This is a genomic window from Haloarchaeobius caseinilyticus (assembly GCF_051207395.1).
In the GTDB taxonomy this organism is placed as follows: Archaea; Halobacteriota; Halobacteria; order Halobacteriales; family Natrialbaceae; genus Haloarchaeobius.
Map to the genome: position 1 here is coordinate 1 of NZ_JBPJZC010000004.1, position 57,443 is coordinate 57,443.

Below are 57,443 nucleotides of genomic sequence, written 5' to 3' on the forward strand. Positions count from 1 at the left end.
CGGTATCGTCCGCGGCGTGAACGCCACTATCGTCGAACCTCCTGCAGGTTCGGAGCGACAGATACGCGAGAGCAACCTCACTATCGACGTTATCGAGGAGACTGAAAACCACCTCGTTGTCCGAATCGAGCTACGGGACAACGAGACAGGTGCACCAATCGTCCTTCGAGAGGACCCCCGTCGCAAACCCATCGGCGGTCGCACTCGCGATGGCTACATCACGATCGGCGACCGGCGAGTCGAGACGAACTTCTCCGGCGTCGCTATCGTCACGTTGGACCAGCCCGGTGCCTACACCGCTGAGTATCACCCCGGAACATGGCTTGGCCACGACCCGGCATACGTTCGCGACGTGGCGACCGTCCGCTGGCACCCACTCAGCACCATCGATGGCTGGTTCGCCCTCGTCGTCGAGGTTGGCTGGCAGTTCATTCCCTTCTTCGTCGCGTTCTTCGCAGGTAGACGACTCCTGCGGCTATTCACACCAGAGACATTCGAGAGACCGTAATCATGTACAACAACTCACGACTCGACAGGCGTACTGTACTCAGAACAGCCGCTGGGCTTTCCTGTGGCGCAATCGCTGGCTGTCTTGGCGACGACAACGAAGCCACAACGCGAACCCCTGCCGACGGCGACGCGACTCCACCCGGGCAGGACACGCTGGAACGCGTCGCCGTCGACGGAACAACGCTCGTCGTCGAACTCACGGGCGACGCGGAGGTCGACTGGGTCAACCTCATCTGGCCCAACGGCGAACTCTTCGGCCGCCGCGACGTGCCTGCCGGAGTCCAGCAGGTCTCCTTCGAACTCGGAACCTCCTACGACCCGGGTGAGTACCAACTGCTCGCTCTGCAGGGTGAGGAAACCGTCGTCGAGACGAGTCTCGAAATTCGGCCAAATCTGGAGATTGTGGCTATGGGTGTCGGTCGAAATCAGCCCAAGAAGATGTGGGACGGGGCTACTGAAGAGATCGCGGATGAGGCGTTCGTTACGGTCAAAAACTCTGGTACCGGTCCAGATGGAATTACCAAACTACTCTTTCTCGGTGATGTACCCTACCCATCGGACGAGAACGGGACGAACTACGCCAATGTGGACCGTGTGAGCGGTATCTACGACCCAAGTAGAGACGAAGAGATATCCAATGTTGCTGTCGGACCGAAGCAGGAAGTCACAATCTACAGTTCACGAACGCCCTTCGCCTTTGTACCCGGCGGTGGAGTTTCTTGTAAGGGTGAAATGCAGTCTGGTGAGTTCGAAGTCGTACTGAAGACTGGCGTCGCATCGTCCCCGATCTCAACGGCTTATTCCATTCAGTACTCCGCCTCAGAGCAGTTCGATGAGTGTGAGATTACAATCAGTGAGGAGTGACCGATGGTTGATCTGATTGATGTCGTTTTAGAGGGTCTGAAGGAGTTTGTTGGGTGGTTCAGTAGCCACTTCAAGACTGGATTGACTCAAGGATACGATTCCCTCACAGAGGTTATGTTTGGGACACCGACGCCGAATACCACAGGTTCGTTCATCTTCGGCCAGCCCTCGAACGCGCCTTGGCCAGCGATTAAGGACGCTTTGGTTGGTGGTGAGATAATGCTCGTCTCGTTACTCCTGCTTCTGATGAGCGTACAGGGCCGCCATACGGTTCGAATATTCAATGTCGGGAGTGCCTACGAGGCCCGAAAAACCGGGAAGACTGCGTGGGTGGGGGTGTTCTTGATTGTAACTTGGTACTGGTTGGGTGTACTCACCCTCTATCTCGTGAACGGATTCACGCTTGCTCTGCTTCCAGGTTTAGAGACTCTCACAGACCTCATGGTACAGTTTGTCGGAGTGACCCTGGTAAACCCAATTCTGACGCTAATATTCACAGTAATCGGGGGCGTCTCGATGTGGGCACTTGAAGCGTTGTTCTACATTCGAAGAATCCTTCTCTATGTCTATTTGTACGCGATGCCGATTGCAATCGCTCTCGCATACGGGAATCTTCCAGTTCTCTCCGACATTGCGATGGGGTTTTCCAAACGGTTCGTCCCGTTAGCAGTCCTGCCTCTCCCCGCATCTATGGTCTTCAAAGGCTACGACCTTCTCTACAGTGGCGGCGACTTCAACCCTGCAACAGCGTTTCTCAAATACCTCGTCGCAGTCTCACTCCCACTCATCGCGCTGTACGTGACGTGGAAAACGTTCCAGTACGCGACGCCGATGAGCGCCAAAGTTCTCAGCACGACCACCAAGGGCGTCGTCACAGTCGGCGCCGTCGCCGCCGGGACGTACGTCGGCGGCGCAGGTGTCGCCACAACTGCGGCACGGTGGGGACCGAAAGCAGCTGCTGGGCACGCGGTTGCACAGCGAGTAGCTGGCCAGCAAGAGGACGGCGACGGAGAGGGCTCGAAGCCGTCGTACCGCCGAACCGAGAACGACCCCGGAATACTCTGAATCAGAATGTCACTCGATCACGACGCAGCAGCACGACGCATCATGGACGAATTCGGCGAGGAGAGTCGTATCCCCTACCTCAACGTCGAGGAAGGAGACGTCGGAGTCCTCGTCGCCTTCCCGATCATCGGCCTATTCATCGCCGGCCTCACCGGCATCGACTCGCTTGCACTCCCACTGGTGACCACTGGCCTCGGATTCGGCGTCGCCGTCATCTACGTCACGCCGAGCCACTTGAACGCCTGGACGTGGGCGAAAGACGTCTATCGGTACGCGAAGCGACCTCGACGAACGTTCAGCGCGCCAGCTGAGGAAACGAGTACCGAATCGGAGTTTATCCGCAACGAGGGTGGGCTCGCGAACTACACACCGTTCAAACCGGACGAGCGCACACAGGACTTGACGAACATCGGACGAGCGTGGCCGGGCGCAGGTGCTATCCAGCGCACCGACGGTACGATGGAGGCGTTCATCGAGGTCCGGCCAGGAAATATGGACTTCGCAATGTCCAATGACTGGGCACAGATACAGGAGGTGGCCACCGAGTTCGCTAACAAGGAACTCGACGCCAAACTGAAGTTCCACGCCACGACGCGAACGTTCCCCGTTGAACGTATCATCGAGAACATCGAAGACCGGCTCACCGACGAGGACGTCTCTCAGAATCCAGTCTTTCGCGAACTCCTCGAAGAGTACCGCGAGACCCGGCCTAGAGAGATGCGCGACCGGGGGACGCAGCAGGTCCAGTTCTACCTCGGCATCGAAGTCAGTCCCATCGAGGTGTACAACCGTACCCGCGACGAGGGAACGCCAGCGGAGAAGCTGACGCAGTTCCCCATCGTCGGCTTCCTGTTCAACCCGTTCGTAACCCGCCGCGAGGACTTCAGCGCAGCAGAGCAGCGCGCACAGCAGTTCGAGAAACTCGACGACCGAATTCACACGGTGCAGTCGGGATTCGTCCAGCAGGCGTCTGGCTGGTCCGCACGTCGACTCAGCACGGTCGAACTGTTCGTCATGAACATGGACTTCTGGAATGGTGAGGAGCACGACTACGCGGATGCCTCCAGCGTCGTCCGAGAACAGCCCATCGTCGGCCACAGTCGACGGGAGGACGTTCACGATGAGTAGCGTGGTCCTGCAGTCAGAGGCTGACTTCGTCGCACAACTCACGGAGTGGCTACTGAATCCGGCGAGTACCGAAGGAACTGCACTCTACGTCCTCATCGTCGCGGTGCTTGGTCTCGCTGGGAAAGTGTTCTTGGCCCGTCGTCGAGCCCCACAACAGGACGAGGAGGCCGAAGTCGACTTCGACGACGTCCTCGACGAGGAAACCCTGGCTGCAGGCGCAGTCGAGTTCGAAGTCCTCGACGATATCGCCGAGTCACACAAGACCGTGACTGCACCAGACGCTATCGAGTGGGAGACACGCGCGGCTCGTGTCGGCGAGCAGTGGACGACGACGCTCTACATCGCCGACTATGCGGACTACCCGAGCGACGGTTTCCTGAGCGACCTCTTCGAACTCACGGACGTCCAGTTCGATCTGACCGCTCACCTCACACCGAAGAATCAGGAACGAGCCCGCACCGAACTGCAGGACATCGCCGACAATCTCCAGGTCGACGCCGACCTCGAACAGAGCGTCCGCAGCGCCTACCTGCAAGAGCGGGCCAACGAAGCCGCAGCGACGTACACGGCGGTCGAGAGCGGTGCTCGTGTGTTCGGACTCGGTCTGTTCGTCACTGTCCGTGCTGCCGATAAGGACGCGCTCACGGACGCCGTTCGCAAAGTGAAAAGCGCGCTCCGTGACGACCCGGCGAACCTCACACCCAAGACGGCCATTTGCCGGCAGGATCTCGCCCTGCAGTCCGCTGCACCCATCGGCGAGAACGCGTTCGGCCGCGAGTCGATCGCACTCGGTGGGGCCGTCGGCGCACTCCTCGCGTCGCCACACAACGCGACGATCCTCGAGCCTGGTGGTGTCGAGTTCGGCGTTCACAAGGACAACCAGAGTCCGGTCGTCATCGACCCGTTCTCGCGGGATAACGGCTACGCGATGTTCACCGTCGGCGACACCGGCTCCGGAAAGTCATTTGGCTCGAAGCAGAACTTCATCCGCTCCATCGAGCAGAGTTCGGACCGCATCGGCATCGTCCTCGAACCGCTCAACAACTGGGCGGGAGTCTCTGAAGCACTCGACGCGAAGCGTATCACCGTCGGTGGAACGCTCGGACTGAACCCGCTAGAGATCCGCCAGACGCCGGAGCACGTCCAGCGAGCGATGGGCGAGGACGCGAGCCCATTCAACGAGAAGCTTGACGACGCCATGAGTTTCTTGACGAACTTCTTCGCGCTGCGCGGCATCACACTGGGTGACCGCCGGACGACGCTCGAACTTGGACTCAGACACGCCTACAAGCGTAACGGCATCACCGACGACATCACCACCCACGGGAATTCGAGTCCGACCGTTCGCGACATAATGGACGTCTTCGAACGTATGGTCGATACTCCTGAGGAGTTCGTCGTCCGTTCGGACGAAGAGGCTGGTAAGCTCCACGATGATGCGGCGTGGTTACTCGATCAGCTCCGCCCATTCGAGGAAGAAGGTCGCTACGCCAACCTCGGCAAGCCGTCTGAGTTCAATATCCGCGACGAGAAGGTCATCTACCTCGACCTTGCCCAGCAGGAAGGCAGCGTTGACAGCAGTACGGCGCTGACGATGCAGTTGCTCATCTCACTCGTGTACGAACGTGCCAAAGAGACCGAGAAGGAGGTCGTGTTCGTCATCGACGAGGCCCGCTACATCATGCAGGACGCCGCGAGCCTCTCCTTTCTCGAAACGGTGTTCCGGCACCACCGCCACCACGACCTTTCGATTCGCCTCGTGACCCAGACCGTCGACGAGTTCTTCGAACACGCCGAGTCCGAGGCTATCCTCGACCAGTGTGCCGTCAAGCAGTTCCACCGCCTAGACGGGATGGACGAAAACTGGGCCGACGAATTCGGCCTCAATTACGCCCAGATGCGCTACGTGCAAGACGCCGTCCCCGGCAACGAGGACACCGGGTATTCGGAGGCGCTCGTCGGCGTCGACGGCGAATGGCGAGGCATCCGAGTACAAGCAATGCCCAAGGAGAAGGCGGTCATCGACTTCGACCCCGCTGAGCGAACGCACGAAGGCGTTTTAGGAGGGAGCGAACACGGTCCTGATCGAGGTGATGAATCGCGAAAACGAGAAGCACAGTATCTTAACCAACGTTCTCGCTAGTTGCTCTGTCTTTGTTGGTTAAGAGTGCCGACAACGAATCTTTACCCTATCTCGTATCAAGTTCACGGCCATTTTTTCGCCCCCTTCGGGGTGAGGGGGACTTCCAGTTCACCTCGGAGACGCCTGATGTCTATAGATACCTGCCACACGGAGAGTGGCAACGACAGTACCGACGACGAGACTACCCACAATCAGTTTGACGACGCCGACACCCGTCGCGACGAGATGCACGACTCACTGGAAGCGTGGGTCAAACAGTTCGCCGAACTCTCGGATGAAGCACGAGCAAGCACAGAATTGCAGGAGTGGCTAGACGTCCAATCACACTTCCACGACTACTCCTACCGGAACACGCTCCTCATCAAGCACCAGTGTCCCAACGCGACGAGAGTTGCCGGGTACAACACCTGGGTAAACGACTTCGACAGGCACGTCCAGAAAGGAGAGTCAGCCATCTGGATCTGGGCACCCATCATCACGAGCAAGTGCCCCGGGTGTGGGAACTCGCCGTCGTACCACGCCAGTAGCGACTGCGAGTACGACGAGACGCCGCCGGAGGAGTGGAGCGACGGCTTGGTCGGGTTCAGACCGGTTCCCGTGTTCGACGTCTCTCAGACCGATGGCGAACCGCTTCCAGAACTCGACACTGCTGCACACGGCGATGGTTCCGAAGATGTACTGCTCGATGCGTTACTTCGCGCTGCTCCACAGCTCGGCGTCCGGACGAACCTTGTCCCACCGGAGGACTGGGGGCATGGCGACGCAGCCGGCATCTGTACCAACCGGAGTACGTACGACTGTTCGCTCCTCGTCGAGGTGAAGGACGGCGAAAATGAGGCGCAAGTCGCCAGCGTGCTTGCTCACGAGTACGCACATGCGCTACTGCATTTCGACGTCGACGACCGTGGCGAACGGGCGAAGCGCGAGGTCGAAGCTGAGAGCACGGCCTACGTCGTCTTCACAGTACTTCGGTCTCGACGCGTTGAACAGTCGCTCTACGTGGCGGCATGGGACGGCGAGCCCCCAGATGCGATTCGTAGCCAACTCCAGCGTATTGGGATGACGGCGCAGGCGATTATCGACGCCGTCGAACAGCAGGCACCCAACCCAGACTGGGGATAGCTCTATTGCGTTTGCGCCAATACTCTGTAGTAACGGGCCCATGTACGGCGAACCAACGCCGATTCCACGCTACGCCGAGAACTGCCTCGAGATAATTTCCGGGACGATCGCGCCGCCCGAACCCGGCGTCGACGAAGCAAGCGCGACGCGGACACTCGTGAACGAAGGCTTCTCACAAGCCGACGCTCGCGACGCACTGGAAGTATTGGAGATGCGTGGGTACATCTATCGCGTAAACTCCGAAATTCGGATTACGGACTGACTGTTCGGGGTGTCTCAATTAGCCAGTTTGAGGAGTGAACCAGTCATCGAGTTAGTGATTTATCCAACTCTCAGACCTGCTCAAAGAGGATTTTGACACAGCTACGCTCGAACGTCATCCGCCCCGCCGAGACGATTCGACGCACGACGGGGGGCGACCGATGGCTCCGAATCTGCCGACAATGGATAGCGTCGAGTGTGAGACGCCGCTCAGAACTCGGCGCTCCCGAACCTGTGCAGTCCCAGCCCGAGTGGGACGACGACCCAGGCGAGTAGTGCCAGCATCGCCACGGCGGGCGAGGCGAACCACTGCGAGCCGACGTCGATGGCGGTCACGCCGGCCCCGATCTCGAGCGTCTCTGCGACGAGGTAGACGAACGATGTCCGGGGGGTGAGGAACTTCACCGACTCCGCCCACAGGGGGAGGTCCGCCAGCGCGGTCGGTTGGAACCGGAACAGGAGGACCACGACGACGTCGACGAGTTGGTTCCAGAACATCACCAGCGCGACGTACGCGCCGAAGGCCCCGCCGATGACGCGCCGTGACGACGAGAGTGCCATCGAGAGCGCGGTGGCGACGGCGAGGAACACCAACGCGTACACGAGTGCTAGCAGGACGAACAGTACGTATTGGACGAAATCGAATCCCGAGTACCGCCACACGAGGACGGTGATTCCGCCGATGGCTCCGACGAGGAACGGTCCAACGAGGACGCTCGCTCGCCCGAGGAGTTTCCCCGCGACGAGTTCCGGCCGGGAGTTCGGTAGCGACAGGGCGAGGACGATACTGCCGGACTCACGTTCGGGGATGATGGCTTCGTAGCCCACGACGATACCGACGAGTGGGAGCAACAGTGCGACGATGATAGACGAGACTTCGAGGAAGGCGTCGAAGTTCGGCTCGGCGAGTTCCGCAATCGCGTAGGCAAGGCCGCCGATTGCCAGGAGGAACACCGCAGCCAGGGCCCAGACGCTCTTCGACCGAACCGTCGCTCGCAGGTCGTTTCTGAGTACTGCCTGCCAGCTCATACGGCACCTCTGGCGGCGACGGTGCCTTCAGTTCCAATCGGCCGAGTGTCAGTGGCGATCATAGGTCCGTCCCCTGGAACCGCAGGTACCCGAGTGCAACTGGAGCGACTGCCCAGACGACGAGCAGGACCAGTGCGGGCCAGCCACCGAGATACCACGCGGCGTCCGGCCCGAGGTAGGGGCCGACTTCGGTCCCAGCAAAGAACTCCCCGAGAACTCGTTGGTACAACATCGTCGGGTTCGTGCCGTGGAGGAACAGTGCCCAGTCCGGCAACCCCTGGTCGAGCCAGCCGAGGTAGTCGAGGGCGAACTGGAGGGGAATTCGGAGTTGGTCCCAGATGACGACGAGCAGGAAGAACACGCCGAACGTCCCCGCAGTCGCGAGCGAGTTGGACGTCGTCAGTGTCGAGATGGCCATTCCGACGCTGAGGAACACGATGCCGAACAGGAGCGTGAGGAGGAAGTAGCCGATGAAGACGCCCACCTCGAAGCTCCCGAAGGGGTACGCGACGAGGGCACTGCCGACGAGCGAGCCCACGCCGACCACGGCAGCGAGGATGGCCGAGCGGCCGACGAACTTTCCGAGCATCGCACCCTTTCGGCTGTGCGGGAGCGACAACAGCAGGGCCATTCGGCCGGAAGCCCGTTCGGACACGATGGTCTTGTAGCCGAGCAACAGGCCCAGCAGTGGCAACAGGAGTGTCGTCACACCAGTCATGTACCCGGTGTAGTCCGTCGTCGTCGGGTCTTGTATGGCCGTGGGGAGGATGTACCCACCGAGGACGAACGTCAGCGCGACGAACAGGAGCCCCGTCCGTGACCCGCGTGGGGTCCACAGCCCACGTATCTCTTTTCGAGTGATCGCCTGCCATCGCATCAGCGCGCGCCTCCGGTGTACTCGACGAAGAGGTCTTCCAGCGAGGGTTCTTCCGTCCGGAAGTCGACCACGTCGACGTCGTCTTCGTTCAGTGCGATGAGGATGTCCAGTTTCGCATCGTTCGTGCAGGTGACCGCGAATCGTTCGTCCTCGTCGTCGTACCACACCGAGTCGACCCCGTCGATGGCTTCGATGCTGTCGAGGAGGTCGTCGTCGGGGTTCGAAATAGAGATGAGTAGCTTGGTCCCGCCTTCGACGGTCTGTTTGAGGCTGTCGATGGTGTCGACGGCGACGAGTTCGCCCTGATGCATGATGCCCACGCGGTCACAGATAGCCTCCACCTGTTCGAGGATGTGACTGGAGAAGAAGACCGTCGCACCGCGCTCGTTCTCGGCGAGGATTATCTCGCGCATCGCTTTCGCGCCGTTCGGGTCGAGACCACTCGTCGGTTCGTCGAGGATGAGCAGGTCCGGTTCGCCGACGAGGGCCATCGCGAGGACGAGTCGCTGCGCCATCCCTTTCGAGTAGCCACCGGCCTGTCGGTCTGCTGCGTCGGTGATGCCGACACGGTCGAGGTAGTCGAGGGGTTCGCCGTCGACTTCCTTCGATTCCATCGCGAACTGGAGGTGTTGGCGTCCGGTGAGTGTGTCGTACACGTCGTAGCCCTCCGGCAATACGCCCATGCGCTCGCGGGCTTCGACGGTCTCCGTCTGGCAGTCGAACCCGAAGACTTCGAGTTCACCGTTCGTGGGGCGAGCGAAGTCCAGCAGCATGTTGATCATCGTCGACTTTCCCGCGCCGTTGTGGCCGAGGAAGCCGAATATCTCGCCTTCCTCGACCGCCAAGTCGACTCGGTCGACGGCGGTCAGTGTGCCGTATCGTTTCGTAATGTCCGTCGCCTGAATCGCAGTCATGGAGGTTCCTGCTCGTACCCAGCATTTCGGAAACCGATATACTTCTCGCATTATTTCTCAGAGAGGATTCCCTAATTATGTCGCCCCCGCGTATTTTCTGGAAAATACGCTGAAAGGACGTGGGACACATTTTACAACCCGTTGGCAGCAAGCAGGGGCATGGACGTCCCTCGCGACAGACTCCTGCTGGCGATCGGCGCGAGCGTGGGTTCGTTTCTCGTCTTCGGTGCGGTCACCGGTCTCCTGCGAAATCCACTGTACGTGCGAATGGTTCCGCGAACCGGCCTCGACTACGTCTTTCTCACACTCACGGCTGGCTTCATCGGCCTCTACGCGCTCCAACGCCCGGGGACCCGCCGCCGTGGCGACGACGGCATCGCGTCGGTTGGCGCAGTCGCCGGCGTGCTGGCGTTCGGGTGTCCGATTTGTAACGGCCTGCTCCTCGCGCTGTTCAGCAGTTCGGCCCTGATGACGTACTTCGACCCGCTCCGGCCGCTCGTCGGAGCCCTCAGCGTTCTCCTCTTCGGGACGCTCCTGTACGTCCGGTCCTCGCGTCAGTGTGAAACGTGCGTCGGCGACGACTCGCGGTCTCACACCCACGACTGAGTGTCGATAGCCACACCCTCGAAGTCGGCAGCCACCCGAGGTGGTCGAACGACCGACGACGAGTCGGTGTCGACGGTACGTACCCACAGAAGTACGTGCCGAGGAAGCCCAGCCGACTGCCCATGCCCTGTGTTTCTGTCTCACCAACACGAGGCAACACTAAACAGACGCCCGTTCCAACAGACCCGCGTGGACCAGCGTAACTCGGCCCCTGTCTATCGCCGTGGGGTCTGCGACCGATGACGGATGGCCAGCCGGCGGCGATTCCGCTCGACGCCTACCCGGACCCTGCGCTCACCTACGAAGTGACGGCGGGAGACGTGGTCGTCAGGGCGACGAACGACGCCGCAAAGGCCGTGTTCGACGAGATCACTGTCGACGTTCGCCTTCAGCGTCTGTTCGACCAGTTTTCCGTCGTACGGTCGACTGAAGACGACCCACTCGGTGCCGTCCGTAGTGGAGACGACGCACGTTTCTATCTCGACGGCGGTGAGGCGGGGCCGTACGTCGTGCGAGTCGTGTCGACGGCGGCCGACGCGGGCATCCTGGTCTTCACCGAACTCGGTGACCCCCTCACAGACGGACCCGGCGTCGACCGGGTCGCGAGCGTCATCAGTCACGACCTGCGGAATCCACTCGACGTGGCGAAAGCGCACCTTTGCGCGGCACGAGAGACGGGCGACGACGAGCACTTCGACGCGGTCGCCAACGCACACGACCGGATGAATCGCATCGTCGGAGACGTCCTAACACTCGCAGGTGGCCACAACGCAGTCGACCCGTCGCCGTCCGTATCGTTCGAGGCCGCCATCGCCGACGCGTGGCAGGCAGTCGGGACCGACGAGGCGACGCTCGCCCTCGGCGAGTCCCTTCCGACGAGGGCTGCTGACCCAGACCGCCTCCGTCGATTGTTCGAGAACCTCCTTCGGAACGCTGTGGAACATGGCTCAGCGACCCTCGGAGACGCAGCGCCAGCCTCCGCGACGGTCACCGTTACGGTCGGTGCGCTAGACGACGGAATCTACGTCGCGGACGACGGGCCGGGAATTCCACCTGGCGAACGCGATGTCGTGTTCGAACCGGGCTACACGATAGCCGGCAACGGAACTGGTCTCGGACTCGCTATCGTCGACCGAATCGTCACGGCCCACGGGTGGGAACTGACGCTCACGACCGGGGACAAGGGTGGTGCCCGCTTCGAGGTGCGATTTTGAGCGTGTCCTCCTGCGAACCTACCGACGAGACCGACAGCCACATGTCGGCGGTCTATCTTTCCACGTAACATGGACGGCCGACTTCAGCACGCGCCCATCGGCGTCCTCGACGTGACGGCCGCCGGGACCGTCGACGGCGCCAACTCGGCCGCTCGGGAGGTACTGGACCTGACAGGCGCTGACCCGACTGGCTGCTCGCTCGAAGCGATGTTTCCTTCGTCGGTCGAGGACTCGCTACTGGTCGCATTCGAGGGTGAAGCCGTCACATCCAGCGAGTTCGAGGAGTTCTATCCCACGCTCGACCGCTGGCTGGCAATCACCGTCGTTCCGTCGGATAACGGTTCTGCTGGGACCATATACGTACAGGACGTGACGGGTCGACGCCGCGCAGAGCAGCGCGTGGACCGACTCCACGACGAGCGCGACCGAACCGAACTAATCGAGGCGCTGCTCTCTGAGGTTCTCACCGAACTCGTCGGGGTAACCGCCCGCGACGAGCTCGTCGAGACGGTCTGTGCGGCACTCGGTGAGTCAGACCTCTACGAGTTCGCGTGGGTCGGCGAACGCGACGTGGGCGGTGACGACATCGTCGTCCGGGCAGCGGCAGGCGAGACGGGTGAGACGTTCGCTGCCATCCGTGACGCACTCGACGGGGCCGGAACGACCCCGGCGGAACGCGCCGTCGAGCGGGGGGAGCGGCAGGTCGTCCACTCACTGGCGGACGACTCACAGGTGCCCAACGAAGTGCGTATGGCGGCGTTCGCCGATGGCGTGCGATCGCTGCTGGCGATTCCGCTCGTCGCCGAGTCGAGTGTCTACGGTGTCGTCTGCGTGTACGCCAGTGGCGAAGACGCGTTCTCAGCCCGCGAGTGCGCCAGCTTCGAGACGCTCGGCGAAGTCGCGGGGTTCGCCATCACAGCCGCCAGAAACCGACACCTGCTACGCGCAGACACTGTCACCGAGGTCACGTTCGCAGTGGGGCAGAATTCACCCCTCGTCGCGCTCGGCCGAGAACTAAATGCCGACCTCTCACTCGCCGGGGTCGTCCCCCAGAACGACGATTGTCTCTGTTACGTCGCAGTCGACGGTGCGACCGTCGAAGACCTCGACACCGCGAGTTCGACTATCGCGGGGATTCGTGGCGTTCGTGTCCTCGACGACACCGCGACCGGTGGGGCCGTCGAACTCAGAATCGGAGAGCAGACGCCCGTCGCCGTCGCTTCGTCGCTCGCTGGCAGCGTTCGGGAGGCGACTTACGAGGGCGGAACCGGTCGAATCGTCGCTGAACTCCCGCCGGACCAGGAGGTGCGCCGGACCGTCGAAGCAATCGGGCGATTGTGTGACGCTGAGGCAGTCGCAAAGCGCGAGCGCGACCGGTCGGTCACGACGGCCCGCGAATTCCGTGCCACCCTCGCCGACCGGCTGACCGACCGACAGGCGACCGTACTCCGAACCGCGTACCTCGCGAACTACTTCGAGTCGCCCCGTGGAAGTACCGCCGAGGAAGTCGCGAGTTCGCTCGACATCACCGGGTCGACGCTCCTCTATCACCTGCGTGCCAGCCAGCGAAAGCTACTCGACGCGTACTACGGTGACGACGGAATGGCGATGAGCGAAAACGAGTAGCGGCGAAGCCTTGATCGCTCGACTTAGAGCTCTTCGCGTCCGATTCGCTCGAACTCGTCGAAAATCGTGTCGTCGTCGAGCAGTCGTCTCGCCCGTTGTTCGAGCGTCGCTGCACGCCGCGATATCGCCGCGTACCCCTCGTGGTCGTCGCGGCGCTCGGGACTCGTTTCGGCCTCGACGACTGCGCGCTTGGACTCGGCGCTGAAGTATTCACCGAGTGTCTGATAGGCGAGAATCCGGCGCTGTTGGTCGACGACGGCGCGCACGTCCTCACGGTCGACCGGCTTGCAGAGATAGTCGTCGAAGGGCATGTCCAGCACGTCGAAGTCCGGGTCCACGGCCGTCACCATGACGATGCGACCATCGAACTCGCGCGCTCTGAGTTCGGCGAGGACGTCGTCGCCAGACATTTTCGGCATGTGACGGTCGAGGAGAACTACGTCGATTGGTGGGTCCGTCGCTTCGACGGCAGCGAGTGCCTCCGCGCCGCCGTACACGGTCTCGACGGTACAGAACCCTCGGAGGCGGAGCGCGTACGCGTCCGCCACCTCCTTCTCGTCGTCGACCACGAGCGTGGTCACGTCGTCGAGTGTGTCGTTGCCCAGCATTCGTAGCGATGACTCACGTGGGCCTCGTGGCCCCGTCCCTATAGTTGGTCGGCTTCCAGTCGGGCAGACTCTGCACTCCTAGAGTGTGGTCGGTTCCACAGTCGGCATACCTAGCGACGATATCCACTACGCGAGGCGGACTGTCTCGATGTATGGCCGCCAACCCCGACTCGCTCGACTCGACGTGTTCGACCAGACGGACGCTCGATGACGATACTTCGACTGCAGAACTCCTCGACCTGTTCGGCGACGAGTACACCCGTCGCATCTTCGAAGCGGTCGCCGAACGCCCGCGGACCGGTCGTGCGGTCGCGGAAGCAGCTGCCGTCTCACGACCGACGGCGTACCGCCGCCTCAACGCGCTTCGAGATGCGGGACTCGTCGTGTCGGAGATGACGATTAGCGAATCAGGACACCACCGGGAACGCTTCGAGACGGCCGTCGATGGACTCTCGCTCACCGTCTCGACTGGCACGATCGAGGTGACCGTCCACCCGAGCGACTGACCCTCCCTGTCCGAGCGAACTGGCTCTCGCACTGGCTGCAATCATCTCCAGAAATCATCCCTCCAATGTCACACCAGCCTCCGTTCGATCGACGACTCTTTTCGATTCAATGAAAAGAATGTCTCGGTCGCGAAGTGGGGTTACGTTCGAACGACGGCAGTCCCAGCCAGTCGGTCGCCGAGCCGTTCGTGGCGGTCAGAGAGGGCGACGAGCGCGATGCCGACGACGTAGAACATCGGGAGCCAGTCGACGAGTCGCAGGACGTTTCGAACCAGCGATGCACGGAGCGAAGGCTTTCCACCATCGTTACTCACGACCCGAATGTCGACGAGGTACTTCCCGGCGGTCTTGCCGAATCGCCACTCTGCGAGCGTGTGATAGCTGAGCGCTAGCACGAGCCAGAGGGCGAGTGCGGCGACGGCGGGACCACCTTCGAGCGACGCGTTCGCCGTGCCCGCACTCGTCTCGAGTTGGCCGGTCACGAGTGCGACGGGAAACAGTGAGCCGAACAGGAAGACTACCCAAACGACTGAATCGATAACCATCGCCACGCTACGGATACCGATACCACAGCGAGTCGACCGCGCAGTATCTGTCATTTCTGGTCGATGATTGTCACAGACTGGCGGTAAACCCAGTCGCAGTGTTTCCGAGCCGGAAACATGTGTCCGACTTTTACCACGGAGGGGCTCGTCGCACCAGTATGGACATCGATGTCAACGGTCCGGAGGGTCCCCTCCAAATCGGACTGATGCTCGTCGTCGGGCTCGGTCTCATCGGCTACGGTGGACTCAGTTACACGACACAGTCGTCACAACTCGATTCTGCGGTGGAAGTGGACGCGACGATAACCGAGACATCGATCGAGGAGGTCGACGTGAAGCGGGGAACTGACTTCACGCCGCATGCGACGTTCGAGTACACGTACGAGGGTGAATCGTACACGTCCTCGAAGATGTATCCGGGGAAGCTAACACGGGAGTTCAACACGAAAGACGACGCACGGGAACAACTGGACGGGTACGACGTGGGGAATACGGTGACTGCGTACGTACCGACTGACTCGCCCGGTAGCGCATATCTCGAGCACTCGAGCAGCAACAAGCCCCTTATCGTCGCTGGGATTGGTCTCTTCTTCTTCCTCGCTTCGGCGTACAGTATCGTGACATGACGCCAGTCGCTCCTGTGGTCGACGGCCTGGCGCGACTCACCGCTGTCGTTCACACCAGGGCGTTCATAACGTGTGCCTAACACGACTATGGTGAGAGACGTGGAACGATGACGTTCGTCACGACGCTGGTCGCTATCGCGCTCGATGTCGGCGCAGTGGCACTGCTGGGGTGGACGACGTGGACTGCGGCAGACTCCCGACAGAAGCCCATCGGGCCAGCGTTCGTCGCCGTGCTCGGAATCTTGACCGTCTGGGCACTGTTCTCACTCGGGTCCGAACTCCCAATCGTCCCCGACCAGTCGCTCCTGTCGACTGGACTGGCGTTCGCCGAACTGAGTATGGCGCTATTGCTCCCGGGCGTCTGGGTCGTCTACGCCCGTAGCTACACCGGCCGGGGTACCGGTTTGACGCGCTGGCGAATCCTCATGTTGGTCCTTATCGCTGTCCCGGTGGTCGTGGTCGCTGTCGTCATCGCCGCAGGACTTCCGGAGTCGGCCATCACGTACACGGCCGCCTCGATGGTGGGGATGGAACTCTTCTACCTGGTCGGGTTGTTCGTCTACGGAGCGGCCCTTCTCGTCGGCCTCGGCTTGCGTCACACCCGAGTCTCGAAGCGACAGGTCGCGGTTGTGACGTTCGGCGTCGGAGCTCCCTACATCGTCGCCGTCGCGTGGCCTGCGGAACCGGCCTCGAAGAACGTGAGTATCGGACTCCTCGTCGCCGGTGTCCTCCTCGCCGTAGCAGTGCAGCGATACCCCGTGATGACCGGGTTCCCGAAGTCGAACTACGTCGCCCGGACACGGGTCGTCGAGGGACTTCGCGAAGCCGTCGTCGTCCTCGACTGGGAGGACCACGTCATCGACGCGAACGACGCGACGGGAGCGGTGTTCGACTGCTCGGCAGCGACGCTCGTCGGCGAACCGATTCGCTCGACCGTTCCGGAACTCGACCAGCACGACCTCGCAGTCGGTGCGACGGGGACTGTCAGACTGCAGACGACGAACGGGCGTCGCCAGTTCCAGTACAGCGTGTCAGCCGTCGATTCCGCCGAACACGACGGCGACAGCGGGTCGTCAGCAGTCGCCAGAGCCGTGCTGTTCCGGGACGTGACCGACCAACAGGCCCGTGAACAGCGACTCGCGGTGCTCCACCGCGTCCTTCGACACAACGTCAGGAACAAGTTAGACGTGGTGCTCGCTCACGCGGACCTCGTCGAAGACGAACAGCTACAGCGTGGCATCCGCGAGAGTGCGACCGACCTCGTCGCACTCAGCAACAAAGCCCGAGCGGCCGAGGAGATAATGACGGCCAGCACCGAGTCACCGACAGCGGTCGACCTCACGGCTGTCGTGGCGACAGTCGTCGACCAGTACCGGAACGAGGTCCCGGACAGCGACATCACTCACTCGTGTCCTGACGAACTCACTGTCTCGACGCACCGATCCGTCGTCGAGCGGATTCTGTCGGAACTCGTCGAGAACGCACTCACGCATTCGGACGAAGCAACCCCCAGTGTCCACGTCAGCGTGCAGCACGTCGAGGACGCAGCGGTCGAACTCTCGGTCGCCGACGACGGCCCGGGTATTCCGGAACGCGAACGCCGGATTCTGGCTGCCGGCACCGAGACGAAACTCGAACACGGACAGGGTATCGGTCTCTGGTTCGTCAACTGGGCAGTCCGCCAGTTGGGCGGCGACCTCACGTTCGGCGACAACGATCCGGCCGGGAGCGTGGTGACTGTTCGGTTGTACGGCGCGACTGCCGGGTCCGACAGCGTCGACTGAGTCCGATTTCAGTGAATCACCTGCCGGTGAATCGTCTCACGACGAGGGGCCGAAAGTACGACATCTGAATATTTTCTTCCTCGGTTCGAACCTCACAGCTCCGGTAGCGCTTGCTAGAAGAACGACGCCGTTTGTCGAATCCCCTGCAGTGGCGGGTCTGTGTCGGCATCAAAACACACGACCCCAGTGCGGTTACTCGGCGACTCGGACCACCTGTTTCCCGATATTCTCACCGGAGAACAGTCCCAGGAACGCGTCTGGTGCGTTCTCTAACCCGTCTACGACGCTTTCACGATGCGCAATCGCTCCACTCGCAACCCACTTCGCAAGCTGTTCGCTCGCCACTCCGAACCGAGATGCGTAGTCGCTCACGAGCAGTCCCTGCACCGTGGCGCGTGGTGCGATGAGCATGGGCAGCTTTCGCGGCCCTGTCGGGACGTCCTCGTCGTTGTAGTGTGCGATTTGTCCGCAGACAGCGACGCGAGCGTCGAGATTCAGCTTCGTGAACACAGCGTCCGTAATCGGTCCGCCGACGTTGTCGAAGTAGACGTCGACCCCGTCCGGTGCGGCGTCGTCCAGCGCAGCCCCGTAGTCATCGGTCTCTTTGTAGTTGATTGCGGCGTCGAAGCCGAGGTCCGCTGTGAGCCAGTCCGTCTTTTCGTCCGACCCGGCGAATCCGACGACGCGGCAGCCGTTCAATTTCGCGATCTGGCCGACGACCGACCCGACTGCCCCTGCCGCCCCGGAGACGACGACGGTCTCCCCAGGTTTCGGCTCGCCGACGTCGAGCAGTCCGAAGTACGCGGTCCGGCCCGGCATCCCGAGTACTCCGAGATAGGCAGGCAAATCCGCGACGTCGGGGTCGACGGGTGCGACGGCATCCGCATCGAGCACGCTGTATTCGGCCCATGTTCCTTCACCGGTTACCAGGTCGCCTTCGTCGTACTGGTCGCTCTCACTGTCGACGACTTCGCCGACGACTCCACCTTTCAGCACGTCTCCGACGTCCCACGGCTCCGCGTACGATTCGCTGTCTCGCATTCGGCCCCGCATGTACGGGTCGACGGAGAGATAGGTGACACGGACGAGGAGTTCACCAGCATCGGGCTCTGGGACGGCCGCGTCTCTGAGTTCGAAACTGTCTGCGTCCGGTTCCCCGGCTGGTCGCTCTGCGAAGTACCAGCTACGGTTCGAATCGTGCATACCGATTGTCCGGTCATTCGCTCAAAGAACCTTCGTGTACCGGTACCGCTACTCGCGAAAATCAACCGGTTAGGTCGCTGACCCACGGTGGCTCTTCGAGGTCGGCGTCGTCAGTATCGAGTTCGAACGAGAATCTGTGGGTCGTCGGGTCATCGTCGGTCAGGGTAACGAGGGCGTACTCGGCGTACGTGCCAGCAGGTGTCGTCAACGCCCACGACACGTTGGCCGAATTCACCGCGCCGGTCTCGGAGTTCGCGCGGACCGCTCCCGAGGCATCGGTTATGCGGTAGGACTTCCGTTCGTCGTACCACCCGGCCTGTGGTTCGTAGACGGTCACCGGCGACGAGTCGCTCTCGTCGTGTTCGTACCCAGCGATTGAGAGACTGTTCAGGACCACCGACGCGGTTCCCGAAACTGGCTCCCCATCACTGCTGGCGTTCTTCTCGACGACGAACGTCACGGTGTCTCCGTTCTGCGTCTCACGGACGAGGGTTCGCCTGTCGTCATCGACAATCTGTTCTCGACGCTGTTCGGCATCGTCTCGGCCGTCTATCGTCAATCGCTGGTAGACCGTTCCGTTCGGTGAGGGCCGATATTCCTCCGACGTGACGCCTTCTTGCACTACTTTCTGGTACCACGCACCGTCGGCGGTCACGACGCCTTCGAAGGCGACCTGCACGTCGCCGTCGACGACGACTTTCCCCGTCGCGCTGTACGCGTCAGTATCGCCGATAGTGAATCGCTCACCGGTCGGATTCGCGGCGTGTGGTTCGGCGGTCGTGAACGGGTAGACAACAGAGAAGACGAGTCCAATACACACCACCGCCAGTATCCCGACGACGGCACCGGCAGTCCGAGTTTTCATGGCCTGTCGACGAAAGAGGCAGGTCGGATTGATAAAAACACGCGATACGAAACCCGAATTTGTCGCCTCCTCGCGACCAGTTCTCAGCTGAACCGAGCGAGACTGATGCCGTCCTCCTCGAGTCCGGCCGTGTACACTGCACCGTCGACGACGGCTAATCCTCTGTCGTAACTCGTACGAGTCGACTCGAACTCACCCTGTGTCTGTGCGAGTGTCTCTCCGGTCGCTGCGTCGAGGACACTCGGGAGTCCGCCGTGCTTCGCTCCGATCCGTTCGAGCGGGGTGTACACGTGGCCGTCGCCGACGGCGATACCGGTGCCTATGTGGTCCTCGTAGGATGTCGACCAGCAAGAAGTTCCGGTGCTGGCTTCGAGTGCGCGGACGTGACCCTCTGTGTCGACGTACACGTGGGAGCCATCGGTCGCGATGTGGTGTGGCTCCGCTTTCGTGTCGTACGTCCAGGCTCGCTCAGCGGTGGCTGCGTCGATAGCGTGGATGAGGCCGTCTCTGCTACCGACGAAGACGGTCTCGGCGGCGACGCTGACGTTGCAGTAGATGTGTGCGTTCGTCTTGTATCGCCAGCGCTCCTCGCCCGTCGCCGCATCGAGCGCGTAGACGTAGGTATCGGTACCGCCGTAGTAGACAGTCTCACCGAGGATAGCCGGTGTCGAGTCCGACTCGTGGCCCGTCGCGTGCTCCCACTTTATCGAGCCGTCACCTGCGTCGAGCGCGAGCAGGGACAGTTCGGTCGGGACGTACACCGTCTCGTCGACGACGACCGGATTGCCCTGGAAGAGGTCTGCGTGGCCCTCGGGACCAGTCCACTGCGTCTCGCCAGTCGCAGGGTCCAAGCCGAGGACCGTGTCGTTCCCGAGAGCGACGACCACGCCGTCGCCGATGGCCGGTGACCCGTACGGTCCGTCGACGCTCCGTTCCCACACCTTCTCGCCGGTCACTGCGTCGACCGCGAACAGCGTCGTATCCATCTCGTGGGCGTACACCCGGTCGGCAGTAGCGACGGGTCGCCCTGCCCCGGCCATCCCGCCGAGTGTGAACGTCCAGTCGAGCGAAAGTGGCGGCTCAGGTGCTGCGGCCGTCGGGACGACACCCGTTCCAGCGGGGTCACCCCCTGCAGACTGCCAACCGGGCGACCCGGTGACTGTCGGCTCGTAGGGTCCACACGCCTCGGCTCGGCCGGTGTTCGATTCCGAAGTGTCGTCACCGACGAGTTGCCCACAGCCTGCAAGTCCGACGGCCGACCCGACCGCACCGAGGCCGCCAATCCGCTGGAGGAGACGTCGGCGGTTCATGCTACTTTCGTCACCCCCTGATTCTGATGCGAGAGATACAGCGCGTCCCCTGTCACCGACAGTAGAACCATCGGGTGCCGGCCATAGTAGCTCGTCGCGTAGTTCGACCCGAGTACCGTGTCTTCGGCGAGGTCACCCCACAACCGGCTGCCGTCACGACGGTCGAACGCGCCTGCTCGGAGGTAGACGGCGTCGTCGGTCACCGCGACACGAGACATGAACGGGATACCGTTCGTCCATCCAGTGCCGGATTCGACGGCACGGTTGACGACGCGCCACTGTTCACTTCCGTCGCCGATGTCGAGAGCATAGAGGTTCTTCGCACCGACGTATACGTGCTCTCCGTCCGTTGCGGGCGGCCCGGTGCGTCGATAGCCGACGACGAATCGCCACAGTCGCTCGCCGGTCGTCGCGTCGAGCGCGTGAATCTGGTCACCGCCGGTCACGAGGACGGTGTCGTCGACGACGGCCGGTGTGTTCGGCGGTTGGTAGCCGGTGGGGAAGCTGTAGGTCCACTCCTGCTCTCCTTCGTGGTCGAACGCCACTACGCGGCCGAGTCGCTCGTCGTCGGGACTTTCGTGCACCGTCACGTACACTCGCGAGTCGTCGACCGCCGGCGCACTGGCTGCCTCGAACGAACTGCCGCCACCGCCGAGGAGACCGTCCACGAAACCGGATTTTCCGAGGTCGTGTTTCCAGCACTGCTCCCCCTCGTCCGTGAAGCCGTACACCGTCCCCGACGCGTCGAGGACGTAGACGTGTCCGCCGACGGCTGTCGGCGTCCGCACCGCCGCACCGAGTTCTTTCCTCCAGCGTCGCTCTCCGGTCGTCGAGAACGCGTGTAGCGTGCCCCCGGTATCGCCGACGAGGACGGTGTCGTCCGCGAGTGCCGGGTCGCCGCCTGCGATATTCGGAAGTTCGGTTCGCCACTGGATGTCACCGGTCTCCTCGTCGAACGCGACGAGGTAGCCGGGGTAGTCGCGTAGCTCGTTTCGGTCGAGTTGTCGTAGCGAGACGTACACCGCGCCGTCGTCGACGAGGGGCGTGCTGAACCAGCCGTTCAGTCGCGGCCCATCGCCAGCCTCGCGGTCGGTCTGCCACTGTATCGCTCCACTCGATGGCCCAGCTGGAGCGTTGGCAGTGTTCGTCGGGGCGTACCCGCTCGTCGACCAGCGGTCGCGTGGCTGGTCGAACGTGTCAGAGGGCGGGCCGCAGGAACTATCGGATGAACTACAGCCAGCGATTGCAACGGTTCCACCGGTGGCGACCGCGGTGAGGAGGGCACGGCGTCGCATTCACGCCTACTCTATAGTCTCGACATATATTCTTTCTGATTGAAATACTCTCGTCGGACTCGGACGAGTACGTCTATCAGCGCAGGGAACATTTTAGGCCGGTAGCCGTGAATTGAGCCAGTATGTCCTCCGCACGTTTTCTTGCAACAGTCCGATCGAGGCTTCAGCACTACCTGACGCCGGCTGTAGTGGTCGCCTGGATTGCGCTGACGGTACTAGTTATAGCCTACGCGTACATCGCTGTGATGCCGGGCTTCGACAGGGAAGGGGTGTTTAAGAGGGGTATACTTTTCCCGTTGACACTGGGAGTTCTCGGACTGCTCGCTGGCTGTCTCGTGCTCGCAGTACGGTTCCAGCAGCCGCGGTACGCGGTCGGGAGTATGCTCCTCGTGGGGCTCGCCGTACTCCCGCTTCCGATGGTGTGTGTCGCGCCCGGGTGCAGTGGCGTCGAACGGCTCCGCGTTTTCTTCGACTGGTCGCTGCTCGGCCCCGCAGTAAGTGCATCGTTCGATGCGGGACGCTGTGCGTACATCTGTCCGTATCGCGTACCGGTGCTTCCGCTGGGTGCCGGATACGCCCTCATCGGTGCGACGATTGCCTCGAAGGACGAGTGATTCGTGCCGGGACGAGGTCGTCCTTCTGTTCCAGATACGACCGAACGTAACGTCTCGTCGCGAACGTCGACGCGCCGCCGACCACGGTCGCTCTAGGAGAAAGATACAATACTTCCAAGCACACTGGTAGGAACATGACCGACAGTGACTTGTCGCTGTTCTCGCTTCAGCGGTTCGCCGTCGCTCTCGTGACGGTCGGAATCGGGGCGGCAGCCGGGATGGAGTACATCCCGGTCGTCGGGACGTACGTCGGGACACTGTTGGGCGGTTTCGCCGTCGGCCTCGCGTTCGAAGAAAAGCCGCTACTGGAAGCCGGCGTCGCCGCCACTGTCGCCGGGCTGGGCGTGATTCTCGTCGCGAAACTGCTCGGCAACGGTCTCATCGGGGCCATCATCGGGCTCTTCTCGCTGAATCTGCAGCTTCTACTCGTCGCTGCGGGACTCAGCTTCGGCGCGGGCGCAGTCGGTGCACACTTCGGGAACGACCTGCGTGACGGCCTCACCAAACCCGTCGACGAGTCTGGGCGTGTCGACGACTTCTGAACCGCTGAACTGGTTCGACCGCGCGAGAAACGACCAACGAACGATTCGTGACACATATTCTAGCACTGTCACAAGAACTTAACGCAGACCGGTAGTATCACGTACGTATGAAAAGACGGGGTTGGTCCCGCCGTGATTTGCTCAAGACGACAGCGGTGGGTGGAGCCGTCGTCGGGCTCGGTGCTGCGGTCGTCGAGCGGATGAACCGGTACATCGTCGGTGCGACAGACACTGGTTCGATAACTGCCGCAGCGTCGGTCTCTGACGTTCAGGAGGAGCGTATCGCACTCTCCGAGCACACCGGCTTGACGCTCGTCGTCGGCTCGTATTCGGACGGTCGTCGACAGTCTTTGCTCTCCCGCGAGGACATCGCGTTCGTCCAGCCCGACCGAACGCTGGAACTCGTCTCTACCCCCAGCGACCAGCGCGACAGCGACACGGCTGGCGCACAGGTGCTCCCGTGGGGCATCGACCGTATCGATGCCGACGTCGCGCACGCCGAGCGTGCGACGGGGGCTGGTGTCGACGTGGGCATCATCGATGGCGGCATCGACGACGCCCACCCCGACCTGCAGGAGAACCTCGCTGACCCGTCGGTCGACGGGAACCACAGAGCATGGGTCGACTGTCAGGGAGAGGACTGCCCGTACCCGTGGTCAGACGACGGCAACCACGGGACGCACGTCGCGGGGACAGTCGCCGCCGACGGTGAGAACGGCGTCGTCGGTGTCGCCCCGGAAGCGACCCTCCACGCCCTGAAGGTGTGTGGTTCGGGTGGGTCTTGCCGTACCTCGGACATCGCCGACGCCATTCGACACGCCGCCGACGAGGGGTGGGACGTGGTGAACCTCAGTCTCGGGGCACCACAGAAAGCGCCAGCACTCCAAGCCGCCGGGCAGTACGCCCGTAAGTCTGGCGTGTTGCTGGTCGCTGCGGCTGGCAACCGCGGTCAGCCAGATTCCGTGGGGTATCCTGCTGCTTACGACGAGTTCGTCGCCGTCTCCGCGACTGACATCGACGACGATATCGCGGACTTCTCCTCCACCGGACCGGAGGTGGACATCGCCGCCCCGGGGAAGGACGTCTGCTCGTCCATCGTCGACGGTCACCGGGTCAACAACGGCACGTCGATGGCGTCACCCCACGTTGCGGGTGCTGCCGCCCAACTGCTGGCCGCCGGCCATTCGCAGGACGAGGTCGTCGACCAACTCACTGAGACTGCCGAGGACCTCGGGAAATCGACCGACGAGCAAGGGGCTGGGCTGCTCGACGTCGCGAAAGCACTGGACTACGACTCCAGCGACAACGGGACTGGCGACGGAACGAGTTGTCCATCCCAGTAGCACGTTGTAGTCCGGTCGTTCCGCGCGCGATAGTGAAAATCCTCGGCGGAGTATTCGGAAAGAGTTCCGCGTCCCGCGGTTTCTGTGTGGACTTCGGAACGCCTACAGAGCAAGCCGCGAGGTTCGACCCCCATGCGAGCACCCCCGGACGTAAAGGCTGCCGACGTCGTGGTCGAGGTCCTCGAATAGGTGGTTGTCACTGTCGTGCCACCCTGCGCAGAGACGGGCTCGGCACGTACCGGATCGATTCTGGTCGTTCCACGCCTCCTCGCGTAGACCCGGCAAGCGGATATGTAGTCTATGCAGTTATATGTAAAGGATGCGTACCACAATCCGATGTGGCCATGGGGACACGCGAGTGTCGGCTACTTGCTCTGGTCGGCGCTCACCGCGCGTGAGGAGAACCGGCCACCCACCGGTGCAGAGGTGGTCGCACTGGGGGTCGGAACGCAGTTCCCAGACATCGTCGACAAACCGTTGGCCTGGATGTTTCACGTGCTTCCTTCGGGACGGTCGTTGGCACACTCGCTGCTGACGGCGTCGGTCGTTATCGCCGTCGTCTTGCTCTTCGCACGTCGGTACCATCAAGAAGTCCTCGCAGTGGCGTTCGGTGTAGGGTACGTCAGCCACTCGGTCTCGGACTCGTTTTCTTCGTTGCTGACAGGAGAATACGACAAACTCACGTATTTTCTGTGGCCACTCCTCCCAGCCCCGAACTACCAGACCGAATCACTCGGGTCGAATCTCGATAAACTCGCCAGCGTCGGGCTCCAGTGGGCGGGCCTGCTTCTCGTCGTCCTGGCTCTCGTCCGCTGGCGGAGAGACGGGATGCCCGGTATCGCCCGGTATCTCGACTGAGTTCGGTTGCGTATTGTTCGAGACGTTCATCCATAACTGGAGCGACCGGTGGGGGCGCTTCTCCGCTGCACCCCCGTCTTCGACACGATAGAGGAGGAAGCGAACTCGCACGTTTTCCCCGGTCATCGTCGGCTCGAGGTCGTACGGTATCCGACGTGTCTCCTCCGAACCGACGGTGATCCGCTCGCGAGTGAGGGTGCTCGATTCCACCACCGTCGCCACCGTCCCGTCGTCGTTCGTCCGAACCTGCTGCATCTGTACGACGAGGACGTACTCCGACGCGGGTTCGTGGTTCGTTATCGAGACGACGAGCGGTACCGACTCGCCCTGTTGGACGGTGCGTGGATAGCCGTCCGAGGCTAACTCGCCGAAGTCGTCCCTCGTGAGGACGCTGAACTCTGTTTCCTGGGTTTCCGACATCGACAGTACGTAACCGGTGCTCGCGATACCGATGGCGAGACTCAGGACGAGCAGGCCGGTCACTGCGACACCTGTCCACTCTGCACGCTCTCCCCATTTCTCTCTGTCCACAGGCAGAGCGGTTCGTGCATCACGTCGAGAAAGCCAACGAGAAAAATAACTGCGCATAAACATTATCGACGATATTTGGGTCTACTATCAATAAGTATGATTACGGTAACGCCGTTCTCTCTGCTTCGTCGGCTGGTTATCGGGGCACTACTCGCGGAATATCAACCGAATACCAAATAGCCTCCCTTCGAAATGAGCAATGACGTATCCCAGATAAAGATGAGCATCGGAGACATGAACCTTACCCGCTCGTCCTTCATGCTGTTCCTGTCGCGTGGCGGCAACGCAGCGCTCGTTTTCGGCGGGATAACGTTCTTCGCGAATATCTTGACAGCCGACCAGCTTGGGGTGTACTTCCTCTTCCAGACGCTGGTCGCGCTCCTCTCGATTCCTGCAGACCTCGGCATCAACGGCGCACTCGAGAAGCGCTTGAGTGAGGGAGGGTCGGCGCGGGACCGTACACTCGGTTCGGCGTTCGCGTTCAAACTCGTGACGACTGGCGTCGTCGCGACAGGAATACTCCTCGCTCGCAACCCGATCAATTCGTTCCTCTCCGCAGACTTCGCTGGACTACTCGCCATCGGGGTCGCTGTCCAAGGATTCTCCAAGCTGTACATTCGTGCCGTCCGCGGTGAACTCCGCGTCGCCGAGACGGCTCCGATAGAGTTCGCCGACCGACTCGTCTGGGTCGGCATGGGATCCATCCTCGTACTCAAAGGATTCGGTCCACGTGGTATCGCGTTCGGACTCATCGCGGGACACACGGTCTCACTGCTCTGGGCGCTCTACCGCTGCGATATCCCATTTGGCTACCCGTCGATGGACGCGCTCCGCAATCTCTTTGCGTTCTCGAAATACCAGATGGTGACGACGGTCGGGGGCCGCGTCTATTCGTACATGGACGTGGCGTTCGTCGGACTCTTCCTCGCGTCTAGCTACGTCAGTGCCTACGAGATAGCGTGGCAAGTGACGCTCCTCGTAATTCTCGCGAGCAAGGCCATCGGTGAGACGCTCTTCCCACAGATCAGCAAATGGAACGAGGGCGAGGCGACCGACCGTATCGGAAACAGTCTCTCGATGGCGATCGGAATCACCCTGTTCATCTCGATTCCCGCACTCGTCGGGGCCGGAATCTTCGCGACCGACATCCTCAGGGTGATATTCGGCCCCGAATACGTGGTCGGCGCGTCCGTCTTGGTCGTCCTTATGGTTGAGAAGGTGTTCCAGTCCGTCAACGACATCGTCGAGGGTGCAGTCCGAGCTATTGACCGCCCGGACCTGGCAGCACGGGCAACTATCATCGCTGTGTCGATGAACCTCATACTGAGTCCCCTCCTGCTCGTCACCGTTGGATTCGTCGGTGCAGCACTCGCGACGATGTTCTCGTGGTTCGTGAATACAGCACTCCACGTCCGCTATCTCACCGACTACGTCTCGTTTGATATCCCCTACCGGTTGGCTGGCTGGTACGTAGCAGCCTCACTGTTGATGGGAAGCACGCTCTTGCTGGTTCAAGCCGCCATCCCGGTCGACGGGATTGCAGTACTGCTCGCGGAAGTCGTACTCGGTGTCATCGTCTACGTTTCCGTCGCTGCGACGATACCAGACGTCCGAAATCGCGTGATACTTCCCGGAATTCGAATGCTCGTCTAACGATGATAGAAAGAGAAATTGATGTCCCGTCACCCTCGGAGAAGCCCCGAATAGCGCCAAGAAAACAAGAGTCCGCTTCTTACTACGAATGAACTCGATACACGAACGGAGTTTCCGTATCACTGCAGGAACAGCCGAACTCAGTTGCGTAATCTTCGGAGTCCTCCTGGTGTTCTGGGGGAGCAACTGGTACACCACGAGTGCTGACCTCGTCTCGTGGTTGCGTATCGCTGCAGGGCTGTTCCTGCTGTTTCTGCCCGGTGCACTGCTCACGAATCTCTTCGGTATCGGTGACGAGTCCGGGGGTCGGTTCGCCTTGTTCAGTGCAGGCTTTGGACTCACTATCGTCGCGACGCTCGCGGTGCTCGCGAACGTGCTCCTCCCTATGTTCGGCGTCGAGGACCCGATTCGGTTCAGACCACTCTCAGTTCTGTTGAGCCTGACGGCCATCGCACTCCTGGGACTGGTGATCTGGAGTGAGCGGAATTTCTCGGGCGGAAAGTTGGACATCGTCGGCTCTGCACCGGTCCTCGTGTTGCTCTTCTTACTCCCGACGTTCGCCGCCCTGGGAGCTGGGTTCTTGCGACAGACCGGGTCGACCGTCGGGATGTATCTCTTCGTCTCCGTTCTCGCATTCGTGGTTCTCTTGTCGGCGTCGCGTGTGGTTCCCTCCAACCACTATCCGATCGTCGTCTTCTTCGTGTCGCTCTCTGCGCTGTTACACGTCAATCTCATCACGAACCACGTCGTTGGAAACGACATCCAGCTCCTGTACTTCAGCGCAGAACGTATCATGGAGCGAGGGGAGTGGGCGGTCGGAACGGGGAGTTCGGCGCACGCGATACCAATCGTGACTGCCGTCCCCGCTGTCGTCTCGATGGTGACTGGTCTGCAACTGGAGACGACGTTCTCGGTCGTGTACGTCCTCCTGTTCGCGCTCGTTCCGGTCGGTATCTACTATCTCGGGAGAGAGGTGTTCGACGACACTATCGGCCTCTTCGGAGCGGTCGTATTCACTGTGTACCACATCTCGTTCACGTACACGCCGGGGAAACAACTTCTCGCGGAACTCTTCATCGTCTTACTGCTCGGACTCTACCTCGGCGAAGGCCTCCAACATCCGTTCCGAAAGGTTGCCGCGTTGGTGTTGGTGTTCGGACTCGTGTTCTCACACTACGCGACGACCTATATCTTTGGACTGACCCTCCTCGGTGCGACCGTCGGGGTCGTCGTAGCGAATCGAGTCGTCGGGAAGGTCGACCACCACCTTTCGCTCCTCTACCCGCTGGTAATTCTCGGGATTGCGACGGGATGGTACGCGATGGCCTCCGCCGAACTCATCCAGACGTTAGCTGCCATACCGACCAGTACGTTCGAGCAGTTCGAGACGCTCGTGACGAACGGCTCCGTTTCCGGGGGCGCTGGCGCCACATACACGAGCGAACAGGAGACACCACTCGAAGACCTCAATTTGTACCTCTATGTCGTGTTGACTGGCCTTATCGGCCTCGGTCTTGCCTACCAGACAATCGTCTACGGCGTCCTGGCCAGGCGGGGGAAGCAGCCCATGGGAACCGAATTGACTGCACTCGCGATTCCGTTGTTCGGATTTCTCGGTCTCTCGTACGTCATCATCCTCAACCTCTACGCGGACAGAGTGTTCCAGCTGGTCCTCGTCGTGCTCGCCCCGTTCGCAGCGATCGGATTCCGTTCGATATGGGACGGAGTCGACTCCCTGCTCGGACGCCTCCGGTCGGGCCGAACCTACTACGTGCCGTGGTCGTTGTTCGCCATCGTGCTTATCCTACTCTTCTCGCTGAACTCGGGCCTGGCATTCGCCGCGCTCGACGAATCCGAGAGTGCGACGTTCAACCCCGACGCACACGATTCGGTGTTCACGAGCGGTGAACGAGAGGCAGCGACGTGGTTACTGACTACCTCCGACATCGGACTCAGTTCAGAACGGCTCGGAGAGGGACAGTTAGAGGCGAGGGACTATCCCGGGCAGGTCCCAGTGTTCACTGATCGCATCACGTACCAGTTACTTCGGTCGGTCTTCCCGACGCCTCACTCGACTGCCGAAACGGTCGTGCTGAAGACGGCGTACCAGCCCTCGATTCGGTACGAGCAAATCGACGAGGGATACGTGTTCGTTCGGGAGAAATCAGTCAGGTCCACGAACGGGAGGCGACTCGACCCAGCGCATCTCTCGCAGACCGAGAAAGTCGCACTCGTGGAACCCAGAAACGTCATCTACAGTAATGGAGATGTCACGATCGCGGCGGCAGGCTACGGACCGGGAGTCAATCAGACCGCAGAGGAGACCGAGTCGGACGACGCTAAGGACGTCCGGAGACGTTCGGTCACTCCAGTACCGAAGTACGACCGTGTTCCGAGTCTGGAGGTGAGTGCCCGTGAGTGACGAATCTCCACTGGTCTCATTCGTCCTCGCCACGTACAACAGGCCGGACGACCTCACAGACGCGATAGACGCCATCCTCGAACAACGCTACGAACCGTTCGAAATCGTCGTCGTGAGCAATTCCACCGACGAGACCGGTGACCTCTTCCAGGCCGGTGGAAAGTTCGACCACCCGCGGATACACTACCACGAGTTCGACGGACGAATGGGGGTACCGAAGGCGCGGAACGTCGGGTTCGACCTGGCAGACGGTGACATCCTCGTCACGACAGACGACGACGCAGAACTCACCGACCCCGGAGCGACGAGGGAACTCGTCTCGTTGTTCCGCGAGAACGAGGACGTCGGTGTAATCGCGTTCCAGAGTCGAAGCTACCACACGGGAGAACCAATCCTGATGGAGATACCGGACCCACCGATTCGGGGAACCCCATCGAGTCAGCAGTATCGTGCGTCGTCCTTCTGTGGGGTCGGGAACGCGATTCGACGAGACATGCTAGAGGACGTTGGCGCGTACGCAGCGGACTTCGTCTACGGGTTCGAGGAGCACGACCTTTCCCTGCGCTTGCTCGACGCTGGCTGGGACATCCTCTATGCGCCATCCGTCGAGGTGTACCACAAACAGACACCGAAGGCGCGACTCCCGTCGACTGAAACGAGAGAGCGACAGATAGCCAATCGAATCAAACTGGCGGTCCGGAACTTGCCGTGGCGATACGTCTTATTCACCACACTCATCTGGACCGTGTACGGGCTCGTGACCGCAAAATTCGACCCGCGGTCGGTACGTCGCGTCCTCGAGATGGTGTACGAAGAACGTACGTCGTTGCGCGAGAATCGGGACGTGGTCGACGCTCAGACGATTACCCGGCTGAAATCCAGAGGGACGCTACTGTTCGCCTGGTGGTTCGGGCCAGACCCTCGGCGAATCATCGAGAACCCACGTCGATTGACGTGGTAAACTAATCGAGTATCGCACCGATTTCTTCGTGTAATTTGTGGATAACAAAGTGACTCAGGGCCCTCGGGCGAGTCATGGATGAGCAGCTTGCATGGACCACTGAGTTGTTCGAGTCGAACGAGGTTGCCCACTGGGTCGAGAGTGGGACGCTCCTGACGTTGATTCGCTCCGGGGAGCTCACCAAGTACGACGAGGACATCGACCTGGGCGTACTGGCCACAGACGTCGAGACGCTGGACGAGTTGATTCCAGTGATCGAAGCGCGTGGGTACCACGTCCAGAGACGCTCGTACCACGGCCGAGTCTACAAGTATCAATTTCTTCCGAAGAACGAGAGTGGACCGCGGTCACGGACCAGCCGGAGACCGGTCGACGTGATGGTTTTCCGACGGACGGAGACGCACGCGTGGACGGCTCAGGCACAGGTCAAAGAAGAACTCGGCGTCCCCGGAGCGAGTAAGGCCCTCGATCTCATCTATCCGCTCATGCAGCAGTACGCTCGCTCAGCGAACGGCAGTATCGAGATGACCTCGTTCCCGAAGAGCCTGTTAGTAGATATCTTCACGTTGTGGCTTCCCCGGTCCTTCGTGGACGACATCGTCTACGACGACGAACTCGGAGTTCATCGACCCTCCGCTGTCGAAGAGTACCTCACGTTCCGCTACGACGACTGGCAGACGCCAGTGTCCGAGTGGTCGTTGAGTGACGACGGGGCCGTCGAGCAGGCGGAGCCACTTCACGTCATCCGTCACGCCGACTAGTTCTTTCGGTGAATCTCGTCGCCTCGACGACTGACCACTGGTGGATATATACTTCCATGGAAAATATATACTGTTCTAGTGCTCGTATAGTAGAACTGGATTGGGCTAATTCTACCCGTCTCACAGATGGCCTCAGTGTCTGTGAATCACGACCGTCAGGTGGTCGAATCCGATATCGGAAACTGTTACTTTTGAGGGGTTTCTGTGTTGTGGGTGCGATTGAATTGGGTATATCTCTCCCCAATCCGTGAATATTCGCGAGTGGGGGAATTTCTTAGTGAACAATATATTTCAATTTCCGAATTCCTCACCAGTAAATTCTGTCTGTGACAGTCATTGGCAAGTGAATGAACAATCACAAAATAAATAACATCATGTCTGTCTACATATATAATCAAAACATATATATCGTTATGTTCGCGTTAATCGTGTGTATGACTGACGACCATACGAGAGACGATGTGGACGATAATCCGGGTGGTCGAATAGACCGCAGAGACTACCTGAAACTCGCCTCTATAGGCGCCCTTACCGCCGGAGGAATTGGATTAAGTTCGTTTGCGGGAGCGAACGTCACCGCCGGTCCGCCCAATCCTGATAACTGGACGTTAGACTTCGAAGATACGTTCGACAGTGGTTCGCTCGACACGTCGAAATGGGAGGTCGGCTACGGTTGGGGCCTGACAGACCGTAACTCGGCCGGCGAAGTCAGCCCTGACGAGGTGAACGTAGAGAACGGCCGCCTCCGATTGTCCATGCGATACGACGGGGACATAACGACGTCGGCCGTGAACACGAAGGACATACACTACTACGGTCCCGGGAGCTACTGGGAAGCCAGCATCAAACTGCCCGGCCGGACCGGAATCCTTCCGGCCTTCTGGTCGAAACCGAATACGGAGGACTGGCCACCCGAGATAGACTTCGTCGAGATCTTCCAGAACGACGGCGGAAAGGAAGACACCCACAGGGCGGAGTATCACATCCACTATTCGACGTCGACGGAACCGGACGACAGCTCGACGCACGAATCGCTCGACGTCGAGTACGACTCCCCAGACGACCTGACGAATAGCTTTCACGTGTATGGGTGCCGGTGGCTCGACGACCGAGTCGACTTCTACTTCGACGACATCCACGTAGGGACCATCTCGGACTCGACCGCGATGGAGGCGCTCCGCAACGGCGGGCCCCACTACATGATGCTAACGAACATGATAGACAAGGTCGGGGAGACAGACAAATCCGAGCACTGGAGCGAGGAGATGTTGGTTGACTGGGTCCGGGTATGGGTGGCTGGCTCCGATGTCCCGACCGACCCACCGGATGAGCCAGACGAACCGGACGAACCGGAGGAGCCCGAAGAGCCCCAGGAACACTACTTCTGGGTGCGTGCAGACGGGGACGAACCGGTAACGTACGCCTTCGAATCGAGCGACGGTAAGATTCGGATCGACGATGGCGAACTGAGCGATGGTGAGAGCGACGAATGGATCGCGAGCGATGGACTCACCGCCGGTGGCGTCGAGGACAACTCCGGCGGTGACGGGTTCTGGTACTATGGTGACATCACCGACTTCGCCCACGACGCACCGGTGGACACGTACATCGACGACGAGTACGTCGATCCGGAGTCACTCGTCGACCCCGACAATCCGGGTCCAGAGAAGCCCGGTGACGACCCGGACGAACCCAACGACCCGTCGCTTCCGCACACCATCCGATTCGCCGGGATTGGCCCATTCGCGAGGTACTCGGTCACGGTCTCTGACGAGATCGTCGCGACCGATTCGGTAGATGATGCCGACGAGATTTCAGGCTCGACCGCCCGAGGCTGGGTCACCGGCGGTGACGACGTCTTTCAGTTCAGTGGCGAAGTTGTCGACCTCGAAATCGACGACGACATGGAGATATACGTGGATGGAGACCGCGTCGACCTGTTCACTATCGAACGTGAATCCGGCAACAAGCACGTGGACTACATCGTCGAGACGACCGCTCGAGTTCTCAAGGCGGACGTCCCGTTCGCGTCGATCAACTCGAACGACCGGATTCGCGGTAGTAAGATATCCGGACAAGTCGTTGGCGGTGTCGACGCGTACTGGCTATTCGACGGCGAGGTCGTCGACGTGTCGACGTTCGGGGGTGAGGTTCGGACCGAACTGAACGGGACGACCCACGACTACACGGACTAACTGCGGCTGGGCCTCCTGAGAGGTCCGTTCAGCTGGATTTTTTGAACTACTCGTCTCAGACGTGAGGGCCGTCGTTTCCCGCGGGGCAGCGACTGGCTACCGCTCCCAGCACCGAATCCAGTCCACTTCGTACAGCGCTGGAAGGGCACTCGTATCCGGTGATTCTCCGTCGGGTGGACCCAGGCCGAAATTGAGTATCAGATAACAGTACTCGTCGCTGACAAACTCGCCGTCGTACCTGAACCGTTCGACGCCGTCGATGTACCACGATATCTTCTTCGGGGGGTTCCAGTCGACACTGAACGTGTGGAAGTGCGCACTGAAGTCCGGTCCTCCCCAATTTTTCTGCACTTTCCGCTCCTGATTCTCCGAATTGACGAAGTGATAGGTCATATGCGACCGCGGATCTGTTCCATAGAACTCGAAGATGTCTATCTCTGGGGGGTGATACGAGGCAGAGGTGAGCCAAAAAGCAGGCCAGAATCCGGGCGCCATCTGTGGCAGTTTGATGCTCGCTTCGAAGAACCCGGGTTTGAACACTTTCTTCGCGGAGACGACCCCCGTCGTGAACGGCTCCTGTTTCGTCCGTTCGTCTTCCGCTTTGAGTACCAGCCGCCCGTTCTCGACGAAGACGTTCTCAGGTGCCGCGTATGCGTCGTAGTTGTGCGTCCGTGAGTTCCACGGATACTTGTCCCACCACGTCTGCCTGTCGAGTTCATTGCCGTCGAACTGGTCCTCAATGACGAGCGTCATGTCTTGGGTGATGTGCTCCAGATTTCTACCTTCGGCCGACTGTCCAACGGGAGACGAGCCACCCCGTGTCTTCGTTTCCTCCTGGTTCGTCGAGTAGTCGTCCGTACTCCCAGTCAAATTTTGTGCCCCACACCCGGCACTGGAGATGCTCGCGAAGAGAGCACTTGTTCGCAAAAAACTGCGACGAGAGAATCCGGCACGCCCGGACGAGACACCATCTCGCTGGACGCGCGATTGGCTCTTCTCAGACTGTCGTTTGACCTCGTCCGATAGACTGTCAGGGGAATTTCTGTCAGATTGCATTGGAATAGAGTTGGATATGTTTCTCGGCGATACTTTCCCACGTGAGCGCTTCGGCCTGCCTCCGACTGTTGGCCGCCATTTCTCGGCGAGTGGACTCATCCTGGAGGAGAGAGTTCAGCGTCATCGCTAACGCCTCGGGATCGCCCGATGGTACGGTTCGGCCGGCCCCAGACTCCTCGACGAGTTCTGGAAATTCCCCTGCCTTCGATGTGACTACTGGCTTTCCGAACGAAAGGGCGGTCGCGAGCGCACCGCTGTGCCCGTTCGTCCCCCCCTCACGCTCATGGTACGGCATGACCACGACCTGTGCGCGCTCGAAGTAGCGCTTTACGTCGTCGTTCGGGATGAACCGATTGTGGAGTTCGAAGTGGGCAGGATTGTCGTCAACAATGTGCGCGACATCGCTCGGAATCTGTCCGTCCCCGGCGACGAGCAGTTTCACATCCTCGATGGACTGGGCGAGGATGGGAATCGCCCGGATGAGGGTGTCGATTCCCTTGTGGCGCACGACGTTCCCGAAGAACAACAGCGTGTTAGGTTCTGGGTCCCGTTCGAGGTCGTCGTAATCGCCAAACAGTGTGTAGGCACCGTGTGGGATCACCGCCACGGCCGCTGGAGAAACGCCCCGTTCGACGAGCGCCTGCTTCTGGTTCTTGGTGTGGACGATCGTTTTCTGCAGCGTCACGTCTGGAATGAGGTAGTCGAAAACTTCCTCGACGAGGTGTGGTGGGCGAGTGAACGAGAATCGCTTCTGCTCCACCTCGTGACGAGTGATGACGACTGGGAAGCGGTCGTCGATACCAGACCATTTTAGAAATAACTTGACCTGAGGAAAGAGGTCGGTCGTGTCGTGGACCACATCGACGTCGAGGTCTCGAATCTGACGGAGGTTCCTGTAGGAGAATATCCCCCTGGCCGCGACCCGTGGGTCGACCTCCCGTCGATAGATTTTGGGCATGGAGATGCCCAGTGGTTCGAACGGTTCCCGGACGTCGATGTCCGACGAGAATACGTCGTCGGCAGTGGTCTCGATCGGTTTGAAGACGGTCACTTCCGCGTGTTCTGCGACGGCGTTCGCTAACTCTGCTGTGTAGTGGGGAAGTCCCCCCGCGTCCTGACCGAGGATGTAGAGTACGTGCATCGTTAGAGACTAATGTTCTTCCGAATCGGTGGGCCTATGAGCTTCAGAACAGGTAGCGGGAGTTTTCGCCACACTTTCTTGGGAAGCTCGTACTTCTCGTCTTCTGCATCTGGGACCTCCACCTCGCCGTTCGGGAAGTAGTAGTAATCGTCCAGCCAGACTTTCGTCCCCCCGAAGCTCTTCTTGAACATGTACACACCGGAGCCCTCCCGAGTTCGCCCGAGGTGATACGACTCGCGCCCATCTTCGGCAGCCCACTTCAGCGACTTCCAGTGGATGAGACTGCCACCCTGGCGGTCCCTGTACTCGTAGTCAGAAACGACGCCCTTCTGAATGACCGTCGACCCGAGAATGAAGTCGATTACTCCGTTGATGACGGTGTCGTTCCACTTCACGAGGCCGAGTCGCAGGTATCCCGAATCGTGGAATTGTTCCCAGAGGATTCGAAAGAACTCGAAGGAGTGTGGAGGGCTTCCGTGGCCCTTCATCCCCCGTACGTAGAGGTCGTAGTAATCACGGAAGTCCGCAAGTGAGTCACCGACTTCGTACGTCACCTCCTCGTCGTCCATCGCCTGTTGAATCTGTCGTCGTCGACTCTCTCGTATCGCTCCCCAGACACTGTCGGGCCCCTCCGTGAGGGGAACGTCGAAGGAGACGTAGTCCTTCCGCCGACGAAACGCCTGTCGCTCTCCGAGCGCCTGAGACCGTAAGATGGTGAAGTCGACGCCGAGGTCCTCACTCAGTTCGACGGTTCGAATGAGGAGGCTGGATATCGCTGCTTCCCGGTGGGCATCGTCGACGACGGCCGACCCTTGTGAGGTGAACGGGACCGAGATCAGTTTCTCACCGAAGAGACGGCTCTTCATGTGCGCCAGTGGGAGAACGCCGATTGGGTCGTCCGCTCGCCTGGCGATGAGATAGTATCGGTCGTGGCCATAACTCGCGACCGCAGCGCCCCATCCCCACATGTGGAACGGGGAACCGTCGTATCGTTCGACGAATGAATCCCACTCCACTGGGTCGGTACAGACCTCGACAGTGGTCGAATCGTCCGGTGTCAGTGAACTACTCTTCTGATTTGGATTTGGCTTCATAGGGTTACGAAATCGATGGATAATCGGTGCAGTAGCTGTGCGGCAGCGGTCTCACACTGGAGGGACACGAGATGAATTCCAAATATGTTCACTATCGCTCACGTTTCGGTCACTTCTTCGAGCGGCATCATTGAATCGCAGAAGACGTTCTGAGGTTATTGTAATGGGGAGCATAGCTGGAATAGGGTAACTTTACCGAAGGTAGGGTGTCGCAATCCGAGACGGTAATGGTGACACAGTCAACGCATTTCTGGAGTGAGCAATCGAGTCGTTCGGTGAATACTTATTCTGCGCCAAAACTGACAATCGCGCCGCCTTTCACAGGGTGATGGCCTTCCGAATCGGTGGCCCGATTACTTTGGTGACCGGTAAGGGTATCTTCTGCCAGAGTTGCTTCACTCGATCGTACTTCTCCTGTTCCGGATCGAGGAGTTGGGTTTTTCCGTCGGGGAAGTAATGGTAGTCGTCCATCCAGACCTTCTCACCGCCGAAGCGCTTTTTGAACAGATAGACCCCCGACCCCTCACGAGTCCGTCCAAGGTCGAACGTTTCGAACCCGTTCTCCGCCGCCCATTTGAGTCCCTTCCACACGAGCAGACTCCCACCGTTGCGGTCCCGGTAGTCGTAGTCGGAGACCTGCTTCCAGTGGAAGACCCACGAGCCGAACGCAAAATCGACCGTGCTGTTTATCGGTCTCCCGTCGCATTCGGCGATGTAGACCCGCATCGTCCCATCCTCGTGAAACTGCTCCCAGAGGTGTTGGAAAAATCGGTACGAGTGCGGCGGACTTCCGTGGCCACGCATCGTCTGGAGGTAGAGCTTGTAAAACGTGCGTAAATCCGATTCGTCCGTGCCGACGGTGACCCGGACACCATCGGCTTCGGCCTGTTCGATATGGGATTTTCGACAGGAGTACATTTCGTCCCAGACCGCATCGAGTCCGTCGCCGACGGGGACCTCGTACGCGACGTAGCGTTGTTTGTGCTTGAACAACGCACGTTCGCCGAGGTCTCGGCTCTGCAAACTCGCGACACCGACCCCTAACGTGTCTGCGAGAGACTCGACGAGGGCGAAGAGTCTGTTTCGCGCGACCGTCCAGTGGTCGTCGTCCAACACGAGCGACCCGCGAGACGCGAACGGAACCGCGACCAGCTTGTCTCCGAACAGTCGACTCCGGAAATAGAACAGGGGTGCTGCACCGATGATATCACCGTCGCGCTTCGCGACGAAGTAGTACCGTTCGGGGCCGTACGATTCGACCACTTCACCCCACCGCCACGTGGTAAAGGGGGACCCTCCGTTCTGTTCGACGAAGCTGTCCCACGCACGCGGGTCGGTACAGCGTTCGACGGTCACGCCATCGGCTCTAGTGTCGAGCGAAGTCTGTGTCGGCAGTCGCTCCTCGGTCATCACTGGTCACCCCCCTTGAACGTCGGAACGAGGTGCCATCGACCCGCGAGAGAGTCTGGGTCGTGTGACTCACGTCGCTCCGCGACTGGGGCCAAAGAACGACGCTGCTGCGTCGTGGCCCGACTCATCGGCGTGACCCCACGACCGGTAGCCGAGATTCGCTGGATTTGCCGACCACACCTGAGGGTGCCGCCCGTATCGGCTCCGTCCGGTTGGCTGTGCGGTGGAGAGTCGAACTCACACCGAGACCGTGACACTCCTCGTCCCTGCACCGGCGAGTTCCGAATTCGGGTATTGGTCTCGTCATGCATCGTGAGTCGGATTAGCGTTCGGCCCCCGGGGTTCTTCGCTGCGAAAACGGTCGGCGATGGCCCCGACGGTCCCCCACTCGAACGTGTCGAGCAACTCGTCAAGTTTACTCGTGGCCTTCTCGATACCGTAATAGCTCACGAACCGTGTCGTAATCGGTGGTGAGTCGGTTCTGACGGCCGGGTTGAACTCCCACGGATGGAAGTAGAGGACTGCAGGTACCCCCTGTCGCTCCCGCCACCGGATACACCGGGCGAGGACCCAGGTCGGTAGGACGCGACCGTAGAATCCCCCCGCGACGGGCAGTCTGAACCTCGAGTCAGCCACGGCGACGGGGATTTCGACGATGCCGTCGTCGACCCCGGTCGGCCGCTCGGTGAACGGGTTCGACTCGGTCGCAACGTATGGGCGTACCGGCGCACCTGAGACGCCGTACATCGGGGTTTTCACTGGGAAGACGCTCGAATCGTACTCATACTCGCTCGCTTCTAACACACGAACTGCCCAGTCCGTGTCGCGCGTCACCGAGAAATTCGGGGCGCGAAACCCGACAGGGCGAGCGCCAGTCGCCGCCTCCAGCGCGGTCGCTGAATCGGTCAGTTCCTCTTCGAACGCTCGCGGTGAGAGGTCGAAGAGCGGAGTATGTGTGTGACCGTGCGAACCGATCTCGTGACCAGCTTCGTCGATTTTCCGGACGAGTGCCGGGTACGCTTCCGCGACTCGGCCGACGACGAAAAAGGTTGCTCGAACGTCATGACGGTCCAGCAAGTCGAGAACTTTCGTGACGGACTCCTCGATTCGGTCGACAGGTTCGGAGACCTCGTCAGCGAGGAGCGTCGCCGAGTGCCAGTGTTCTACGTCGAAACTCAGCGCGTGCGTTTGTGAATCGGGTGTCGATCGTGAGTTCATGAATTTCGCGTCTTTCGCTGGCTGGTGGAGTTTATCTCGCGCGTATCGAGAAACGCTCGAGCCACCCGTTTGACGAGTACATAGCCGTGGCGTATCGGGTTGTGTGTGCTCGTATTCGGCCCGTCGTAGGTAATCGTCGTCTCGACCTCTCGCACGTTGAACCCACGCGAACAAGCGTGGAACAGGACGTCGACGCTCGCGCCCATCCCGTCCGTGAGGTTCTCGTCGGTAGCGAGTGACTGGATGGCCGACTTGTTGTACGCTCGAAACCCGCTCTGAGTGTCCCGAACTCGACTACTGGAGTTTAACAAGAGGAAGGAGAACCATATCAGGAAGTTGACTACCCCGAGGCCAATGCGGCGGTACCGCGGTATCTCAGACTGTCCCTTGAACCGACTCCCGATGATGATCTCCGCGTCGTGTGACTGCTGTGTGTCGACGAGCTTCTGGATATCGGTGGGGTCGTGTTGCCCATCGCCGTCGATGACCACGAGGTGGTCTGCGTTCCAGTCTGCAGCCTTAGAGAACGCTGTTTTGAGGGCGGCCCCGTACCCGCTGTTCTCCTCGTGCCGTACGGTGACTGCTCCTGCTTCGACAGCACGGACCGCCGTTTGGTCGGAACTCCCGTCGTCGACGACGAGGACGGTGTGAGCGTACTCTTTCGCTTCGGTGACGACTGATGCGATGCTCTCACCTTCGTTGTAGGCCGGTACTGCGACGATGACGTTCGGTACCTCTCGGGCAGTGTTCGAAGCGTCTCCTTTAGAAGTCCCGCTCGAGCCGAGACTCGAAGTGACATTGGTTCGCCCAGGGTTTCTCGAGACTTGATCCAACTTGTAAGCGAGCACGTCTGTGATTTGCCCAGTAGATTTGTACCGAAAAGATTCCCGCAACGAACCCACGACACTCGACAACCAGCTTGTGGAATTGGAAATTTGTCGTATTTTATTGATGATCATATTATTAGATGAGTTTCAAAATCTGTTATCGTCATCTGCTGCCCAATCGTGTGGGATAATCTACATCGACGCGAGACGGACTTTGTTATTGTTCATATACTAACATAGAAAGATGTATGACTATAATTGCAGTCCTGAGAACGTGGGATTACCAGAAAATTTCGGAGCGTTTTATGGAAGTATGTTCTACGTAGCTGGTAATTAGACACGGGTAACCGACACCGAGATATCAACTAAATTGACTATTTATAAACGACACGTCTGCGTTACCTGTCGTTTCAGTGCTCGAAACTGGTGAAAGAGGTGGTAAATTCACCGACCCTGGATCCGGTTGGTCCAGACGTGAACAGGGACAGATTCCACGTAGCCGTGGAGGGCTAACTCGGTATCGAGCACACCGGAGAAGTTATTCCTTCTCGACAACTACTCGTGAAGCGACTCTGTCGTCGAAACTTCCCTTCGTCCTCAGTCGCCTTGCTCCGGGTAACCGACGTCGTTCCTGAGTGCTGCACGGGTGGTCGAGGCAGTCTGTGAGACGAACTGCCGAACGTTCTCCCGGCGCAGCACGAACAATCCGACCCCGAGGAGCATGTAGACGGCTGTGTAGACGTAGAGAACGTCCATACTGATGTTCGTCGCCGCCGGTTCAGCGTAGGTCCGAACCACGTAGAACTCGGCGAGCACTTGCGTCAGGAACAGCACGAGGAGCCCAATCGCCTCGCGGAGGCTGATTTCGAAGTTCGTCAGGATAGCGATAGCGAAGAAGCTCTGGGCTGCAGTGACCCAGATCTCTGCGGCCTGCTTCTGGTCGAACGGGAGCGTTCCGACAGCACCAGCCGAGATGGAGTAGACGACTGCCAGCGTCCCGATGAGCAGTGTCCACTGGTTGAGCTTCGAGGAGATGAGCGCGTTGAACCCGGCGGTGACGCGTGCCTTGTTGACGAGGTAGGCGACGACGATGAGTTCCGGACTCTCAGAGGCGAGGGGAGCGAGCCACTGTATCATGAAGAACTTCGGGATGCCGTTCTGGAGACCCACCTGTTCGAGTCCCTTCGCAAAGGGGTGAACCGCAGTGAAGAGTATCACTCCCGAGAAGACGAACCCGAACAGCACCAACGCGATTCGTGGGACTTTGGGATACTGCTGGAAGTGTGCGGGGACGCCGACCTGTTCCTCGGATTCCTCGACGTCAGTGCGGATGATGATGAGGAGGTAGAGGACGTACAGGCCCACGAGGACGAGCGTATCGAACGGCCCGATGCCGCCACCGAAGGGGACGAAGAACGCGAACCCGGTCGCGGCGAGCAAGAGCGCGATTTCGGTGGAGAGGTTCCTGTCGAGTCCGACGGCGTCGGCGAGAAACCCACGTCGGCGTTCGACCGCTTGGTCGCGGGTGCGCTTCGCCCGGTAGATGGTGAACAGCGCGATGCCAGACCACCCGAGACCGATGAGTATCCGGTTCGCGCCAGTCATGTTGGCGACGGCGAGGTTCGCGGCCTCGCTCGAGCCAGCACCGGCTTCCCACGCGTAGAGCGCGTCGACGGCGTACTCGGGGGCAACCGCGAGCACTGCCAAGACGGCGATAGCGAACGCCTGTGGCACGTCTTTCTCCGCGGTTTCAGCGGCCCACGCGAGTAAGAACGCGGCACCGAGAATCGCGAGACCAGCGACCACGACGGCGGTTGTCGGCCCGATATTTTCACCTGGATGGACCGTGCCGTACCCGCCGTACGAGACGAAGGTTCCGATCCACGGGAGTGTTAACAGGAGTGCGAAGACGGTGGCGCCGATCGGATGTCGCAACCGGGTAAACATTTGTTTCCACTGGATGGACGAAATTGGCTTACATAATACACAAGATAACGCTCACACACCAGAATTCGGGTGTTTGAGTGGTGTTTGGGGCCAGAATACCTGTTCGACCGGTGTTTTTCGATATCCGGGGTTAGGGGCGCTCTATCCTCAAAAATCACCACGAACGTCGGAATCGGTCCGAATCCGCTTCCATTTCGGCTGGTGGTGGGTGGACGATTCGGGGAACCCGCTTCAGCCCGTCCCCACTATCTCGACGTCGGCCGCTGGTGCGCTCCGTTTCACACTTCTGATTCCGCGTGTGGCACCCTGTTTCGATTTGTACCCCTCACCGCTGTCGGCGATGATGTTCCCGTTGGAGGCGACGAGACGCCATCGCCACTCGCCCGCATTGTCCTCGAAGACTTCGAATCTCGCGTGTTTTGACATCGACACTAGCGATAGCGCGTGAGTGGTAAAAAACACCTACTCGAACACTCGCTGGGGACCCGTCGTCCGTTGTCACTCTCTACGACCAGTCGAGTGATGTGTGGTAGCGTTCGAGCGTCGAGGGATGCCCGTCTTCGGTGGTCTCGGAACCCCGCTTGGACACGGGTCGGCGATGTTCGTCGCGCTGAACGGACTCCGACTGGTCCGATTTCACGGCGACGGGACGCTGCGGTCGAGGAAGCCGAACTGCACGAACCGCAGTAATCGTTCGAACTCGTCAGCGCGGTCGACGCTCGGCGATGGTGCGAGGACCACTCTCGCGTACCAAAGAGCGGCGCCGAGTGGCACTCCCGCGAAGAGGAACACTATCCAGCAGTGGTACTCCTTGACCTCCGTCGCCTGAAGACGCGGGTCTGCGCTCGATTCTGTATCGTGCCCGCCAGCGTCGTGCTGCCGGTGAACGTCTCGATGGCTGAAAACAGCGTCCCGGTCTGTTCCTGCAGGTCGTTGAGCACGACGAACGAAAATCCCGCACAGAAGGCGACGATGCCCGATGCGACGAACACGAGCCACGCGGCCGACCCCGCCTGCGCGGCGACGACTCCCAACACGGCGAAGATGCCGCCCCCGACCATTCCGCCGAGGACCATCACGAGCGACTCGGAGAGCCCGATTTTGCTGGGCATGCCGGCGCTACTCTGTGTGTTTGTGGAAAAAAACCGCGGTAGGTCTCTCCCGGGCGGTTCTGGTTTCAATGGCATTTGTTCTCGTGTGCCACAGTAGCTCACAGTTATGCAAGGCGGAAGCCCACGACTTCAGCCGTGGGTCACTGACCCCCGATGCGCTTACTCATCAGTTCGCAACGTCGCGGGGTCGATTCCCTGTCTGTCGACAACGTACGCGAGTGCCCGCCGGACGTGTGACTCGTCGGTGTCCGTGAGCAAACTGTTGAGAATCGCAGGCAAGGCGTCGGCGTGGAATCGAAGCACGACCGTCTCGACAGTGCTTCCTTCGACGAACACGTCGATGTCCCACGAGTCATCGCCAGGGTCGGTCATCTGAATGTCTATCCAGTCCTCGGATGGGACACCACCATCTGTGACTGGTCGGCGGGTCGATGGTGCACTCGATGGATTCGGTTGCGTCGGCATGACTGCCGATAGAGAGGGCCGGCACGACCGTGAAGCGTCGACCTGATGGGTACACGTCGACCCCGTCGACGCCCGCCTCGCGGCCGATTCACGAACTGACGGGACAGGTCGGTCACTCCCGACTGAACGACGTAACGCGCCCCCAACTCGATTTCTTGCCCCACAAGCCCGAGCGCATGCACTCACACTCGACGATCTGTGAGTTGTCCACGAACAAGTTCACGTTAGGGCCGAAGTTCTTGATGTACCACTCGAACACCGGCGGGTCGGCCGCCTCGAACACGCAGTGCTCGATACCGACTTCGTTGGCGATTTCGAACGCGACGTCCGTCCGCCACTCGCGGACGCGCTCGGTGATGCCTTCGGACTCGACCATGATTTTGTACGCGCCGGCGTCGAGGTGTCGCTTGGCGGCGTCGATGGCACTCGCGGGGTCGATGGCGGCTTCGCTTTCGAGTTCTTCGACGCTCGACGCCCCGCCAGCCCCGAACTGAACGTTTATCTCCGGCTTCGCCTTCAGGCCGTGCTCTTGCACGAGTTCGGTGAGCGCGACCATGTCGTCGGTGTCGATGGCGAGGAAGCCCGAGGATATCTCCACGATGTCGAACCCCAGTTCGCCCGCTTCGGCGATGTAGTCCTCGACGAGTTCGTGGTCTTTGACGAGGACGTTCTCGATGAACCCACCCGTGGATACCTGTACGTCGAACTCGTGGCAGGTGTCGATGAGTTCGCGGACCGCCGACTCGGGCATCAACGCGAACGACCCGCCGGAGAACTTGTAGATGTCCACGTAGTGCCCCATCGTTTCCAGGATGTCGCGGAGTTCACGCGGTCCCATCGGGTCGTAGTACGGCCCGCGAATCTCGGTGATGCCTCGCTCGCGGGGTTTGTCGGGTCGGTCGTTGACGTGCAGGAAGTCGAACGCGCGGTTCTCGAGTGTCATGGTACGTTCAAACATCTCTCGCGACTGCCCCAAGGAGGTAGGGCTTGCATGCACTACGGTACCTACTCCAGCATCGCCGTCAACTCCGAGACGTCGTGTTCGTCGAGGGTTCGAACCATCTCGATTATCTCCGCACGACGTTCCTCGTCGTACCGGTCACGCGTCATGCGCTCGAACTTCTCCTCGATGTCGGCCCACGACATCGGCTTCGTGGGATGCCCCCTGAACGCGTCCTTTTCGACACGATAGACCGTTCCATCTGCCATCGCCACGTCGATGACGGCGGGCATCTCACCGGCTTCGAACCGGTCGGTCAGCGTCTCGTCTTCCGTAACTTCGACTGTCCTGAGCAACGTCTGCACGTCGTCCCGTTCGATGCGCGCTGGTTCGTACGCGGCATTGGTCATCTCACGGTCGATGAGTGCCGCCGACAGCATGTACGGGAGTGAGTGGTCGGCCTGTGCCTTCGTCTCGACCTCGTATCGGTTCCCTTCACCGCCGCCGATGATGAGCGCCGCCCCGTGGAACGTTTCGAGGTTGATTCCCTCGACCTGCTCGGGGTCGATGTCGTGTTCCTCGGTGAGTTCGATGATGCCTTCGACCGCCGACTGCGCGTACGTCTCGGCGACGTATCGCTTCGTCATCGTGTCGAACACGCGGCCACAGACCGGGTCGAGGTCGACCTCGAATTCGCCGGAGACGACTTGCTTCCACCCCTTCTGGCCCTCGAAGAGGTCCACCGGCCCTTCCATCCCGTGGTCGGCGAGTATCACCGAGTAGACCGCATTCCGCGCCGCGTTCGCGCTCGCGATGCCCTTCCACTCGTTGATGCCGCCGGTTCTGGTCACACGCAGAGCGTTGTGGGCGGTCCCGGCGATGCCGATGGCGTTCCGTAGTTCCTCGCGGTCGAGTCCCCGCGCGTTGCCAGCACCCACGGCCGCGGAGATGACCGTGTGGGTCACGTGGTCCCAGCCACGGTCACGTACCGGTGCGTTCCAGGCGAGTTCGCCCTGTACCTCGTAGGCGATGCCGATGCTTTCCAGCAGTTTGGCCCCACTGAGGTCCGCGTCGGCCGCGACGGCGATGATGCCGGCGATGTTGTCGCTGGGGTGTGGCGTCTCACCGGGTGCGAGAAACGAGTCCATGAAATCGAGATACCGTGTCAGGGCGGTGTTGTACATCGCTGCCCCGACCGGCGACGAGTAGTTGTCTGTCCCCCACAACCGGCACGGCCCCTCGGGTTCGAGTTCGGTCACCGTCTCACGGACTTGCTGCGTGGCTTGCGCGTCGAGCGCGCCGATGGCGATACCGACCGAGTCGAGCACTCGTTTCTTCAGTTCGGTCTGGACGTCGTCGGGGAGGTCGTCGTACTCGACACCGAGTGCGAAGTCGGCGAGTTCGTCAGTCGTGGTCATGCTAAGGAATCTGGCAACTAGGCGCATAAGACTGGGACTTGCACACACAGACTACCGTTTCGAAACAGTGGAGGTTCGGACGTCTGCTGGGTCCTGAGGTAGCCGTTGCTCACCGATTTATCAGCCGCGGGACCCTCTTCAGACGCGTCTGCAACTTGTCACTCGACCAGTCGACCGACACCGTCCCAGTTTCGACCCCCAACTGCGTAATCTGTGCGGTGACCGTCGCTTCCTCCTCGAGTTGCTGGGAGAGGCACCACGCGTACAACTGTGCCTGCAGTTCGTACCTCGCCCGCGTCTCGGCGTCAGGGGTCTGCAAGAAGACTTTGAGTTCGTGAACCTCCCAGTCGCCGGACACCGTTTCGAAGACGACGTCGGCGTGGCCTTGCATCTCCGTGTCGAGGTCGTCGATTCGGACGAGCGTGTCGACGGGTTCCTCGACGAACACCGAGGTCGTGTGCGTGACGCGCTCCCACAGCACCGAGTCAGCGAACTGGGGACAGACCGTCTCACGGACGAATCGTTCGAGTCGGTCGCGTTCTGTCGCTTCGACACCTGTGCAGTCGTCGAGTGCGCGCTGGAGTCGGTCGGCTAGTACACCATCACACTGGCGAAGGGTCTGGGTCGATACGGTGTCGTGGTTCCGGATCGCGGTAGCGAGGACCGCGTGGGCGACGTCGCCGACATCGTCCGGGCCGAGCGTCTCGAACGTGAGCGAGAGGTCGTCTGCGACGCCGTCGTGACCGGTGTGCAGTGGTCGGCGCTGCAGGTGGTCGAGGACGTGTTCTTCCGGGTTCGTGAGCAGTGGGTAGAGCGTACTCGGGTTGACGAAGCGTGGTGTCCAAGCCGGCTTCTCCCGGTTCGAGCCCGTATCTGGTGTCGCTACCGAAGCCGGCATCGCCGACCCGTCAGGCCGGTCCGTCACCTGCTGCACCTGCACGTCGAAGGAGTCGCTGTCTGGGGCGAGTACTTCGTAGGTCCCGCTCTGTGTGCCGTCGAACCCGAGCCCATCACGGAGCGTGTCGACCCAACTGTCTCGCGGTTCAGGGTACTCGCGCTCGTTCGGCAGGGGAACGACGAGATGGTCACGTGCGCGGGTCATGGCGACGTAGAGCAACCGCCATCGGCCACCGCGATGCGCGTGTGCGAGGTCGGCGAGTGGGGGCGAGCCGGCCAATCTGGCCTCGTCGGCCCAATGCTGGCTCACCCAGCGCAGACCGGCGTCTAAGTCCCACGGATCTCGTTCCACGTCGAAGAGGCCGTGTTCGAAGCCCGGAACCGGCGGTGTCGCGGCTGCTGCCTCCGACGCCGGTGGCGCGAGGGCGAGCGCCGACCCCTGCGCGCAGAACGTGTCGGTGTGTGGCCCCATCTGTCCGACGTGCCCGGCGATGTCACCGAGGACGACAACGTCGGATTCTGCACCCTTCATCTGGAAGATGGTCTTGAACACGATGTCTACGGCGTCCTCGTCGGCGAGCGGCGACGTCGGTCCGTCTTTCGGGTCGTCGTACAGGCGCTCCAGCACGGCCACCAGTTCGTCGAACGCGAGGTCAGACTGGGTCGCGTGTTGGTCGACCTGTTCCAGCAGGGCATCGAGCGCGGCCACACGTCTGTCGGGGTCGTCGCCCAGTTCGAGGGGGTCAGTGCGGAGGTCGAGTTCGTCGACGACCGCTTCGACGACACTGGTCACGGACCCACCGGTCAGCCGTCTTCGACGAGCAGCGAGTCGGTCGAGTCCTTCGACGAACGAGACGGCCGGTTTGTCGGGCAGGTCTCGCTCGACGACTGTCCGAGTTCGGTAGTCACACAGATCCAGCAAGCCCGGTACGTCGGTGTCGCCGAGTGTCGAATCGGTCCCGGCCGCACCGAGCAAATCCCGGAGTGCCGTGTCGATGTCGGACCGACTGAGGAGACCGCAGACTTCGACTGCCAGACGAACGACGGGCTGCTCGAACAGTGGGTCGGTCGCGTCCCCGACCGAGAAACCTGCCTGCTCGAAGGCGGCCGTGTACTCGGCGAGACGGGTTCGTCGATGGAACAGGACGGTGACCGATTGATCCTCGACATCGGTGGACTGCCCCCGTTCGCTGAGTATCGAATCGAGACAGGAGGCGAGCGCGTCTGCCTCCCCGACACCCTTCGCTGGCCGGACGTAGTTCGGACTGCCCGCGCGGGCACCGGACGAGAACGCGGCGACGTGGACGTTCGGCTCATCTGTATCCGCCCTCGTCGGTTCAAGGGGAGCATACGGTCCCGTCACCGTCCCGTCTGCGCCACGGGCAGGGTCGGTGAACACGTCTACAAAGACGGAATCGACGGCCCGTGCAACGTCTGGCCGGCACCGGCGGGTCCGGTGTTCGTGCGCGACGACGTGCGTCTCCCAGTCGATACCGAAGTAGCGGCCGTCGTCGACCGCCGCCCGGAACAGACTTGGCTGGGCGTTGCGCCACAGAAAGACGAGCTGTTTCAGGTCGCCTACGAGCAGGACACGAGTTTCCTCGTCGACGAGCGGCGAGAGCGCCGCGGCCTGCACTGTCGACACGTCCTGTCCTTCGTCGACGATGGCGACGGAGAGTCGGTCGCTGAATCGGTCGCGGAGACGTCGCCTGAACTCGCTCTCGTACCGGTCTGTGTGGAAAAAGTGCGCCACCCAGTGCGCCGCGTCGAGGTGGGAGGCGACTGCGTCACGACGAGCGATGTCGTCGTACAGGTCGCTGTATCGGTCGAGCAGGACACAGAGGTCGTCGACGGCCGCCGTCCACGTCTCGTACAGGTCGCGATCAGCCGCGAGGACAGCCGACTGGTCGCTCGTCGTCCTGCCTGCGTCGTAGCGCTCGGCCGCGTCGGCTCCGACGAATAGTTCGACCGCCCCACGGATGTCTGCAAACGATTCGGGCGCACCGTCAGGGTAGGTCGCTGCGACGATAGACGCAAGCCGTGTCCGGAACTCGGCGACGGTGAGTTGGCGCTCGCGGCAGGCGAGATACGCCTGCGTGAGCAGGTCGCCAGCATCGGCGAGGTACTCGCCGCCGGGGTAGGCGGCTTCGAGTCGGTCGAGGCGGGCTGCGTACTGGTCGTCGCCTCGAAGGTCGGCGAGACACGCGGCACGAACACTTCGTAGGTCCGCCGCACCACCTACGTCCGGCACGTCGTCGAAGCCGACCTCCCGAGCGATGCGCGCGAAGATGTCGCCGAGGACGCTATCGACCGTTCCGACGCTACTCGCGTGCTGGACACGCCGACCGAGTTCCCGCGCAGTCGCTTCCGAGAGGTCGTAGCCGGATTCCGGGTCGCGTGCCAACGTCAGTAGCGCGTCGGCGATTCCAGGGGCAATTGCGGCCGCGTCGTCCCGGGTGAACGAGACGACTGCGAGTCGTTCCTCCGGCGCATCGATGCCTGCCCTGTGTGCCCGAACGAGGTACTCTGCGGCGACGAACTCCGTCGTCGTGGACTTTCCAGCGCCGGGGTCCGACAACTGGACGAACAGCCCCGAGTCGGTCTCGAAGAAGGCGTCGCGTATCTCTTGCTGTGCGCCGTCCAGCCTGACGAACTCGTCGGTGGCCTCGTCAGTCATCTTGCCACCCCGAAGGCAGTGAGGCTTCGATAGAGTCGGGTAGCGGTCGTCCAGTGCTCGGTACTCGTCCAGGGTTCTCAGGCCGGTTCGGCGACAGCCAGTCGAGGAACGGCGACCGTGCGGCCGCCGTCCCGTCGGTGTCCCGCTGGAACCGTGTACAGACGAGGTGGCGAGTCGCGGTCGACACCGCGTCGGCGAAGTGGTCGACTTCCCGTGCCTCGGTCCATCGCTCCAGTGGCGCGAGGGTACGAACTGCTGGGGTCTCGCCTGCGAGGATGGCGTCCCGGAGCGCCACCGGGAGCAGCCCCTCGGGCGTCTGTGGCCACTCGCCATCGACGAGTCCGACAGCGACGACGTACGGCACGTCGCGGAGCCAGGTGTCGGTCGCGTCGACGACGTCGACGACCGCGGCGTTCGCGTGTTCGCGGCGACCGGGAGTGACCGTCGCCACCGTCTCGAAGAGGTAGCGAACCGCCTCCCACGACTCCTCGGTGTAGCCACGGTCGAGCCACTCCTCGTACTTCAGCGCGACCTCGTCGACCAGTTCCTCGACGCGGACCAGCGCCCGTGCCGTTTCGGTCGTCTCGTCGAGCGCCGGGGTGTCTTGGTCGAGGTGGGTCGGCAACACGAGGTCCCGGTAGGTCGACAGTACCGGCAGGAACGCCGTTCGCACATCGGCCGGTCTCGGCGACGCAGGGTGTTCGTCGAGCCACTCGACCAGTGCGGCGAGGCGACCGTCAGCAGCACCCGAACCGTTCGCCGCTGCCACCGCGGTCTCCCACTCGGCTAGCGAACGCGGGGGTGCATCGCCGAGTTCGCGCTGGAGGCCGTCAAGTTCTCGGACTGCTGGCATCCAGTCGGTCGCGGTCGGTGCCACCCACTCGACGGCGAGCGGTCGAAGGAGTGTCGCCGCGTCGACTCGCCCGTCGCTCGCGTCGAGGGCTCCACAGAGTGACGTGACGAGGGCGTACGGGAGCGTCTCTGTCAGCCGCAACTGCGTCCAGACTGAGACGGTCTGGCCGTTCTGGCGGGACGCTCGCTGCAGCACTCGTTCGTAGGTCGCCACGTCACGCGCGACGACCAGCACGTCACTCGGCGACACTCCCTCCGCGAGAAGCTGGTCCACCACTTCGAGGGCGAGCCTGGCCTCCTCTGTCCGCGTCGGCGCGACCAGTTCGGTCGCGTCCACGGTGCGTCTGTCCGGCAATCTCTGGTGCTCTGTCGGTCGAGGTTCTCCGCGCAACCGCGAAGCGATTGCCGGCCCGGTGCCAGCCCGCAAGAACAGGTGGACGTCCGCCGGTGTCTCCCCTTGCACCGCCTGCAACAGGGCCAATACGGGAACCTCGATGGAACTCACGCCGGCGAGGTGGACGCGTTCGACGTCCGGGTACGCTCGCGCCCACGCCGCGGCACCCTCACGACGGAGCAGCGTCGTGGCCGAGTGCAGCAGTTCAGCACCGGAGACTGCCATCTCTGTTGTCTCGGCGAGGATGGTCTGGGCGGCGAGTGCGCCGTCGACGAGGTCCGTCCCATCCCGTCTGCTCGCTGTAGGCAGGTCGTCGAGCACCTCTCGCAACGTGGTCACTCTTCCTGCGTCGAATCTGGTTATTCCACCGACGGCACTCCGGGTCGCCTCGATGTCCGCCGCGTGCGGTTCGAGGTGCGTCCCGAACAGCGGTTCGAACGCTGCGAACCGCGCTGGTTCGTCTTCGAGTAGCGTCTCTATCGCGCGAATCCGGTCGACGCGGTCTAGCGACTCGGTGGCGTGGCCAGCGACTTGCAGGAGGTCGCGGGCGATTTCGCCCGGCCTGACGAACCGCATGGAACTCCGTGGCTGATTCCGCTCCGCGAGTCGCCGTTTCAGGTTTCGTCGGTGGAGCTGTTCCGGCGTTACGACGAGGTCGGTCGTCCGAGTCGACCGGGACGCGTAGTTGCAGAGGTGCGTTGGGTCGTCGATGTGCGTCGTGAACCTGAGGTCGGACGCGGCTGATTCCGTCATCGGTCCACCCGCGTCTGGGCCCTTCCAGCAATCAGTGTGGTCGGCTGTCCGCGACGGGACGGCGGTCGTGACATTCGCTACGTTTGCTCTGGCGGTTCGCGCATTTATACCTACTCGACTTCCGAGAGGTGTGGTTCTCGTATTGACCGGCTCGTCACGCCTCGTCGAGAGAAGACAAACCGTGTGGACGCACCGTTCAGGGAAGAAGCCGTTCGACCCCCGTCAGGAGACGGTAGAGGAGCGTGTTGTTCTCGTACTGCCGCCATCCTGCGTATCCACCTGAGAGCGTCGCCGCGTCGTATCCCTTCTCGTCGAGATACGTCGTCGCGGTTCGTGCGACGACCCCTGCCTTGCACACGGTCACGACGTCGGTGTCGTCGGGTATCTCGTCGAGATACGGGTCGAGCGCCGCCGTCTCACCGGCGCGGAGGTCGTGATAGACTGGTGCGTTGAAGCTCCCTTCGATGTGATTCCCGTCGTACTCGTCGGCGGGACGGATATCGAGGACGAACACGTCCTCGCTCTCGCGGTGGTCGTCCAGTCCATTCGGGCCAATGGAGCGCATCGTTCGTGGCGTCAGTTGTGGCTGTACCTTGAAATCAGTCGTGGTCGAGGTCTCTGTTCATTCCCGGAATGGCGTGCTTTTTGCAACGCATTTATCTGCGTCGCTGTGCGTAGTTTTGTGTACAATGTCCAATACTGATATCGAGGCTTCCGAAGTCGCTCGTCGTATCGCTGTCGACGATACCGACGACCCGTTCGTCCTCGACGTTCGTCCCGAGGACGACTACGAGGAATGGCAGATTCCCGGCAGTACGAACGTTCCCGTCTACGACGAACTGCTCGAATACGACTACTCCGGACTCGAAGCCCACCTCGACGACATCCCGGACGACGAAGAGATCGCCGTCGTCTGTGTCGCTGGCGTCACATCGGCCCGCGCCGCGGAGTTCCTCCGGGAACACGGGTTCGACGCGAAGTCCATTCCCAACGGGATGAACGGCTGGGGTCGCGTCCACCGAACCTACGACATCGCTAGCGCTAACGGTCTCATACAGGTCGTCCGCCCAGGCACTGGCTGTGTCTCCTATCTCGCGCACGACGACGACGAGGCCATCGTCGTCGACCCGACCCAGTACGTCGACGAGTATCTGGGCATCGCGGACGAGTACGACCTGACCATCGTCGGCGTCACCGACACACACGCACACGCCGACCACGTCTCCGGTGCCCGTCGCCTCGCTGGCGAACTCGACGTCCCGTACTACCTCCACGCCGAGGATGCTGGTGACCTCGAGAATATCACCGAACTCGCTGACGGCGACAGTATCGACGTGGGTGACCGTGCGCTCGACGTCCACTTCACGCCGGGACATACCCCCGGCAGCGTCTCGTTCCGGTTCGGCGACGTGCTCCTCTCCGGCGACACCCTGTTCCTCCGGAGCGTCGGTCGCCCGGACCTCGAAGACAGTAGCGAGGACGCCGTCCGCGAGGCCGCAACGAAGCTATTCGACAGCCTCGACGAACTCACCGACCTTCCGGGCGACACGCTCGTCCTTCCGGGTCACTTCAGCGACGAAACGGTCCGCCCGCTCGCGACCGACCTCGACGACCTCACGACGGAGACGACGAACGAACTGCTGAGCTACGTCGAGGACGACGACGAGCAGGCCTTCGTCGAGACCATCGTCGAGAGCCTCTCCGACGAACCCGCGAACTACAACGAGATCAAGCAGATCAACTGGGGCAAAGAACAGGCCGGCGATGACGTCGAATCCCTCGAACTGGGTCCCAACAACTGCGCCGCGAACTGACGTTCTTACATCGGTACGTAACTTCCAAATCTCGGCGACGCACGGAAACGTCACCTCGCTTGGGGGAGCACGTCGGTTAGTACACGATCGTCTTCGTCAGCTGGTCCATCTACGGACGGCGTCTGCGATACACCTTCAAATCGATTTCTGTATCGGCGGCGGGACCGACCTCCACTTCAAGTACCACAGCTTCGAACACGTCCTGTTCTCGTACCACGGACTGGACTACATCCATCCAGTGGACGAACGCCCCGACGAGGGCGCCGGTGAGGTTCCCGGCGAGTACGCCAGCCCACACGCGGAACAACGACGGGACACTCGCGACCCGCGTCAAGACCAGTGCAACCGGCGTCAACGTGTTCTCGGTGTACAGTTGATACCGGCCCATAATGATGTAGACGAAGCCGAGGGGATAGAGCAGCGCAGCGAGCAACCCGGTGGTGTCGTTCGGGAAGGCTGCCTTCAACGTCCCGTAGACGAAGAACGTGAGCGTGATGGCGAATCCGGCGGCGAGGCCGCTCAGGTACAACTTTCGTGTACTGGTTCCGACCTCCTCGTCGGCCGTCGCGACGACGCGCTGGAAGATTTCGTCGGTCGAGAACCTGTCGCCGACGGCCTCCCCAGCGGCCGGTGCGCCACTCCGTGCCCGGTCGACGTCTGTGCGTGCGGGGCCACGGCGGCGACCGACGGTGTCCGCTGGACTCATTTCGGCCGTTCCTCCCGCTCAGCCGCCGCTTCGCGCTCGCGTGCTGTCATCGTCGCGTCGTTTCTCCCGATGCTGTACCACGTGAGTCGGTACAGCAGGTACGCGAAGGCGCTGAACATCACGAATTCGACGAGATACAACTCGGCGATTTCGACCCACGTCAGTTGTTCCAGTACCGCACTTCGGGTGACACTCAGGATGGCGAAAGCGACGAACAGTGTGAACGCCGGCATCGTCACGAGCAACAGTGCAGTGAGGACGAGCCAGAATCGGTTTGCGAGCGTCGTTCGTTCGTCCTGGCGGGCTGCTCTCGACAGCCCCTCGAGCGTGGTCGGAGCAGGGCTACGAGCGCTCGGAGAACGGTCGTCGGAGTCTGCTGGCCGTTGCGGGTCGTACCCCATACTCGATGTTTGGCACGAATAGAGATAAAATTTCCTTCAAAATTACCGATATGGTCAAATATATGCGGAACTATTACCAATATGTGAAAAAATTGGCGTCGCCACGGGACGGCGTCGGGTACGGAGGGAGGGGACCATGACCCACCTTCAACCAGGGACAGGGACGCCCGGTGCCTTCGCTCGGTACGGAGCCACGGCACTCGTCTCGTTCGCGTTCTACATGCTCCTCGGTGACCCCACCTCACTGTTCGACCTCGTCACCGGACTGGTTAGCGCAGCAGTCGTCGCAGCCGTCCTCGGGGAAGTCACGTTCGATTGGTCGCCGTCGACGACGACGGTCGCGTCGCTAGCTCGTGCCGTAGTGTTCCTGCCGTGGCTGCTGGTCGCAGTCGTCCGGTCGACCGTGGGCCTCACGCTGGTCGTCCTCGACCCGCGGCTCCCGATCGACCCGAAGATGGTCCGAATTCCCGCCCCCGAGAGCCGTCTCGGCCGGGCACTTCTGGCGAACAGCATCACGCTCACGCCGGGAACGCTGACAGTGGATGTGGTCGACGACGAACTCGTCGTCCACACGCTGACGACGTCGTCCTGTGCCGAGTTGCTCGCGGGGTCCATCACGAACGCAGTCGCCTTCGTCACTGGTGAGACGGTCACCGAATCGGCGTCACAGGAGGGTCGCGATGAGTGACGTGGTCGCCACGACACTACTCGCCGGTGCAGGTGCACTGGTAATTCTCGCACTCGCGCTGCTGGGACGGGTCATCGCCGGTCCGACGACCGCCGACCGGGTCGTCGCCATTAACGTCGTCGGGACGGCGACCGTCGTCGTCGTGGCGCTGTACGGCGCAGCGGTCGGGGACTCGGGCTACTTGGACGTAGCGCTCGTCTACGCGCTGTTGAACTTTCTGCTCTCGCTCGGGCTCGCCAGATTTTCCGTCGAACGAGGTGGGCTGCTGTGACGCCCGTCGAGGTCCTCGTGTTCGTCCTCGTCGCGGCGTGTGTCTTCCTCTCGTTCGTCGCCGTGGTCGGCTTCGCCAGGCTCCCGGACGTGTTCGCCCGCGCCCACGCCGCGTCGAAGACCGAGACGCTCGGGGCAATTACCGGGCTCGCTGCCGCCGCGCTGGCGTTCGGTCCGGGACAAGCGAGCCTGAAACTCGGCCTACTCGGGCTGTTCGTGCTCGTCACCGGGCCGACCGCAGCCCACGCGATCGTCCGGGCTGCCGCCCTCTCGGGGATGACGCCGTGGACGAGTGCGGAGGCGACCAGCGCTCACCACGAGAGAGAGGGAGGGTCCGATGACACCTGAGGCGGGGCTGCTCGCCAGCCTGTTCGGGTTCGTCGCGGTCGCCGCGGTAGCGACCGCACTGGCCCGGCGGCCGACGACCGTCCTCGTCGGCTTCGCCGCCTACAGCCTCGGACTCGCCATGGTCTGGGTCGTCTTCGACGCGCCGGACGTGGCACTCACCGAGGCCGCAGTCGGTGCAGGCGTCACGACAGCGTTGTTGCTCGTGATGGCTCGACGACTCAGCCGGGCTTCGAGGGCCGCAGCGGCAGACGACGATGGGCTGGTCGACTCGCCCCCGGACGCACCGGGCTCGCGTTGGCGTCGAACTGGTTCGCTCGTAGTCGCCGCGCTCGTCACAGTCGGCATCCTGCTGACGGTGCCGTCGCTGCCGGCGGTCGGCGATGGACAGGCACCTGCGTTCGGCCCGGCCACCGAGTACTACCTCACCGACGCCGGCGAGCGCGGTATCGACAACGTCGTCACAGCCGTGCTCGTCGTCTACCGTGGCTTCGATACCTTCGGGGAGGTGGCCGTGGTGTTCGCGGCGGCGGTCGCCGTGCTCGCCGTGCTCGGACAGGCCAGTGGCGAGGTGGTCCGCGTCGCGGTGGACCAGAATCAGAGCGACGCGGATCCCACGACCGACCACGACGACTCGCCGGACGTTACAGGGCCGGTGGCGACGGGCGACCGGCCGCTGCCACCAGATAGCATCGTCGTCACGGTGACGGTGCGACTGCTCGCACCGTTCGTCCTCACCTTTGCGCTGTTCACGCTGTTCCACGGCACCAGTTCCGTTGGTGGGGGTTTCCAGGGTGGCGTCGTCGCGGCCGCGACTGTCGTGACGCTCGCGTTCGCGTTCGGTGTCGAAGCGACGGCCGCGTGGCTTTCGCCAGCGCGATTGCTGGCACTCGCCGCCGCAGGCCCAGTCGTGTTCTGTGTGGTCGCACTCGCAGGCATCGCCGCAGGCGGAGCGTTCCTGCAGTTCGACGTGCTACCAATCGCGAAAGCGTCGGTGTACGCCACCGAAGCGATCGAACTCGGTATCGGTGCCACCG

At 61.5% G+C, this 57,443-nt stretch carries 52 protein-coding genes and 2 pseudogenes (1 of these 54 running past the window's edge); 27 read left to right on the plus strand and 27 right to left on the minus strand.

The window, feature by feature from the left end:
* The 7 genes and pseudogenes from ACSC1P_RS17650 to ACSC1P_RS17680 form a co-directional block, all read left to right on the plus strand.
* The coding region (locus ACSC1P_RS17650; RefSeq protein ID WP_492764735.1) for a DUF8186 domain-containing protein at positions 1–508 on the plus strand (508 nt) is incomplete at its 5' end.
* Positions 508–1,374: a hypothetical protein gene (locus ACSC1P_RS17655; RefSeq protein WP_435361935.1), complete on the plus strand. Its 867-nt coding sequence runs from the start codon at positions 508–510 to the stop codon at positions 1,372–1,374. The genes ACSC1P_RS17650 and ACSC1P_RS17655, both read left to right, overlap by 1 nt.
* A 3-nt stretch (positions 1,375–1,377) precedes the next feature.
* The gene (locus ACSC1P_RS17660; protein WP_435361526.1) at positions 1,378–2,439 is read left to right on the plus strand and encodes a TrbL/VirB6 family protein; all 1,062 of its coding nucleotides are present in this window, start codon (positions 1,378–1,380) and stop codon (positions 2,437–2,439) included.
* Between the two features lie 6 nt (positions 2,440–2,445).
* Complete coding sequence (locus tag ACSC1P_RS17665) at positions 2,446–3,567, plus strand: TraC-like domain-containing protein (protein ID WP_435361527.1); 1,122 nt, start codon at positions 2,446–2,448, stop codon at positions 3,565–3,567.
* Positions 3,560–5,609, plus strand: a pseudogene (locus ACSC1P_RS17670) (VirB4 family type IV secretion system protein); the annotation flags it as partial. The gene ACSC1P_RS17665 and the pseudogene ACSC1P_RS17670, both read left to right, overlap by 8 nt.
* Positions 5,610–5,836: 227 nt before the next feature.
* Positions 5,837–6,832 (plus strand): ArdC-like ssDNA-binding domain-containing protein, encoded by a 996-nt coding sequence (locus ACSC1P_RS17675; RefSeq protein WP_435361528.1) that lies wholly within the window; start codon positions 5,837–5,839, stop codon positions 6,830–6,832.
* A 40-nt stretch (positions 6,833–6,872) separates the two neighbouring features.
* On the plus strand, positions 6,873–7,094 hold the full coding sequence (locus ACSC1P_RS17680) for a hypothetical protein (protein ID WP_435361529.1): 222 nt from the start codon (positions 6,873–6,875) through the stop codon (positions 7,092–7,094).
* A 209-nt stretch (positions 7,095–7,303) separates the two neighbouring features.
* Here ACSC1P_RS17680 and ACSC1P_RS17685 read toward each other — a convergent pair whose 3' ends face one another.
* From ACSC1P_RS17685 to ACSC1P_RS17695, 3 genes are read right to left on the minus strand one after another with little or no spacing between them, the layout of a single operon-like run.
* On the minus strand, positions 7,304–8,122 hold the full coding sequence (locus tag ACSC1P_RS17685; RefSeq protein WP_435361530.1) for an ABC transporter permease: 819 nt from the start codon (positions 8,120–8,122) through the stop codon (positions 7,304–7,306).
* 58 nt (positions 8,123–8,180) lie between these two features.
* Positions 8,181–8,999 (minus strand): ABC transporter permease subunit, encoded by an 819-nt coding sequence (locus ACSC1P_RS17690; RefSeq protein ID WP_435361531.1) that lies wholly within the window; start codon positions 8,997–8,999, stop codon positions 8,181–8,183.
* Positions 8,999–9,913 (minus strand): ABC transporter ATP-binding protein, encoded by a 915-nt coding sequence (locus ACSC1P_RS17695; RefSeq protein ID WP_435361532.1) that lies wholly within the window; start codon positions 9,911–9,913, stop codon positions 8,999–9,001. Before ACSC1P_RS17695 ends, ACSC1P_RS17690 begins: the two co-directional genes overlap by 1 nt.
* Before the next feature lie 159 nt (positions 9,914–10,072).
* On the opposite strand from ACSC1P_RS17695, the gene ACSC1P_RS17700 reads away from it, so the two are divergent.
* The 3 genes from ACSC1P_RS17700 (at position 10,073) to ACSC1P_RS17710 (ending at position 13,359) form a co-directional block, all read left to right on the plus strand.
* A complete protein-coding gene (locus tag ACSC1P_RS17700) occupies positions 10,073–10,519 on the plus strand; it encodes a hypothetical protein (protein ID WP_435361533.1) in 447 nt (148 codons plus the stop codon).
* Between the two features lie 239 nt (positions 10,520–10,758).
* Positions 10,759–11,733: a sensor histidine kinase gene (locus ACSC1P_RS17705; protein WP_435361534.1), complete on the plus strand. Its 975-nt coding sequence runs from the start codon at positions 10,759–10,761 to the stop codon at positions 11,731–11,733.
* A 69-nt stretch (positions 11,734–11,802) separates the two neighbouring features.
* Positions 11,803–13,359, plus strand: a complete 1,557-nt coding sequence (locus ACSC1P_RS17710) for a bacterio-opsin activator domain-containing protein (protein WP_435361535.1) — start codon at positions 11,803–11,805, stop codon at positions 13,357–13,359.
* A 23-nt stretch (positions 13,360–13,382) separates the two neighbouring features.
* On the opposite strand, the gene ACSC1P_RS17715 is transcribed toward ACSC1P_RS17710, so the two are convergent.
* The gene (locus ACSC1P_RS17715) at positions 13,383–13,967 is read right to left on the minus strand and encodes a response regulator transcription factor (protein WP_435361536.1); all 585 of its coding nucleotides are present in this window, start codon (positions 13,965–13,967) and stop codon (positions 13,383–13,385) included.
* 152 nt (positions 13,968–14,119) lie between these two features.
* Here ACSC1P_RS17715 and ACSC1P_RS17720 point away from each other — a divergent pair, with 152 nt between their 5' ends.
* Entirely contained in the window at positions 14,120–14,473 is a 354-nt protein-coding gene (locus ACSC1P_RS17720) for an ArsR/SmtB family transcription factor (RefSeq protein ID WP_435361537.1), read from the plus strand.
* A 140-nt stretch (positions 14,474–14,613) separates the two neighbouring features.
* Here ACSC1P_RS17720 and ACSC1P_RS17725 read toward each other — a convergent pair whose 3' ends face one another.
* On the minus strand, positions 14,614–15,072 hold the full coding sequence (locus ACSC1P_RS17725) for an RDD family protein (protein WP_435361538.1): 459 nt from the start codon (positions 15,070–15,072) through the stop codon (positions 14,614–14,616).
* A gap of 104 nt (positions 15,073–15,176) precedes the next feature.
* On the opposite strand from ACSC1P_RS17725, the gene ACSC1P_RS17730 reads away from it, so the two are divergent.
* The gene (locus ACSC1P_RS17730; RefSeq protein ID WP_435361539.1) at positions 15,177–15,644 is read left to right on the plus strand and encodes a DUF3592 domain-containing protein; all 468 of its coding nucleotides are present in this window, start codon (positions 15,177–15,179) and stop codon (positions 15,642–15,644) included.
* Positions 15,645–15,751: 107 nt separating this feature from the next.
* Positions 15,752–17,428 carry an ATP-binding protein gene (locus ACSC1P_RS17735; protein WP_435361540.1) on the plus strand — a complete coding sequence of 559 codons (1,677 nt, stop codon included), beginning with the start codon at positions 15,752–15,754 and terminating at the stop codon, positions 17,426–17,428.
* Positions 17,429–17,620: 192 nt separating this feature from the next.
* Here the strand turns inward: ACSC1P_RS17735 and ACSC1P_RS17740 are convergent, their stop codons facing one another.
* From ACSC1P_RS17740 to ACSC1P_RS17755, 4 genes are all read right to left on the minus strand, one after another.
* On the minus strand, positions 17,621–18,631 hold the full coding sequence (locus ACSC1P_RS17740; protein WP_435361541.1) for an NADP-dependent oxidoreductase: 1,011 nt from the start codon (positions 18,629–18,631) through the stop codon (positions 17,621–17,623).
* Between the two features lie 61 nt (positions 18,632–18,692).
* Positions 18,693–19,496, minus strand: coding sequence for a hypothetical protein (locus tag ACSC1P_RS17745; protein ID WP_435361542.1), 804 nt, complete (start codon positions 19,494–19,496; stop codon positions 18,693–18,695).
* An 83-nt stretch (positions 19,497–19,579) separates the two neighbouring features.
* Complete coding sequence (locus ACSC1P_RS17750; RefSeq protein ID WP_435361543.1) at positions 19,580–20,806, minus strand: outer membrane protein assembly factor BamB family protein; 1,227 nt, start codon at positions 20,804–20,806, stop codon at positions 19,580–19,582.
* The gene (locus ACSC1P_RS17755) at positions 20,803–22,101 is read right to left on the minus strand and encodes an outer membrane protein assembly factor BamB family protein (protein ID WP_435361544.1); all 1,299 of its coding nucleotides are present in this window, start codon (positions 22,099–22,101) and stop codon (positions 20,803–20,805) included. Before ACSC1P_RS17755 ends, ACSC1P_RS17750 begins: the two co-directional genes overlap by 4 nt.
* 122 nt (positions 22,102–22,223) lie before the next feature.
* Here ACSC1P_RS17755 and ACSC1P_RS17760 point away from each other — a divergent pair, with 122 nt between their 5' ends.
* From ACSC1P_RS17760 to ACSC1P_RS17775, 4 genes and pseudogenes are all read left to right on the plus strand, one after another.
* Positions 22,224–22,715 (plus strand): hypothetical protein, encoded by a 492-nt coding sequence (locus ACSC1P_RS17760; protein WP_435361545.1) that lies wholly within the window; start codon positions 22,224–22,226, stop codon positions 22,713–22,715.
* Positions 22,716–22,849: 134 nt separating this feature from the next.
* Positions 22,850–23,257 (plus strand): DUF8526 domain-containing protein, encoded by a 408-nt coding sequence (locus ACSC1P_RS17765; RefSeq protein ID WP_435361546.1) that lies wholly within the window; start codon positions 22,850–22,852, stop codon positions 23,255–23,257.
* Between the two features lie 107 nt (positions 23,258–23,364).
* Positions 23,365–24,600: a S8 family serine peptidase gene (locus ACSC1P_RS17770; protein ID WP_435361547.1), complete on the plus strand. Its 1,236-nt coding sequence runs from the start codon at positions 23,365–23,367 to the stop codon at positions 24,598–24,600.
* A 336-nt stretch (positions 24,601–24,936) separates the two neighbouring features.
* A pseudogene (locus tag ACSC1P_RS17775) lies at positions 24,937–25,293 on the plus strand (metal-dependent hydrolase); the annotation flags it as partial.
* Positions 25,294–25,329: 36 nt separating this feature from the next.
* On the opposite strand, the gene ACSC1P_RS17780 reads toward ACSC1P_RS17775, so the two are convergent.
* A complete protein-coding gene (locus tag ACSC1P_RS17780; protein WP_435361548.1) occupies positions 25,330–25,989 on the minus strand; it encodes a DUF1616 domain-containing protein in 660 nt (219 codons plus the stop codon).
* Between the two features lie 234 nt (positions 25,990–26,223).
* Between ACSC1P_RS17780 and ACSC1P_RS17785 the strand changes: the two genes are divergently transcribed.
* The 5 genes from ACSC1P_RS17785 (at position 26,224) to ACSC1P_RS17805 (ending at position 33,981) form a co-directional block, all read left to right on the plus strand.
* Entirely contained in the window at positions 26,224–27,642 is a 1,419-nt protein-coding gene (locus tag ACSC1P_RS17785; RefSeq protein ID WP_435361549.1) for an oligosaccharide flippase family protein, read from the plus strand.
* A gap of 88 nt (positions 27,643–27,730) precedes the next feature.
* Entirely contained in the window at positions 27,731–30,064 is a 2,334-nt protein-coding gene (locus tag ACSC1P_RS17790) for a DUF2206 domain-containing protein (RefSeq protein ID WP_435361550.1), read from the plus strand.
* Complete coding sequence (locus ACSC1P_RS17795) at positions 30,057–31,025, plus strand: glycosyltransferase (protein ID WP_435361551.1); 969 nt, start codon at positions 30,057–30,059, stop codon at positions 31,023–31,025. The genes ACSC1P_RS17790 and ACSC1P_RS17795 overlap by 8 nt, the downstream gene beginning before the upstream one ends.
* A gap of 74 nt (positions 31,026–31,099) precedes the next feature.
* A complete protein-coding gene (locus ACSC1P_RS17800) occupies positions 31,100–31,786 on the plus strand; it encodes a LicD family protein (RefSeq protein ID WP_435361552.1) in 687 nt (228 codons plus the stop codon).
* 434 nt (positions 31,787–32,220) lie between these two features.
* The gene (locus ACSC1P_RS17805) at positions 32,221–33,981 is read left to right on the plus strand and encodes a glycoside hydrolase family 16 protein (RefSeq protein WP_435361553.1); all 1,761 of its coding nucleotides are present in this window, start codon (positions 32,221–32,223) and stop codon (positions 33,979–33,981) included.
* Between the two features lie 96 nt (positions 33,982–34,077).
* Here the strand turns inward: ACSC1P_RS17805 and ACSC1P_RS17810 are convergent, their stop codons facing one another.
* The 15 genes from ACSC1P_RS17810 to ACSC1P_RS17880 form a co-directional block, all read right to left on the minus strand.
* Positions 34,078–34,734 carry a glycoside hydrolase family 16 protein gene (locus ACSC1P_RS17810; protein ID WP_435361554.1) on the minus strand — a complete coding sequence of 219 codons (657 nt, stop codon included), beginning with the start codon at positions 34,732–34,734 and terminating at the stop codon, positions 34,078–34,080.
* Between the two features lie 292 nt (positions 34,735–35,026).
* Positions 35,027–36,178, minus strand: a complete 1,152-nt coding sequence (locus ACSC1P_RS17815; protein WP_435361555.1) for a glycosyltransferase family 4 protein — start codon at positions 36,176–36,178, stop codon at positions 35,027–35,029.
* 2 nt (positions 36,179–36,180) lie between these two features.
* Entirely contained in the window at positions 36,181–37,194 is a 1,014-nt protein-coding gene (locus ACSC1P_RS17820) for a GNAT family N-acetyltransferase (protein WP_435361556.1), read from the minus strand.
* A 396-nt stretch (positions 37,195–37,590) separates the two neighbouring features.
* Positions 37,591–38,682 carry a lipid II:glycine glycyltransferase FemX gene (locus ACSC1P_RS17825; RefSeq protein WP_435361557.1) on the minus strand — a complete coding sequence of 364 codons (1,092 nt, stop codon included), beginning with the start codon at positions 38,680–38,682 and terminating at the stop codon, positions 37,591–37,593.
* A gap of 303 nt (positions 38,683–38,985) precedes the next feature.
* The gene (locus ACSC1P_RS17830; protein ID WP_435361558.1) at positions 38,986–39,900 is read right to left on the minus strand and encodes a polysaccharide deacetylase family protein; all 915 of its coding nucleotides are present in this window, start codon (positions 39,898–39,900) and stop codon (positions 38,986–38,988) included.
* On the minus strand, positions 39,897–40,733 hold the full coding sequence (locus tag ACSC1P_RS17835) for a glycosyltransferase family 2 protein (protein ID WP_435361559.1): 837 nt from the start codon (positions 40,731–40,733) through the stop codon (positions 39,897–39,899). Before ACSC1P_RS17835 ends, ACSC1P_RS17830 begins: the two co-directional genes overlap by 4 nt.
* A gap of 591 nt (positions 40,734–41,324) precedes the next feature.
* On the minus strand, positions 41,325–42,674 hold the full coding sequence (locus ACSC1P_RS17840) for a sodium/calcium exchanger protein (RefSeq protein ID WP_435361560.1): 1,350 nt from the start codon (positions 42,672–42,674) through the stop codon (positions 41,325–41,327).
* 231 nt (positions 42,675–42,905) lie between these two features.
* Positions 42,906–43,100, minus strand: a complete 195-nt coding sequence (locus tag ACSC1P_RS17845; protein WP_435361561.1) for an HVO_2922 family protein — start codon at positions 43,098–43,100, stop codon at positions 42,906–42,908.
* Between the two features lie 365 nt (positions 43,101–43,465).
* Entirely contained in the window at positions 43,466–43,786 is a 321-nt protein-coding gene (locus ACSC1P_RS17850; protein WP_435361562.1) for a hypothetical protein, read from the minus strand.
* A gap of 159 nt (positions 43,787–43,945) precedes the next feature.
* Entirely contained in the window at positions 43,946–44,251 is a 306-nt protein-coding gene (locus tag ACSC1P_RS17855) for a hypothetical protein (RefSeq protein ID WP_435361563.1), read from the minus strand.
* A gap of 112 nt (positions 44,252–44,363) precedes the next feature.
* Positions 44,364–45,194, minus strand: a complete 831-nt coding sequence (locus ACSC1P_RS17860) for a phosphosulfolactate synthase (protein WP_435361564.1) — start codon at positions 45,192–45,194, stop codon at positions 44,364–44,366.
* A gap of 62 nt (positions 45,195–45,256) precedes the next feature.
* Positions 45,257–46,609 carry an MmgE/PrpD family protein gene (locus ACSC1P_RS17865; RefSeq protein WP_435361565.1) on the minus strand — a complete coding sequence of 451 codons (1,353 nt, stop codon included), beginning with the start codon at positions 46,607–46,609 and terminating at the stop codon, positions 45,257–45,259.
* A gap of 109 nt (positions 46,610–46,718) precedes the next feature.
* On the minus strand, positions 46,719–50,183 hold the full coding sequence (locus tag ACSC1P_RS17870) for a UvrD-helicase domain-containing protein (protein ID WP_435361566.1): 3,465 nt from the start codon (positions 50,181–50,183) through the stop codon (positions 46,719–46,721).
* Positions 50,176–52,182 (minus strand): hypothetical protein, encoded by a 2,007-nt coding sequence (locus tag ACSC1P_RS17875; RefSeq protein WP_435361567.1) that lies wholly within the window; start codon positions 52,180–52,182, stop codon positions 50,176–50,178. The genes ACSC1P_RS17870 and ACSC1P_RS17875 overlap by 8 nt, the downstream gene beginning before the upstream one ends.
* A 196-nt stretch (positions 52,183–52,378) precedes the next feature.
* Complete coding sequence (locus ACSC1P_RS17880) at positions 52,379–52,747, minus strand: rhodanese-like domain-containing protein (protein ID WP_435361568.1); 369 nt, start codon at positions 52,745–52,747, stop codon at positions 52,379–52,381.
* Between the two features lie 124 nt (positions 52,748–52,871).
* Between ACSC1P_RS17880 and ACSC1P_RS17885 the strand changes: the two genes are divergently transcribed.
* The gene (locus ACSC1P_RS17885) at positions 52,872–53,996 is read left to right on the plus strand and encodes an MBL fold metallo-hydrolase (RefSeq protein ID WP_435361569.1); all 1,125 of its coding nucleotides are present in this window, start codon (positions 52,872–52,874) and stop codon (positions 53,994–53,996) included.
* Between the two features lie 109 nt (positions 53,997–54,105).
* Here ACSC1P_RS17885 and ACSC1P_RS17890 read toward each other — a convergent pair whose 3' ends face one another.
* Both ACSC1P_RS17890 and ACSC1P_RS17895 read right to left on the minus strand, forming a co-directional pair.
* The gene (locus tag ACSC1P_RS17890) at positions 54,106–54,702 is read right to left on the minus strand and encodes a formate/nitrite transporter family protein (protein ID WP_435361570.1); all 597 of its coding nucleotides are present in this window, start codon (positions 54,700–54,702) and stop codon (positions 54,106–54,108) included.
* Complete coding sequence (locus ACSC1P_RS17895; RefSeq protein WP_435361571.1) at positions 54,699–55,103, minus strand: hypothetical protein; 405 nt, start codon at positions 55,101–55,103, stop codon at positions 54,699–54,701. Before ACSC1P_RS17895 ends, ACSC1P_RS17890 begins: the two co-directional genes overlap by 4 nt.
* Before the next feature lie 136 nt (positions 55,104–55,239).
* Here ACSC1P_RS17895 and ACSC1P_RS17900 point away from each other — a divergent pair, with 136 nt between their 5' ends.
* The 4 genes in view from ACSC1P_RS17900 to ACSC1P_RS17915 are tightly spaced (each overlapping or abutting the next) and all read left to right on the plus strand, a layout consistent with a single transcriptional unit that may run on beyond the window.
* A complete protein-coding gene (locus tag ACSC1P_RS17900; protein WP_435361572.1) occupies positions 55,240–55,791 on the plus strand; it encodes a Na+/H+ antiporter subunit E in 552 nt (183 codons plus the stop codon).
* Positions 55,784–56,062 carry a monovalent cation/H+ antiporter complex subunit F gene (locus ACSC1P_RS17905; protein ID WP_435361573.1) on the plus strand — a complete coding sequence of 93 codons (279 nt, stop codon included), beginning with the start codon at positions 55,784–55,786 and terminating at the stop codon, positions 56,060–56,062. The genes ACSC1P_RS17900 and ACSC1P_RS17905 overlap by 8 nt, the downstream gene beginning before the upstream one ends.
* A complete protein-coding gene (gene mnhG, locus ACSC1P_RS17910) occupies positions 56,059–56,409 on the plus strand; it encodes a monovalent cation/H(+) antiporter subunit G (protein WP_435361574.1) in 351 nt (116 codons plus the stop codon). The genes ACSC1P_RS17905 and mnhG overlap by 4 nt, the downstream gene beginning before the upstream one ends.
* Positions 56,399–57,443, plus strand: the 5' portion of a protein-coding gene (locus ACSC1P_RS17915) for a DUF4040 domain-containing protein (protein WP_435361575.1). The gene runs 68 nt beyond the window's last position; only the first 1,045 of its 1,113 coding nucleotides appear in the window; its start codon is at positions 56,399–56,401; its stop codon lies off the right edge, out of view. The genes mnhG and ACSC1P_RS17915 overlap by 11 nt, the downstream gene beginning before the upstream one ends.

Bases quoted from the DNA above. Each gene is read 5' to 3' on its own strand.
- ACSC1P_RS17880 (WP_435361568.1), bottom strand. From the start codon at position 52,747: ATGCGCTCCATTGGCCCGAATGGACTGGACGACCACCGCGAGAGCGAG.
- ACSC1P_RS17870 (WP_435361566.1), bottom strand. From the start codon at position 50,183: ATGACTGACGAGGCCACCGACGAGTTCGTCAGGCTGGACGGCGCACAG.
- ACSC1P_RS17830 (WP_435361558.1), bottom strand. From the start codon at position 39,900: ATGAACTCACGATCGACACCCGATTCACAAACGCACGCGCTGAGTTTC.
- ACSC1P_RS17885 (WP_435361569.1), top strand. From the start codon at position 52,872: ATGTCCAATACTGATATCGAGGCTTCCGAAGTCGCTCGTCGTATCGCT.
- ACSC1P_RS17760 (WP_435361545.1), top strand. From the start codon at position 22,224: ATGTCCTCCGCACGTTTTCTTGCAACAGTCCGATCGAGGCTTCAGCAC.
- ACSC1P_RS17725 (WP_435361538.1), bottom strand. From the start codon at position 15,072: ATGACAGATACTGCGCGGTCGACTCGCTGTGGTATCGGTATCCGTAGC.
- ACSC1P_RS17845 (WP_435361561.1), bottom strand. From the start codon at position 43,100: ATGTCAAAACACGCGAGATTCGAAGTCTTCGAGGACAATGCGGGCGAG.
- ACSC1P_RS17740 (WP_435361541.1), bottom strand. From the start codon at position 18,631: ATGCACGATTCGAACCGTAGCTGGTACTTCGCAGAGCGACCAGCCGGG.
- ACSC1P_RS17705 (WP_435361534.1), top strand. From the start codon at position 10,759: ATGACGGATGGCCAGCCGGCGGCGATTCCGCTCGACGCCTACCCGGAC.
- ACSC1P_RS17660 (WP_435361526.1), top strand. From the start codon at position 1,378: ATGGTTGATCTGATTGATGTCGTTTTAGAGGGTCTGAAGGAGTTTGTT.
- ACSC1P_RS17715 (WP_435361536.1), bottom strand. From the start codon at position 13,967: ATGCTGGGCAACGACACACTCGACGACGTGACCACGCTCGTGGTCGAC.
- ACSC1P_RS17745 (WP_435361542.1), bottom strand. From the start codon at position 19,496: ATGAAAACTCGGACTGCCGGTGCCGTCGTCGGGATACTGGCGGTGGTG.
- ACSC1P_RS17900 (WP_435361572.1), top strand. From the start codon at position 55,240: ATGACCCACCTTCAACCAGGGACAGGGACGCCCGGTGCCTTCGCTCGG.
- ACSC1P_RS17805 (WP_435361553.1), top strand. From the start codon at position 32,221: ATGACTGACGACCATACGAGAGACGATGTGGACGATAATCCGGGTGGT.
- ACSC1P_RS17875 (WP_435361567.1), bottom strand. From the start codon at position 52,182: ATGACGGAATCAGCCGCGTCCGACCTCAGGTTCACGACGCACATCGAC.
- ACSC1P_RS17855 (WP_435361563.1), bottom strand. From the start codon at position 44,251: ATGCCGACGCAACCGAATCCATCGAGTGCACCATCGACCCGCCGACCA.
- ACSC1P_RS17865 (WP_435361565.1), bottom strand. From the start codon at position 46,609: ATGACCACGACTGACGAACTCGCCGACTTCGCACTCGGTGTCGAGTAC.
- ACSC1P_RS17860 (WP_435361564.1), bottom strand. From the start codon at position 45,194: ATGACACTCGAGAACCGCGCGTTCGACTTCCTGCACGTCAACGACCGA.
- ACSC1P_RS17840 (WP_435361560.1), bottom strand. From the start codon at position 42,674: ATGTTTACCCGGTTGCGACATCCGATCGGCGCCACCGTCTTCGCACTC.
- ACSC1P_RS17790 (WP_435361550.1), top strand. From the start codon at position 27,731: ATGAACTCGATACACGAACGGAGTTTCCGTATCACTGCAGGAACAGCC.
- ACSC1P_RS17750 (WP_435361543.1), bottom strand. From the start codon at position 20,806: ATGAACCGCCGACGTCTCCTCCAGCGGATTGGCGGCCTCGGTGCGGTC.
- ACSC1P_RS17785 (WP_435361549.1), top strand. From the start codon at position 26,224: ATGAACCTTACCCGCTCGTCCTTCATGCTGTTCCTGTCGCGTGGCGGC.
- ACSC1P_RS17680 (WP_435361529.1), top strand. From the start codon at position 6,873: ATGTACGGCGAACCAACGCCGATTCCACGCTACGCCGAGAACTGCCTC.
- ACSC1P_RS17690 (WP_435361531.1), bottom strand. From the start codon at position 8,999: ATGCGATGGCAGGCGATCACTCGAAAAGAGATACGTGGGCTGTGGACC.
- ACSC1P_RS17810 (WP_435361554.1), bottom strand. From the start codon at position 34,734: ATGACGCTCGTCATTGAGGACCAGTTCGACGGCAATGAACTCGACAGG.
- ACSC1P_RS17895 (WP_435361571.1), bottom strand. From the start codon at position 55,103: ATGGGGTACGACCCGCAACGGCCAGCAGACTCCGACGACCGTTCTCCG.
- ACSC1P_RS17905 (WP_435361573.1), top strand. From the start codon at position 55,784: ATGAGTGACGTGGTCGCCACGACACTACTCGCCGGTGCAGGTGCACTG.
- ACSC1P_RS17730 (WP_435361539.1), top strand. From the start codon at position 15,177: ATGGACATCGATGTCAACGGTCCGGAGGGTCCCCTCCAAATCGGACTG.
- ACSC1P_RS17815 (WP_435361555.1), bottom strand. From the start codon at position 36,178: ATGCACGTACTCTACATCCTCGGTCAGGACGCGGGGGGACTTCCCCAC.
- ACSC1P_RS17850 (WP_435361562.1), bottom strand. From the start codon at position 43,786: ATGCCCAGCAAAATCGGGCTCTCCGAGTCGCTCGTGATGGTCCTCGGC.
- ACSC1P_RS17825 (WP_435361557.1), bottom strand. From the start codon at position 38,682: ATGACCGAGGAGCGACTGCCGACACAGACTTCGCTCGACACTAGAGCC.
- ACSC1P_RS17695 (WP_435361532.1), bottom strand. From the start codon at position 9,913: ATGACTGCGATTCAGGCGACGGACATTACGAAACGATACGGCACACTG.
- ACSC1P_RS17765 (WP_435361546.1), top strand. From the start codon at position 22,850: ATGACCGACAGTGACTTGTCGCTGTTCTCGCTTCAGCGGTTCGCCGTC.
- ACSC1P_RS17675 (WP_435361528.1), top strand. From the start codon at position 5,837: ATGTCTATAGATACCTGCCACACGGAGAGTGGCAACGACAGTACCGAC.
- ACSC1P_RS17710 (WP_435361535.1), top strand. From the start codon at position 11,803: ATGGACGGCCGACTTCAGCACGCGCCCATCGGCGTCCTCGACGTGACG.
- ACSC1P_RS17800 (WP_435361552.1), top strand. From the start codon at position 31,100: ATGGATGAGCAGCTTGCATGGACCACTGAGTTGTTCGAGTCGAACGAG.
- ACSC1P_RS17720 (WP_435361537.1), top strand. From the start codon at position 14,120: ATGGCCGCCAACCCCGACTCGCTCGACTCGACGTGTTCGACCAGACGG.
- ACSC1P_RS17735 (WP_435361540.1), top strand. From the start codon at position 15,752: ATGACGTTCGTCACGACGCTGGTCGCTATCGCGCTCGATGTCGGCGCA.
- ACSC1P_RS17685 (WP_435361530.1), bottom strand. From the start codon at position 8,122: ATGAGCTGGCAGGCAGTACTCAGAAACGACCTGCGAGCGACGGTTCGG.
- ACSC1P_RS17890 (WP_435361570.1), bottom strand. From the start codon at position 54,702: ATGAGTCCAGCGGACACCGTCGGTCGCCGCCGTGGCCCCGCACGCACA.
- ACSC1P_RS17700 (WP_435361533.1), top strand. From the start codon at position 10,073: ATGGACGTCCCTCGCGACAGACTCCTGCTGGCGATCGGCGCGAGCGTG.
- ACSC1P_RS17665 (WP_435361527.1), top strand. From the start codon at position 2,446: ATGTCACTCGATCACGACGCAGCAGCACGACGCATCATGGACGAATTC.
- ACSC1P_RS17755 (WP_435361544.1), bottom strand. From the start codon at position 22,101: ATGCGACGCCGTGCCCTCCTCACCGCGGTCGCCACCGGTGGAACCGTT.
- ACSC1P_RS17770 (WP_435361547.1), top strand. From the start codon at position 23,365: ATGAAAAGACGGGGTTGGTCCCGCCGTGATTTGCTCAAGACGACAGCG.